The organism is Reyranella sp. (assembly GCF_004296935.1).
Taxonomy (GTDB): domain Bacteria; phylum Pseudomonadota; class Alphaproteobacteria; order Reyranellales; family Reyranellaceae; genus Reyranella.
On sequence record NZ_SCVH01000101.1, the window covers coordinates 1 to 55,618 of the forward strand.

General features: G+C 66.9%; 58 protein-coding genes and 1 tRNA gene (1 of these 59 cut by a window edge). 39 read left to right on the forward strand and 20 right to left on the reverse strand.

From position 1 onward, the window contains the following. Positions 1-102: 102 nt before the first annotated feature. Positions 103-1,917, reverse strand: coding sequence for a cation:proton antiporter (locus tag EPO55_RS14045; RefSeq protein WP_296337519.1), 1,815 nt, complete (start codon positions 1,915-1,917; stop codon positions 103-105). 75 nt (positions 1,918-1,992) lie between these two features. On the opposite strand from EPO55_RS14045, the gene denD reads away from it, so the two are divergent. After that, on the forward strand, positions 1,993-2,994 hold the full coding sequence (gene denD, locus EPO55_RS14050; RefSeq protein ID WP_296337520.1) for a D-erythronate dehydrogenase: 1,002 nt from the start codon (positions 1,993-1,995) through the stop codon (positions 2,992-2,994). A 2-nt stretch (positions 2,995-2,996) separates the two neighbouring features. On the opposite strand, the gene EPO55_RS14055 is transcribed toward denD, so the two are convergent. Next, entirely contained in the window at positions 2,997-3,806 is an 810-nt protein-coding gene (locus EPO55_RS14055) for a class I SAM-dependent methyltransferase (protein ID WP_296337522.1), read from the reverse strand. 106 nt (positions 3,807-3,912) lie between these two features. Between EPO55_RS14055 and EPO55_RS14060 the strand changes: the two genes are divergently transcribed. Beyond that, entirely contained in the window at positions 3,913-5,259 is a 1,347-nt protein-coding gene (locus EPO55_RS14060; RefSeq protein ID WP_296337523.1) for a hypothetical protein, read from the forward strand. Between the two features lie 2 nt (positions 5,260-5,261). Continuing rightward, the gene (locus EPO55_RS14065) at positions 5,262-6,623 is read left to right on the forward strand and encodes a hypothetical protein (RefSeq protein WP_296337524.1); all 1,362 of its coding nucleotides are present in this window, start codon (positions 5,262-5,264) and stop codon (positions 6,621-6,623) included. 301 nt (positions 6,624-6,924) lie between these two features. On the opposite strand, the gene EPO55_RS14070 is transcribed toward EPO55_RS14065, so the two are convergent. Continuing rightward, positions 6,925-8,475, reverse strand: a complete 1,551-nt coding sequence (locus tag EPO55_RS14070) for a carboxyl transferase domain-containing protein (RefSeq protein WP_296337525.1) — start codon at positions 8,473-8,475, stop codon at positions 6,925-6,927. Positions 8,476-8,586: 111 nt separating this feature from the next. On the opposite strand from EPO55_RS14070, the gene EPO55_RS14075 reads away from it, so the two are divergent. Then, positions 8,587-8,997 carry a DoxX family protein gene (locus EPO55_RS14075; RefSeq protein ID WP_296337526.1) on the forward strand — a complete coding sequence of 137 codons (411 nt, stop codon included), beginning with the start codon at positions 8,587-8,589 and terminating at the stop codon, positions 8,995-8,997. Here EPO55_RS14075 and EPO55_RS14080 read toward each other — a convergent pair. Together EPO55_RS14080 and pxpB are read right to left on the reverse strand one after the other, a co-directional pair. Continuing rightward, positions 8,994-10,052, reverse strand: coding sequence for a biotin-dependent carboxyltransferase family protein (locus EPO55_RS14080; protein WP_296337528.1), 1,059 nt, complete (start codon positions 10,050-10,052; stop codon positions 8,994-8,996). The two genes, EPO55_RS14075 and EPO55_RS14080, sit on opposite strands and share 4 nt — an antisense overlap. A gap of 154 nt (positions 10,053-10,206) precedes the next feature. Next, positions 10,207-10,941: a 5-oxoprolinase subunit PxpB gene (gene pxpB / locus EPO55_RS14085; protein ID WP_296337529.1), complete on the reverse strand. Its 735-nt coding sequence runs from the start codon at positions 10,939-10,941 to the stop codon at positions 10,207-10,209. A 38-nt stretch (positions 10,942-10,979) separates the two neighbouring features. Between pxpB and EPO55_RS14090 the strand changes: the two genes are divergently transcribed. From EPO55_RS14090 to EPO55_RS14150, 13 genes are all read left to right on the forward strand, one after another. Then, positions 10,980-11,774: a 5-oxoprolinase subunit PxpA gene (locus EPO55_RS14090; protein ID WP_296337531.1), complete on the forward strand. Its 795-nt coding sequence runs from the start codon at positions 10,980-10,982 to the stop codon at positions 11,772-11,774. Positions 11,775-11,901: 127 nt separating this feature from the next. Then, a complete protein-coding gene (locus tag EPO55_RS14095) occupies positions 11,902-12,387 on the forward strand; it encodes a heme-binding protein (protein ID WP_296337532.1) in 486 nt (161 codons plus the stop codon). Positions 12,388-12,494: 107 nt separating this feature from the next. Continuing rightward, positions 12,495-14,804, forward strand: a complete 2,310-nt coding sequence (locus EPO55_RS14100) for a xanthine dehydrogenase family protein molybdopterin-binding subunit (RefSeq protein WP_296337533.1) — start codon at positions 12,495-12,497, stop codon at positions 14,802-14,804. Between the two features lie 10 nt (positions 14,805-14,814). Continuing rightward, on the forward strand, positions 14,815-16,056 hold the full coding sequence (locus tag EPO55_RS14105; protein ID WP_296337534.1) for a hypothetical protein: 1,242 nt from the start codon (positions 14,815-14,817) through the stop codon (positions 16,054-16,056). Positions 16,057-16,200: 144 nt separating this feature from the next. Beyond that, complete coding sequence (fdnG, locus tag EPO55_RS14110; RefSeq protein WP_296337537.1) at positions 16,201-19,290, forward strand: formate dehydrogenase-N subunit alpha; 3,090 nt, start codon at positions 16,201-16,203, stop codon at positions 19,288-19,290. Between the two features lie 14 nt (positions 19,291-19,304). Then, positions 19,305-20,207, forward strand: a complete 903-nt coding sequence (gene fdxH / locus EPO55_RS14115) for a formate dehydrogenase subunit beta (RefSeq protein ID WP_296337539.1) — start codon at positions 19,305-19,307, stop codon at positions 20,205-20,207. After that, positions 20,204-20,833 (forward strand): formate dehydrogenase subunit gamma, encoded by a 630-nt coding sequence (locus EPO55_RS14120; protein WP_296337541.1) that lies wholly within the window; start codon positions 20,204-20,206, stop codon positions 20,831-20,833. Before fdxH ends, EPO55_RS14120 begins: the two co-directional genes overlap by 4 nt. Further along, positions 20,803-21,774, forward strand: a complete 972-nt coding sequence (fdhE, locus tag EPO55_RS14125; RefSeq protein WP_296337543.1) for a formate dehydrogenase accessory protein FdhE — start codon at positions 20,803-20,805, stop codon at positions 21,772-21,774. Before EPO55_RS14120 ends, fdhE begins: the two co-directional genes overlap by 31 nt. Positions 21,775-22,064: 290 nt before the next feature. After that, positions 22,065-22,196, forward strand: coding sequence for a hypothetical protein (locus tag EPO55_RS14130; RefSeq protein ID WP_296337545.1), 132 nt, complete (start codon positions 22,065-22,067; stop codon positions 22,194-22,196). A gap of 121 nt (positions 22,197-22,317) precedes the next feature. Then, positions 22,318-23,706 (forward strand): L-seryl-tRNA(Sec) selenium transferase, encoded by a 1,389-nt coding sequence (gene selA / locus EPO55_RS14135; RefSeq protein WP_296337547.1) that lies wholly within the window; start codon positions 22,318-22,320, stop codon positions 23,704-23,706. After that, positions 23,690-24,463: a tetratricopeptide repeat protein gene (locus tag EPO55_RS14140; RefSeq protein WP_296337549.1), complete on the forward strand. Its 774-nt coding sequence runs from the start codon at positions 23,690-23,692 to the stop codon at positions 24,461-24,463. Before selA ends, EPO55_RS14140 begins: the two co-directional genes overlap by 17 nt. 166 nt (positions 24,464-24,629) lie before the next feature. Continuing rightward, entirely contained in the window at positions 24,630-26,528 is a 1,899-nt protein-coding gene (selB, locus tag EPO55_RS14145; RefSeq protein WP_296337551.1) for a selenocysteine-specific translation elongation factor, read from the forward strand. A 53-nt stretch (positions 26,529-26,581) separates the two neighbouring features. Continuing rightward, positions 26,582-26,677 (forward strand) — tRNA-Sec (locus tag EPO55_RS14150). A gap of 160 nt (positions 26,678-26,837) precedes the next feature. Here EPO55_RS14150 and EPO55_RS14155 read toward each other — a convergent pair. Then, positions 26,838-27,260 (reverse strand): hypothetical protein, encoded by a 423-nt coding sequence (locus tag EPO55_RS14155; RefSeq protein WP_296337552.1) that lies wholly within the window; start codon positions 27,258-27,260, stop codon positions 26,838-26,840. On the opposite strand from EPO55_RS14155, the gene EPO55_RS14160 reads away from it, so the two are divergent. The 13 genes from EPO55_RS14160 (at position 27,244) to mobB (ending at position 37,916) form a co-directional block, all read left to right on the forward strand. Beyond that, positions 27,244-27,489 carry a hypothetical protein gene (locus tag EPO55_RS14160; protein WP_296337554.1) on the forward strand — a complete coding sequence of 82 codons (246 nt, stop codon included), beginning with the start codon at positions 27,244-27,246 and terminating at the stop codon, positions 27,487-27,489. The two genes, EPO55_RS14155 and EPO55_RS14160, sit on opposite strands and share 17 nt — an antisense overlap. A gap of 17 nt (positions 27,490-27,506) precedes the next feature. Further along, positions 27,507-27,926, forward strand: coding sequence for a hypothetical protein (locus tag EPO55_RS14165; protein WP_296337555.1), 420 nt, complete (start codon positions 27,507-27,509; stop codon positions 27,924-27,926). 302 nt (positions 27,927-28,228) lie between these two features. Further along, the gene (locus tag EPO55_RS14170) at positions 28,229-29,368 is read left to right on the forward strand and encodes an ABC transporter substrate-binding protein (RefSeq protein WP_296337557.1); all 1,140 of its coding nucleotides are present in this window, start codon (positions 28,229-28,231) and stop codon (positions 29,366-29,368) included. A gap of 64 nt (positions 29,369-29,432) precedes the next feature. Then, positions 29,433-31,241 carry an adenylate/guanylate cyclase domain-containing protein gene (locus tag EPO55_RS14175; RefSeq protein ID WP_296337558.1) on the forward strand — a complete coding sequence of 603 codons (1,809 nt, stop codon included), beginning with the start codon at positions 29,433-29,435 and terminating at the stop codon, positions 31,239-31,241. A gap of 291 nt (positions 31,242-31,532) precedes the next feature. Further along, positions 31,533-32,531, forward strand: coding sequence for an ABC transporter substrate-binding protein (locus EPO55_RS14180; RefSeq protein WP_296337560.1), 999 nt, complete (start codon positions 31,533-31,535; stop codon positions 32,529-32,531). Further along, on the forward strand, positions 32,528-33,523 hold the full coding sequence (locus EPO55_RS14185; protein ID WP_296337561.1) for an ABC transporter substrate-binding protein: 996 nt from the start codon (positions 32,528-32,530) through the stop codon (positions 33,521-33,523). Before EPO55_RS14180 ends, EPO55_RS14185 begins: the two co-directional genes overlap by 4 nt. Further along, positions 33,520-34,485 (forward strand): ABC transporter substrate-binding protein, encoded by a 966-nt coding sequence (locus EPO55_RS14190; protein WP_296337562.1) that lies wholly within the window; start codon positions 33,520-33,522, stop codon positions 34,483-34,485. The genes EPO55_RS14185 and EPO55_RS14190 overlap by 4 nt, the downstream gene beginning before the upstream one ends. A 149-nt stretch (positions 34,486-34,634) precedes the next feature. Then, positions 34,635-35,000 carry a hypothetical protein gene (locus EPO55_RS14195; protein ID WP_296337563.1) on the forward strand — a complete coding sequence of 122 codons (366 nt, stop codon included), beginning with the start codon at positions 34,635-34,637 and terminating at the stop codon, positions 34,998-35,000. Positions 35,001-35,167: 167 nt separating this feature from the next. Beyond that, positions 35,168-35,653, forward strand: a complete 486-nt coding sequence (locus tag EPO55_RS14200; RefSeq protein WP_296337564.1) for a DUF992 domain-containing protein — start codon at positions 35,168-35,170, stop codon at positions 35,651-35,653. A gap of 66 nt (positions 35,654-35,719) precedes the next feature. Continuing rightward, a complete protein-coding gene (locus tag EPO55_RS14205) occupies positions 35,720-36,229 on the forward strand; it encodes a hypothetical protein (RefSeq protein WP_296337565.1) in 510 nt (169 codons plus the stop codon). A 7-nt stretch (positions 36,230-36,236) separates the two neighbouring features. Beyond that, complete coding sequence (locus EPO55_RS14210) at positions 36,237-36,608, forward strand: hypothetical protein (RefSeq protein WP_296337566.1); 372 nt, start codon at positions 36,237-36,239, stop codon at positions 36,606-36,608. After that, positions 36,605-37,420: a formate dehydrogenase accessory sulfurtransferase FdhD gene (fdhD, locus tag EPO55_RS14215; RefSeq protein WP_296337567.1), complete on the forward strand. Its 816-nt coding sequence runs from the start codon at positions 36,605-36,607 to the stop codon at positions 37,418-37,420. Before EPO55_RS14210 ends, fdhD begins: the two co-directional genes overlap by 4 nt. A gap of 10 nt (positions 37,421-37,430) precedes the next feature. After that, positions 37,431-37,916 (forward strand): molybdopterin-guanine dinucleotide biosynthesis protein B, encoded by a 486-nt coding sequence (gene mobB, locus EPO55_RS14220; protein ID WP_296337568.1) that lies wholly within the window; start codon positions 37,431-37,433, stop codon positions 37,914-37,916. A gap of 10 nt (positions 37,917-37,926) precedes the next feature. Here the strand turns inward: mobB and EPO55_RS14225 are convergent, their stop codons facing one another. The 5 genes from EPO55_RS14225 to EPO55_RS14245 all read right to left on the reverse strand — a co-directional run bounded on the left by EPO55_RS14225 (position 37,927) and on the right by EPO55_RS14245 (position 42,867). Then, entirely contained in the window at positions 37,927-38,922 is a 996-nt protein-coding gene (locus tag EPO55_RS14225) for a glycosyltransferase family 2 protein (protein WP_296337570.1), read from the reverse strand. 2 nt (positions 38,923-38,924) lie between these two features. Further along, complete coding sequence (locus tag EPO55_RS14230) at positions 38,925-40,667, reverse strand: IlvD/Edd family dehydratase (protein ID WP_296337571.1); 1,743 nt, start codon at positions 40,665-40,667, stop codon at positions 38,925-38,927. Between the two features lie 36 nt (positions 40,668-40,703). Next, entirely contained in the window at positions 40,704-41,825 is a 1,122-nt protein-coding gene (locus tag EPO55_RS14235; protein WP_296337572.1) for an FAD-dependent oxidoreductase, read from the reverse strand. 20 nt (positions 41,826-41,845) lie between these two features. Continuing rightward, positions 41,846-42,136 (reverse strand): hypothetical protein, encoded by a 291-nt coding sequence (locus EPO55_RS14240; RefSeq protein ID WP_296337574.1) that lies wholly within the window; start codon positions 42,134-42,136, stop codon positions 41,846-41,848. Between the two features lie 65 nt (positions 42,137-42,201). Continuing rightward, a complete protein-coding gene (locus EPO55_RS14245) occupies positions 42,202-42,867 on the reverse strand; it encodes a S24 family peptidase (RefSeq protein ID WP_296337576.1) in 666 nt (221 codons plus the stop codon). A gap of 99 nt (positions 42,868-42,966) precedes the next feature. On the opposite strand from EPO55_RS14245, the gene EPO55_RS14250 reads away from it, so the two are divergent. Genes EPO55_RS14250 through EPO55_RS14260 form a run of 3 tightly spaced genes read left to right on the forward strand, consistent with a single transcriptional unit; the run spans position 42,967 to position 44,340 of the window. Continuing rightward, positions 42,967-43,233 (forward strand): hypothetical protein, encoded by a 267-nt coding sequence (locus EPO55_RS14250; protein ID WP_296337577.1) that lies wholly within the window; start codon positions 42,967-42,969, stop codon positions 43,231-43,233. Beyond that, positions 43,223-43,690 carry a DUF6362 family protein gene (locus EPO55_RS14255; RefSeq protein WP_296337578.1) on the forward strand — a complete coding sequence of 156 codons (468 nt, stop codon included), beginning with the start codon at positions 43,223-43,225 and terminating at the stop codon, positions 43,688-43,690. The genes EPO55_RS14250 and EPO55_RS14255 overlap by 11 nt, the downstream gene beginning before the upstream one ends. Positions 43,691-43,749: 59 nt before the next feature. After that, positions 43,750-44,340 (forward strand): cysteine hydrolase family protein, encoded by a 591-nt coding sequence (locus tag EPO55_RS14260; RefSeq protein ID WP_296337579.1) that lies wholly within the window; start codon positions 43,750-43,752, stop codon positions 44,338-44,340. Between the two features lie 33 nt (positions 44,341-44,373). Here the strand turns inward: EPO55_RS14260 and EPO55_RS14265 are convergent, their stop codons facing one another. From EPO55_RS14265 to EPO55_RS14280, 4 genes are all read right to left on the reverse strand, one after another. Continuing rightward, entirely contained in the window at positions 44,374-44,544 is a 171-nt protein-coding gene (locus EPO55_RS14265; protein WP_296337580.1) for a hypothetical protein, read from the reverse strand. Next, positions 44,544-44,732: a Flp family type IVb pilin gene (locus EPO55_RS14270; protein ID WP_296337581.1), complete on the reverse strand. Its 189-nt coding sequence runs from the start codon at positions 44,730-44,732 to the stop codon at positions 44,544-44,546. Before EPO55_RS14270 ends, EPO55_RS14265 begins: the two co-directional genes overlap by 1 nt. A gap of 216 nt (positions 44,733-44,948) precedes the next feature. Beyond that, positions 44,949-45,113, reverse strand: coding sequence for a Flp family type IVb pilin (locus EPO55_RS14275; protein WP_296337582.1), 165 nt, complete (start codon positions 45,111-45,113; stop codon positions 44,949-44,951). 102 nt (positions 45,114-45,215) lie between these two features. Beyond that, the gene (locus EPO55_RS14280) at positions 45,216-45,380 is read right to left on the reverse strand and encodes a Flp family type IVb pilin (RefSeq protein ID WP_296337583.1); all 165 of its coding nucleotides are present in this window, start codon (positions 45,378-45,380) and stop codon (positions 45,216-45,218) included. Positions 45,381-45,675: 295 nt separating this feature from the next. Here EPO55_RS14280 and EPO55_RS14285 point away from each other — a divergent pair, with 295 nt between their 5' ends. Beyond that, the gene (locus EPO55_RS14285; RefSeq protein WP_296337584.1) at positions 45,676-46,482 is read left to right on the forward strand and encodes a universal stress protein; all 807 of its coding nucleotides are present in this window, start codon (positions 45,676-45,678) and stop codon (positions 46,480-46,482) included. Positions 46,483-46,568: 86 nt separating this feature from the next. Then, a complete protein-coding gene (locus EPO55_RS14290) occupies positions 46,569-48,089 on the forward strand; it encodes a hypothetical protein (RefSeq protein WP_296337585.1) in 1,521 nt (506 codons plus the stop codon). Between the two features lie 20 nt (positions 48,090-48,109). Here the strand turns inward: EPO55_RS14290 and EPO55_RS14295 are convergent, their stop codons facing one another. Further along, on the reverse strand, positions 48,110-49,339 hold the full coding sequence (locus EPO55_RS14295; protein ID WP_296337586.1) for an META domain-containing protein: 1,230 nt from the start codon (positions 49,337-49,339) through the stop codon (positions 48,110-48,112). Further along, positions 49,336-50,379: an AI-2E family transporter gene (locus tag EPO55_RS14300; protein WP_296337588.1), complete on the reverse strand. Its 1,044-nt coding sequence runs from the start codon at positions 50,377-50,379 to the stop codon at positions 49,336-49,338. The genes EPO55_RS14295 and EPO55_RS14300 overlap by 4 nt, the downstream gene beginning before the upstream one ends. A gap of 89 nt (positions 50,380-50,468) precedes the next feature. Here EPO55_RS14300 and EPO55_RS14305 point away from each other — a divergent pair, with 89 nt between their 5' ends. Continuing rightward, a complete protein-coding gene (locus EPO55_RS14305; protein WP_296337590.1) occupies positions 50,469-50,849 on the forward strand; it encodes a DUF805 domain-containing protein in 381 nt (126 codons plus the stop codon). Here the strand turns inward: EPO55_RS14305 and EPO55_RS14310 are convergent. From EPO55_RS14310 to EPO55_RS14320, 3 genes are all read right to left on the reverse strand, one after another. Next, positions 50,842-51,126, reverse strand: coding sequence for a hypothetical protein (locus tag EPO55_RS14310; RefSeq protein ID WP_296337592.1), 285 nt, complete (start codon positions 51,124-51,126; stop codon positions 50,842-50,844). The two genes, EPO55_RS14305 and EPO55_RS14310, sit on opposite strands and share 8 nt — an antisense overlap. Positions 51,127-51,280: 154 nt before the next feature. Then, complete coding sequence (locus tag EPO55_RS14315; RefSeq protein WP_296337593.1) at positions 51,281-51,775, reverse strand: hypothetical protein; 495 nt, start codon at positions 51,773-51,775, stop codon at positions 51,281-51,283. A gap of 363 nt (positions 51,776-52,138) precedes the next feature. Beyond that, positions 52,139-52,639, reverse strand: coding sequence for a hypothetical protein (locus EPO55_RS14320; RefSeq protein ID WP_296337594.1), 501 nt, complete (start codon positions 52,637-52,639; stop codon positions 52,139-52,141). 116 nt (positions 52,640-52,755) lie between these two features. Between EPO55_RS14320 and EPO55_RS14325 the strand changes: the two genes are divergently transcribed. The 3 genes in view from EPO55_RS14325 to EPO55_RS14335 are tightly spaced (at most 19 nt apart) and all read left to right on the forward strand, a layout consistent with a single transcriptional unit that may run on beyond the window. Further along, positions 52,756-54,225, forward strand: a complete 1,470-nt coding sequence (locus EPO55_RS14325; protein ID WP_296337595.1) for a terminase — start codon at positions 52,756-52,758, stop codon at positions 54,223-54,225. Positions 54,226-54,244: 19 nt separating this feature from the next. Continuing rightward, positions 54,245-54,490, forward strand: coding sequence for a hypothetical protein (locus tag EPO55_RS14330; protein WP_296337596.1), 246 nt, complete (start codon positions 54,245-54,247; stop codon positions 54,488-54,490). 14 nt (positions 54,491-54,504) lie between these two features. Further along, positions 54,505-55,618, forward strand: the 5' portion of a protein-coding gene (locus EPO55_RS14335; RefSeq protein ID WP_296337597.1) for a portal protein. The gene runs 548 nt beyond the window's last position; 1,114 of the gene's 1,662 nt are visible here — the first part of the coding sequence; the start codon lies at positions 54,505-54,507; its stop codon lies off the right edge, out of view.

Consider the following 55,618-nt stretch of genomic DNA (forward strand, 5'->3'; position numbering starts at 1 on the left):
CCAGGCTCGCCACGTCCTCGGCGGCGGCGCCGGTCAGGCGCAACAGGTTCCAGCTGATGACCTTCACGCACGCCTCATGACTTGAGCCTCATGACCTGGGCCTCATGACCGGGGTTTGCGATCGCGCTGCGCCGTCTGGCGGGCCTGGCGGATCTGCTCGGTCAGCAGACTCGCGGTTCCGGCGGCAGCCTGCAATTCGCGACGCACGGTCTCGCGGCGTTCGTGGATCGAGGCAATCACCAGCCCCATCGGCACGCCAAGACCAACCAGCGCCGATTCGGCCAGTTGCAGACTCGCCTCGATGGTTTCCGGCACCGTATCGGTGACGTCGAGCGTGTAGAGGTGGCGGGCATGCTGGGCATCATGGGCGCGCGCCACGATCATCACGTCCGGCCGGCGCGCGCGCACCGCCCGCACGACATCGTCAACGACGGCAGTGTCGATGGTGACGATGACGCCCGCCGCCTCGTCGATGCCGCAGCGCTGGAGGTAGATCGGGTTGCTGGCATCGCCGTAGTAGATCGGCCGGCCGAGGTTGCGCCAGCGCTCGACGAGGGCCACGTCCTTGTCGGTGGCGAGATAGGCGATCTCGTGCTTGTCGAGCAGGTCGCAGACCAGCTGGCCGACGCGGCCGTGGCCGACGACGATGACACGCTTGGTATGGTCGTCCGGCGGCAGCAGGGTCGAGGAAGGTCGCGACGGTGCTTCCGCGTCGAGGCGTTTGTGGATGTGCCGGGCGGCCAGGGCAATGAACGGCAGCGTGCCCATGGTCAGCGAAACCACCGCGAGCACGCCGGCCGCGACGCCACTGTCGATCAACCTGAACTGGGTGGCGAGGCCGATGCCGATGAAGGCGAACTCGCCGCCCGGCGCCAACAGCAGGCTGGTCTCCATGCTGGTCGACCACGGTATGCCGAACAGCCGGCAGAGCGGAGCGAGCAATATCGTCTTGGCCACCATCATGGCAAGGAAACCGCCGGCAACCAGAAGCGGTTCCCGCCAGATGAATCCGAGGTCGATGTGCATGCCGACGGAGAAGAAGAAGACTCCCAGCAGGAGACCACGGAAGGGATCGATCATCGCCTCGACGGCGCGCCGGTACTCGGTCTCGGCGAGGAGCAGGCCGGCTATGAAGGCACCCAGCGCCATCGAGAGGCCGGCAACGGAGGCGATCACGCCCGAGCCGACGGCGATCAGCAAGGTGGCCGCCATGAAGAATTCCGGGTTGTCCGTTCCCGCTGCCAGCCGGAACAGCGGCTTCAACACGACTCGGCCGACGACGGCGATCACGCCGACGGCGACAACCGCCTCGACCAGGGCGATCACCACGCCCTGCACGACGGAACCCTCGCTGTTGCCGCCCAATGCGCTGATCAGGAACAGCAGCGGCACGACGGCAAGATCCTGGGCGAGCAGGATGGCGAAGCTGGTACGGCCAGTGGTCGACATCATGCGGCGCTGGCCACTCAGCAGCTCCATCACGATGGCCGTCGACGACAGGGCCAGGCAGGCGCCGATGATCAGGGCCGCGGCCGGCGGCTGGCCCAGCCACAGGGCGCCGAGGCTGATGGCGATTGCCGTAAGCGAGACCTGAAGACCACCCAGTCCGAACACCAGCCGACGCATGGTGATCAGGCGGCGCATCGACAGTTCCATGCCGATGAAGAACAGCAGAAAGACGATTCCGAGGTCGGCGATGAAGGCGATCTGCTTTTCGCCGGTGACGGTCAGCCAGTCGATGGCGCGGGAATAGTCGGCGAGCTGGCCGAGCCCATAGGGGCCGAGCAGCGCCCCGACGACGAGGAAGCCCAGAATCGGGCTGATCTTCAGGCGATGCACGACCGGCGCCACGACGGCCGCCGTTCCCAGGATGATCAGCGCATCCTTGAAGACGAAGATTTCCGCAGATCCTGCCATTGGCTCAAACATAGACTGCGCACGGCGATCTGTGCACACTTTCGTCGGCAATAAGGAAATCGGGATGGAGACGACATGAAGGTGGTCATCACCGGCGGCGCCGGCTTTCTCGGCAAGAAGCTGGCGCGGCGTATCCTGCAGCAGGGCGCGATCGCGGGACCGACCGGCGCGCCGGAGCGCGTGGGCGAACTGCTGCTGTTCGATGTCGCCAAGGCGACCGGGCCGGGGCTCGATGACCCCAGGGTCAAGGCGCTGGCCGGCGACATCGCCAACTTCGCGACGGTGCAGTCGATCGTGCAGGGCGCGGCCACGGTGTTCCATTTCGCCGCCGTCGTGAGCGCGGGCGCCGAGGCCGATTTCGACCTCGGCTACCGGGTCAACCTCGACGGTACGCGCAACGTGCTGGAAGCCTGCCGGGCGCTCGGGACCAACCCGAGGGTCGTCTTCACCAGTTCGCTGGCCGCCTTCGGTGGCGACCTGCCGCCGGCCGTGACCGACGATACGCCGCTCACGCCGCAGACTTCCTATGGCGCGCAAAAGTCAATCGGCGAATTCCTGGTCCGAGACTACACCCGCAAGGGATTCCTGCGCGGTACTGCGGTGAGGCTGCCGACGATCTGCGTCCGCACCGGCCTGCCCAACAAGGCGGCGTCGACTTGGGCCAGTTCCGTCCTGCGCGAGCCGCTCACCGGCGTCGACGTCGTCTGTCCGGTTACACCCGAGACCATCATGGTCGTGCTCAGCCCGCGCAAGACGGTCGATGCCTTCATGCGCCTGCACGATCTGCCGCCGGATGCCTTCGGGCCGGGCCGCACGCTGCTGTTGAACGGCATCAATGTGACGGCCAGGGAGCTGGAAGCAGCCGTGGCGCGCCACGCCGGCAACCGCAAAGTCGGCAAGGTGGTCTGGCAGCACGATCCCGCCATTCAGAAGATCTGTAACGGCTGGCCTCAGGGCATCGATTCGAAGCGTTCCCGCGCGCTCGGGTTCGAGACCGACAAGGACCTCGACGAGGTCGTGCGTCACTTCATCGCCGACGATCTCGACGAGCAGATGAAGATCGCCAAGCCCGCCTGACTCTAGCCTCGTCGCAGCATGCGCCAGCCGTTCTGCAGGTGCCGCCAGGGCCCCCAGACGTGGCGGGTGCGCATCATGTGCCAGCGCTGCGGCTCGTTGTCCGGGCCGGCGACAGGTCCGGCGTCTTCGACGTAGTCGGTGATGCCCACCGCGTCGGTGTCCCAGGGGCCCGTGGTCTTGAAGATCGTCGTCTTGGCCCCGTAGGTGCCGAGCGCCCGCGACATGCCCGAGGCCATGAAATCCATGTAACGCGGCAGGCTTTCGGGGCGGCAAAGATAGCCCTTGTTGAAGCCGACGGCGAGCAGCCGGAAATGGAAAGGGTTCTTTTCGAGGTAGCGGATCACCTCGGTCGTGTTGGCGGGATAGCGCGGCGAGAAGAAATCGTCGATCACCACGATGCCTTCGGTATTGACGATCCGGTTGGCGAACTCGAGCTCGCGGTAGACCGCAGTGCCGGTGTGCTCGCCGTCGATATGAAACCAGCGCACCGTCTGGTGCATCGCCTGGGGGTCGAGTTTGGCCGCCAGATCGGCGGACGGACCGGACAGGGGCACGATGTTGGCCGGCTCGACGCCGACCGACCGGATAGCGCGATGCACCGCCGGTTCGTCCAATCGGAGATCGCACAGATAGAGTTTTTCACCGCCCTTGCGATAGGCCGCCAGTACCGAGGCCGATCGGCCACGCCATACGCCGATTTCGAACAGGTCCCCGGTCACGCCGGACTGCTGGTCGAGCAGGGCACGCCAGACGCAGTAGGACTGGAACATGAACCAGCCTGGAATTGCGTCGATTTTCTCCCAACTGAGCATCGTCTATCCTCGCTTGCGGGGCCTTGCTAACAGCGCCCCTTCGAGGCCGCAAGCCGCGAGCGCTTGCTTCCGCCCCAACGGTCAGGTAGAGCCCGCTCGCTTGCGTATGCCAACAATAATCGCCTACCGCATCACAATCGGTCTGCTTTGGGGGCTGGCACTCTGGCATAGCTGGGAGAGCCGGGGCCTGTTTGTCGACGGCTCGGCGTTCCTCGTCCAGATCGCCCGCCGCGAGTGGTTTTTCGACTTCTACGCGCCGCGCCTGTACGCGATGGTCATCGGCCAGATTCCGGTCATGACGGCGTTGTTCCTGGGCGTTACCGACTTGCATCTGATGGCGCGCCTGCTGTCGTTCGGGCTGTTCGCCGTACCGACCGCCCTCTACCACCTTGCCCTGATGCGCGCGAAGGACGACGCGGTTCTGCTGGCCGCCGTGGTGGCGGCGGTCGCCGTGGTCTTCATGACGACCTCGTTCTTCATCGTCGGCGAGTACAACACCGCCTATGCGCTCGTCGTGCTGGCGGCGGTCCGGCTGGCGACGGCCGAGCGGCTCACCGTCTTCGACGGCCTGGTGCTGGCGGCGCTCGCCTTCCTCGCCATGCGGACCTACGAAGTGATGATCTATCTCGGCCCGCTGCTGGCGGCGATGATCTTCTGGGCGCTTCGCCGGGCACCGTCACGGCCGGTCTTCGCCACCGCGCTTCATGTCGCGGCCGCGGGCATGTTTCTCGCCGGCATGGTCGTGGCCACCGGTTCCATTCTCAAGCCCCACTCCGAGGAGCACCTCAGCGATACGGTCGCGACCGCCACCAACTTCTGGCAGAACATGCAATTCGACATGGTGCTTGCAGCGGCGCTCGTGGTCGTGGGGTGGGCACTGCTCAATCCGCGCTCCCTGATGGGGACGAGGCCATATTGGTGGGCGGCCTCGTTCCTCGTCATCCTCGCCCTGTCGCCGCTGCTCGCGGCCAGCGACACGCTCGTGCGGCCGCTGGCCAAGTCGCAGTACGTCGCGCGGACGGCGGCGGGATTGGTCATCGCCGCGATCGTCATCTTCATCTGGATCTACCGTTCCAAGGTCGGCAACAAACTGCCGGCGCTCGTCATCCTGCGCGCGCCCGACGCGGCACGGCGCTTTGTCGCTTTTGCGTTTCTGATGCTGTTGGCCGGCCTGCCCTCCGACATCTACCTGACCAGAACCTGGATCTCGTACCTCGAGGCCGTGCGGACTGTCGTCCGGTCGCAAAGCGGGGTGATCGCCTTCGAGAGCACGTCGCTGGCAAGAAATCCGCACCTGCATCTGATCGAAGCCTGGATCCTGCCAAGCCAGAGCCTGGTGCTGCGCGCCAAGCGCGGTGACGGGATCATCGCGCCGCCCAAGGATTTCGACTCCTGGCAGCCGTTTCCGCCGGCCCAGCCCTACGATCTCGGCCCCTTCATGTGGCGCGACTAGGCATGCGCAAGGTCCCGCATTTCGCAGCCTATCGAGGCGTCATTGTGCTGCTGTGGGCGCTGGTCATCTACAACGCCGTCGAATGCCGCGGACTCTTCTGGGACGGATCGTCCTTCCTGGTAAACCTGCTCGACCGCGAACGATTTCATGATTTCTATGCCGCCCGCGCCCATGTCGATTGGCTGACCCAGGCGCCCATGCTGCTGCTGGCGGACGCCGGTATGCGCGATACCAGGCTGCTGGCAATGGCCTACTCGGCCACGCTGTTCGCCGTACCGGCTGCTCTCTATCATTTTGCGCTGGCGCGCGTGAGGCACCATCCGCCGCTGCTTGCCGCCGTCGTCGCCATCGTCGCCGCAGTCTATCTGCCGACTTCGTTCTTCATCGTCGGCGAATACAACGCGACCTTCGCGGCCGTGACGGCAGCCATGGCGGTGACGTTGACGACGGGTGGCAGGAGCGTGCGCGATGCGGCGATCCTGTGCGTGCTCGGGGCGCTTTGCCTTCGCTCCTACGAGGCCATGGTCTATTTCGGGCCGCTGCTCGCGGCGGCGATTGTCTGGGAATCGCGCCGCGCCGCCAGCCCTGACTTCGGCATTCGCGTCCTCTATGCGCTCGCAGCGCTCGCCTTCATCGGCGCTGCGGTGGTTTCGGCCGTGACGATCGTCGACTATTGGGACCATCCGCACTTTCTCAAGGTGCGGTCGACCAGCGTCGACTTCTGGCAGAACATGCAGTTCGCCATTCCCCTGGCCGGCTGCGTGATCTGTGGCGCGGCCGGCCTGCGGCGGCCATCCTGGCTGCAGGGCAGGGGACCGCTCATCGTTCTGGGCGTCGTTGCCGCCCTTCTTGCCCTGTCGCCCTGGTGGCGGGTCGTACACCCGCCCTCGATCCTCTATCCGCCCTCCCACTACGTGGCGCGCCAGGCGGCCGGGATTCTGCTTGCCGTGCTCCTGGGGGGTATGTGGCTGCTCGCCGACCGGCGACGCGATCCACCCGCCGTGGTCGCTATCTTGCGGGAGACAGCGGTCTCCCGGCGGCTGCTCACCCTGGTCACGGCACTGACTTTTGCCGCGGCGGTTCCCGACATCGCGCTGACGCGGCTGTGGGCGGGCTATCTCGACAGCGTCCGCGGCCTGGTCGACGAACGCTCCGGCATCATCCGCGCCGAGACGCTGCCGCTGCATGACTGGCCGAACAAGTTGTTTTTCCAGGACTGGTCGTTTCCGGCGCTGAGCGCGATCGTCAGCCGAACGCCCGGCAAGGCCTATGTCGTTTCCGACCAGGATTATCTCAGCAACCCGCCGTTCGAGCCGGAATGCGGCCTGCTGCCCCGGCTGAGCGGCTACGGCTGGCGGCGCTAAGGCTGGCGAATGGACCATTTCGTGGCACACCTCGTTGTGCCACGCGGTGTCCCGCTGCCTGTGCCACGAAGCCGGCTCAAGCCCTTGATCCGGCTGGCCGATCGCCCCCTGACGAACTGTGCCAGCCATGCCCGCCCGCAGCCGGGATGGGCGTGCCGCTGCCGTCTCCCGGAAGCAGCCCGGCGTGGACCACGAAAAACGCCCGGAGCGAGGGATCGCCCGGGCGTTGCCAGCAGTGCCTTCACAAAGGCGTCCACTGTATTGGAAATTTAGCACAAAACCTGCTGAACTTGCAAATCAACTACGGCCGCATCCACGGGCTGCTGCGCCCCGAGCCGCGGATGGGTGCGGCCAGTTCGACGAACTCGCACAGGATCTTGCGGGTGTCGCGCGGGTCGATGATCTCCTCGATCCAGAAGGTCTCGGCACTGCGGAATGGCGATCGCAGCTTGTTCAGCCGCTCTTCGATCTCGGCCATCTTGGCCTTCGGATCCGGAGCGGCGGCGATGTCGGCGCGATAGGCGGCCTCGATGCCGCCTTCCAGCGGCAGCGACCCCCAGCGGCCGGACGGCCAGGCATAGCGCCAGTTGACCCTGGAACCGTTCTGGTGCGCGGCGCCGGCAACACCGAAGGCATTGCGGATGATGAAGGTGCACCACGGCACCGTCGTCTGGAACATCGCCGACATGGCGCGCACGCCCTGGCGGATGACGCCGCTCTTCTCGGCCTCGAGCCCGATCAGGAAGCCGGGGCAGTCGCAGAAGTAGACCACCGGCATGTGGAAGGTCTCGGCCATGTCGAGGAAGCGTGTCACCTTCTGGCAGGCGTCGGCCGTCCAGCCGCCGCCATAGAACATCGGATCGCTCGCCATCACGGCGACCGGCCAGCCGTCGACCCGGGCAAAGCCGGTGACGACCGATCGGCCGTAGAGCCTGCCCATCTCGAAGAAGCTGCCCTGGTCGACCACCTTCTCGACGATCGGGCGGATGCGATAGACCTTGCGGATGTCGCGCGGGATGACGTCGAACAGAGATTCTTCGCGCCGCGCCGGATCGTCGGTCACGGGGCCGCGCGGCGGCGCGTCGTGGACCGACGAGGGCAGGTAGGAGAGGAACCGGCGCGTGACGGCAAAGGCCTCTTCCTCGCTGTCGACTGCCTCGTCGATGGCGCCGGCGCGAAGCTGGATTTCCCAGCCGCCCAGTTCCTGCTTGTCGTACTGCTTGGGGCTCAGCCGATTCACCACCGGCGGGCCGGCGACGAACATCGCCGAGATTTCCTTCACCATTACCGAGTAGTGCGTCGCGGCCAGCCGCGCGGCGCCCAACCCGGCGACCGAGCCGAGGCCGAGGCCCACCGTCGGCACGGCGCCCATGTTCTGCACCACCCATTCCCAGCCGCTGACGCCCGGGACATTGGCGCGGCCGGTGGTCTCGATGGTCTTGACCGAGCCGCCGCCGCCCGATCCCTCGATCATGCGGATCACCGGTACGCGGTACTGGTTGGCGTAGCGTTCGATGAAGTTGGACTTCTCCTTGATCGTGGCGTCGGCCGAGCCGCCGCGGACGGTGAAGTCGTCGCCGGTGACGGCGACCGGCCGGCCGTCGATCTTGCCGCGGCCCATCACGGCGTTGGCCGGCATCAGATCGACCAGGTCGTTGCGGCCGTCGTATTCCGCCTTGCCGGCGATGCTGCCGAGTTCGCGGAAGGAGTCCTTGTCGAGCAGCCGGTCGATGCGCTCACGGACGGTCAGCCGGCCGCCGTCGTGCTGGCGCTTGACCTTGTCGGCGCCGCCCATGCGCTTCGTCATTTCCTGACGGCGGCGCAGCTCGTCCATTTCCGGTTGCCAACTCATCGCCTGTTTCCCCGGTCCGGTTGTTTCAATCGTCTCAAAGCGGTCAAGTCTCGTACCAACGCCGGGCTTGAGCGGCTACACTGAAAGCATCCGAGCCGTGGAGATGGGCCGATGGACGAAACGGGCAACAGCAGCGTGCTGCTGGTGGCGCGGTGCCTGCTGGCCGGCCTGTTCCTGTGGTCGGGGATCGGCAAGATCGCGGGCTACGACGAGGCCGGGCAGTTCATGGTGCAGCACGGCACGATCGGGCTGCTGCTGCCCGTGGCCATCGTGGTCGAGATCGGCGCCGCCTTTCTCCTGATCGTCGGCTGGAAGGTGAGGTTTGCCGCGGTGGCGCTCGCCGGCTTCTGCATTGTGACGGCCCTGCTGTTCCACGCCAACTTCACCGACCGCGCCCAGATGGTCCACTTCCTCAAGAACGTCGCCCTGGCAGGTGGCCTGCTCGCCCTCTACGTCTCGGGCCCCGGCCGCATGTCGTTCGACGGCGCGGACGAGAGCGGCGACCAGGTAGACGGGCGCTAGCCTGGCGACCGCTCGTAGACGACGCCGTCGATCAGATTTTCCTCGTAGAGCCGCGCGAGGTCGATGCCGCCGGGCGGGCGGGCGACCTTGAAGTCGGCGATGGCCCGCGCGATCCGCGACTCCTGATCGCGGCGGAGTTTCTCCGCCTCTTCCACGGTAACGGGCTGGAACCGCACCGTCTGGCCCGGCAGCAGGCGGCCGAGGCGCGGCAGGTCGACCGAGGCCACGGTGGCGATCTTGGGATAGCCGCCGACGGTCTGGCGGTCGGCCAGCAGCACGATCGGCAGGCCGGCGCCCGGCACCTGGATCGCGCCAGGGCCGATGCCGTCGGAGATGATGTCGGCGCCGCCCTTTTCGACGCTTGTGGCATGGGCGATCGTCGGTCCCTCGAAGCGGATGCCCATGCGATCCGCCTCCCTGGAGACGCGATAGTCGGACCCGACGAAGATGTTGCGGCCGGCCGCGGTGAAATATTCCTCCTGCGGTCCCCAGACGATGCGGACCGGGCCACTGCCATAGTCGAACGGCGCCCCGAGCTTGCGGTCGTCGCCCGGTGGCGCCTGTTCGAGCGACAGCGGCAGTGCATCGCCCGCGGCAAGCTTGCGGCCCTCGAAGCCGCCGACACCGGCCCGCGCATAGGTCGAGAGACTGCCCATGAAGGAGGGCAGGGCAAAGCCGCCCGCGACGGCGAGGTAGGCCGTGCTCGAGCCCTCGACCATGCCGACGCGCAGCACCTGCCCGCGCTTCAGGAGATGCGTGCGGTCCGTTTCCAGCGCCTTGGGCGGCGTGTCGGGGCCTTCGATGAGCGCGGGTGATATCGGGCCGACCAGGGCGACGCGCACGCTGTCGGCCTCGACCAGCAGGTCAGGTCCCATGACGCCGATCTCGAGCCCCGCGGTGCCGGCGGGATTGCCCAGGAGCGCGTTGGCAAGGCGGAGCGCCACCCTGTCCATCGCCCCCGCGGTCGGCATGCCGAGCGCCATGAAGCCCACGCGGCCGAGATCCTGCAGCGTGTCGAACAGGCCGGCGCGAACGACTTTCAGCGCGGCGGTCATTTCTCTTCCTCCTCCCCATTCAGATGGGGAGGTGGCCGCGAAGCGGACGGAGGGGTCATGGGTGACGACAGCGGTGCTGGAGCTTTCGACCCCTCCGTCGGCATAAGATGCCGACACCTCCCCATATGAATGGGGAGGAGAAGAAGACTGGCACTCATGCCTTCACCAGGGTCGACCAGTCGAACGTGCCGGCGTCGACCTCGCGGGCGATGCGGTCGAAGGTCTTGCGGTCGATGCGCTGGAAGGAAAGGGAGTCGCCCGGCGCCAGGAACACCGGCTGCTCGCGACGCTTGTCGAACATCCAGAGCGGCGTGCGGCCGATCAGATGCCAGCCGCCCGGACTCTCGAAGGGATAGATCGTGGTCATGTCCATGGCGATGGCGACGGACGAACGCGGCACCCGCACGCGGGGCTGAGAGCGCCGCGGCAGATACAGCGTCTGGTCGAGCCCGGCGATGTAGGCGAGGCCCGGCATGAAACCCAGCACATAGACCTTGAACGGCGAGGCGAGATGGGCGGCGATCACCTGCTCCACGGTCTTCTTCGTGCGCTTGGCGACTTCGGCCAGGTCGGATGCGAATTCGGGATCGTCGTAGCAGCAGGGCAGCGTAACGCGACGGCTCGCCAGGCCGGTCGGCAGGCCGCGCGCGATCAGCGCGTCGATCCGGGGCTGCAGCTCGGCGCGGGACGCGGCAAGCGGGTCGTAGGCCACCATCAGCGAGCGCATGGTGGGCACGGTCTCGACGACACCCGGGAGCTCGCCCACCGCCTTGGCGCGGTCGATGGCGACGTGAAGCGCCATCACCCGAGCGTTGATCTCGGGCGAGATTTCGTTGCCGAACTCGACAGTAAAGGCGGTATCGCCGCAGGATAGGTACCGAACGCTCACATCTGCTAGGATAGCGTCTTCGATTCAGGGAGTCTCCCATGGCCGCCACCAACGCCGGATTCGTCAACATCAACTCCGACCTCGGCGAGAGCTTCGGGCCGTGGGTGATGGGCAACGACAGCGAAGTGCTGAAGATTGTGACCTCGGCCAACGTGGCCTGCGGCTTCCACGCCAGCGACCCCGTGGTCATGGTCGACACGGTCAAGCTCTGCCAGCAGAACGGCGTCAGCATCGGCGCCCATCCCGGCTTCGCCGACCTGCAGGGCTTCGGCCGCCGGGTGATCAACCTCTCGGTCAAGGAACTGGAAGCCAACATCGCCTACCAGCTCGGGGCCCTGCAGGCGATCGCGGCGCTGCACGGCGGCAAGGTCACCCACCTCAAGGTGCATGGCATGATGGGCAACATGTCGGCCGAGAGTGCGGAGATGTCCGAAGCGATCTGCCGCGCCACCAAGGCGGTCGATCGCGACCTCATCATCCTCGCCCAGGCCAACACCGAGCAGGGCAAGGCGGCACGCAAGCTCGGGTTGCGGGCGGCGGAGGAGGTCTTCGCCGACCGCACCTACACCGACGCCGGCTTCCTGACGCCGCGCAAGGAAGCCAATTCGATGATCAAGGATGCCGCCCAGGCGGTGGCCCATGTCCGGCGCATGGTCGACGAGCAGGCGATCTATTCGACTTCGGGCAAGCGCATTCCCTGCCAGGTCGATTCGATCTGCGTCCATGGCGACGGCCCGACCGCGGTGACGGTGTCCACGGCGGTACGTAAAGGCTTGGAGGCCGCCGGCATCCGCGTCGTGCCGCTGCCAGAGATGCCCAGCCTGCGGCACTGATCCTTTCATCAGCCGTTTCACTGGACCTTTCACCGGATTGTGACTGCCGGCGGGCCTGTCCGGCCGGCGCGCGTTGGGCATAGTCCCGGGACCACCCGTAGAGGTGGCACAACCGGGAGTTAATGCCATGAACAGACTGATCGTCGCGGCGGCCGCCGCAGCCCTACTCGTGTCACCGCTCGCCGCCAGTGCCCAAGCGCCGCCGCCCGCCTACGGCATGGGTATTTCGATGGAGGCCGCCAAGAAGGCGATGGCCGCCGCCGAGGCCGAAGCCAAGAAGAACAACTGGCCGGTGGCCATCGCCATCGTCGACAGTTCGAGCAAGCTTGCCGCGTTCTCCAAGATGGACAACACCCAGCACGGCAGCATCGAAATCGCCATCGGCAAGGCGACGACGGCCAACAATCTCAGGCGGCCGACCAAGGCCTTGCAGGACGGTATCGCCCAGGGTGGCGCCGGTCTCCGCCTGCTGGCGGTGCCAGGTCTGATGCCGCTGGAGGGCGGCGTGCCGATCGTCGTCGACGGCAAGATCGTCGGCGCCATCGGCGTCTCGGGCGTGACATCCGAACAGGATGCCCAGGTCGCCATGGCGGGGGCCGCGGCGGCGAAATAGCTGCCCCGGACCACGTTAGGACCATCCGTCGCGCTGTCTTGTCGGACGCCGCTTCGCCGCTATAGTCCGCCCCTTCCAAGAGTAGATTATAGTGGCGGGAGTGGCGTATGGCGGTGTTCGGTAAAGCCCAGTATATCAAGCGTGTAGAGGACGATCGGCTGCTCACGGGCAGTGGTGGCTTTACCGACAATCTCACCCGTCCCAACCAGGCGCACGTCGTGCTGGTGCGCTCGCCGCACGCCCATGCCCGGATCGTCAAGATCGACACGGCTGCAGCCAAGAACGCACCGGGCGTGGTCGCGGTCTTCACCTGGGAGGACATGGCCAAGGAAGGCTGCGGCGATTTCTCCTTTCCCGCGATGTTCCCCAATGCCGACGGCAGCAAGGCCGAGATGACGCCGCGCCGGTCGCTGGCCCACGAAGCTGTGCGCTACGTCGGCGAGGCGGTGGTGGCGGTCGTGGCCGACACGCGCGAGCAGGCCCAGGATGCCGCCGAACTGATCGAGGTCGAGTACGACCAGCTGCCGTCCGTGACCGAGATCGAGGATGCGCTGAAGCCCGGCGCGCCGCAGGTCTGGAAGGGTGCGCCCGGCAACGTCGTGGGCTTCAACCGTTTCGGCGACGCCGCCAAGTCGGATGCCGCCTTCCGGCAGGCCGCTCATATCGTGTCGCTCGACATCATGCATCAGCGGCTGATCGTGAACGCCATGGAGCCGCGCGCGGTGATGGCCGAATGGGACGGTGACCGGCTCGTCGTCCATATCGGCAGCCAGAACCCCTCGGTCACGCGCGATACGCTGGCCGATGTCATTCTCAAGATGCCCAAGGAAAAGATCCGCGTCCTGGTGCGCGACATCGGCGGCGGCTTCGGCATGAAGGTCGGCATCCAGCCCGACGAGTCGGTGGCGGTGTGGGCGGCCAAAGTGTTGAAGCGCCCCGTGAAGTGGCGTGCCGAACGCGGCGAGGAGTTCGCCGCCACGACCGCCGGCCGCGACCAGTTCCACAAGGCGTCGCTTGCGCTCGACAAGGACGGAAAGATCCTGGCGCTGCGGATGGAGGCGTTTGCCAACATCGGCGCCTACCCGGCGCGGGCCGGCGTGGTCATCCCGCTGTTCGTCGGGCCCAAGGTGACGACCGGCACCTACGACATCCCTGTCGTCGACCTCAAGATCACCTGCGTGATCACCAACACCGCCACCATCGGCGCCTATCGCGGCGCTGGCCGGCCGGAATGCCTGCTCAACCTCGAGCGCCTGATGGATACCGCGTCGCGCCAGACCGGCATCGACCCGGCCGAACTGCGCCGGCGCAACTTCGTGCAGCCCTCGCAGATGCCGTACACCACGGCGATGGGCGAGAAGTACGATTCGGGCGACTTCAACCTGTTCCTCACCCGGACGCTCGAGGCCGCCGATTGGAACGGCTTCGACGCGCGCAAGGCGGAGGCCGAGAAGCGCGGCAAGCTCTACGGTCGTGGTCTGGCCTCCTACGTCGAATGGACCAGCGCCAACGTCATGAACGAGATGGCGCACTATGAGGTGAAGGCCGACGGCAAGGTCACGATCTGGATGGGCACGCAGGGCATGGGGCAGGGGCTGCAGACCAGCTTCACCCAGCTCGCCTCGGAGCTGCTCGGCATCGACGCCTCCCGGATCGAGATCGCCATGGGCGATTCGGACCGGGTGGGCGGTGTCGGCTCGATGGGGTCGCGCTCCGCCTATATCGGCGGCTCGGCGGTGCTGTCGGGCAGCGAGAAGCTGGTGGCCAAGGGCCGCGACCTGGCTGCCGACGCGCTCGAGGCCAGTGCGGCGGATATCGTCTATGCCGCGGGAAAGTTCACCATCGCCGGCACGGATCGCGGCATCGGCCTCGGCGAACTCGCCGCCAAGCAGCCCGACAAGCGCATCTATATCGAGAACGTGAATACCGTGGACGGCATCGCCTGGCCCAACGGCGCCCATGTCGGCGAGGTCGAGATCGATCCCGACACCGGCCGGGTCGAGCTCAAGCGCTACACGACGGTCGACGACGTCGGCAAACCGTTGCACCGTCCGATCGTATTCGGACAGATCCACGGCGGCTGTGCCCAGGGTATCGGCCAGGCGCTGCTCGAGGAGAACGTCTACGACCGCGACTCGGGCCAGCTCCTCACCGGGTCGTTCATGGACTACGCCATGCCGCGGGCCGACACCTTCCCCAACTTCAACAACACGCTCGACGACAGCGTGCCGGCCAAGACCAACCCGATCGGCGCCAAGGGCGTGGGCGAATCGGGCACAGTCGGCTCGACGCCCACCGTGATGAATGCGATCATGGATGCCCTGTGGCCGCTCGGCGTGCGCAACATCCAGATGCCGGCGACGCCGCATCGTGTCTGGCAGGCGATCCGCAGCGCCAAGGGCGACGCCAAGGAGTGACGGGTAGGCGATGAAGCAGCGCATCTTCGGCTGGGTGTCGGCCGCGATCGGCATAGTTCTCGCCCTCGCCGTGGTCGAGGTGACGGCGATCGCCTGGCTATACATCGAGGATGGCCGCTACACCCCGGCAGCCGAGCTCTACGAGCGGACGCAGAACACCTACGTGCGCGATTCCACCAAGGGATCGTCGTGTCGCTACGTCGATACGCTCTTTCCGCATCCCTACGTTGCCTTCGTCCATCATGCCAATCCGCCCTGTGGCATGCCGTGGGTCAACAATATCGGGCTGTTCGGCGACGATTTCACCGTCGTGAAGCGGACCGACCGCTACGTCGTCCTGCTGACCGGCGGGTCGGTCGCCTCGCAGCTCGGCCAGAATGCAAAGCCGCCGGCACCGCGCTATTTCGAGGAGGAGCTGAACAACAAGTACGTCAGCCCCAACGGCAAGCCGTTCCTGGTGCTGAACGGCGGCGATGGCGCGTGGAAGCAGCCGCAGTCCTTCATCCTGTTCACCCTCTATGCGACGTCGGTCGATGCCGTGGTCACGCTCGACGGGTTCAACGAGCATTATTTCTTCTGGCCGGGCGCGCAGGAGCGTCTCGAGCGGCCGCTCAGCAACTTCATCGACGTCAATCCATTCGTCGCCGACGAGAATTTCGGCGACGCCGCGATCGGCTGGGTGATGGGCCGGCTCGCCGGCACGCTCGCGCTCAATCCCATCCTCGGGCGGTCGCATGCGGCCTACATGGTGATCCGCGGCATCGAGGCCGCCGCCAAGGGCAAGGACAGCTTCAAGTCCAACAAGAAGACGACGCTCAACGGCATGTTCGCCATGCCCGAGGACATCCGGCGCGACCATGAACGCGCCTTCGCCGTCCAGCTCGGCCTCTACCAGAAGTATGTTCGCGGCATCGAGGCCGTGGCGCGCGACAATGGCGTGAAGACCGGCTATTTCCTGCAGCCGTCGCCGGCCTGGGGCAAGGTGCTCACCGAGGAAGAGAAACGCGTCGTCGGCGATCTGTCCTACCGCGACCTCTACCGCAAGATCGTGACCGGGATGATGACCCTGCGGGCGAGCAACCTGCCGATTTTCGACCTGGGCGACGTGTTCGAAGGCGAAAAGGGCGTGATCTACGCCGACCACATCCACTTCGACCGGGACGCGGCCAACGAGAGCCGCGGCAACCGGCTGATTGCCGCCCGCATGGGTCAATTGCTGGCGGAAACCTGGGGCCTGCAGCGCAAGCCCTAGGGTTGTTCACAAGTCGGGGATTTCCCCCGATTGTGACGGTTTCCTGTTGATTCAGCTCCGCTGCCGAGTTTCACTGGCCGAGACGCACATCAAACAAGTCGGCGCTCGAGCGCCTCATAAGCGTCGCTAGGGATGGAGCTGCTCATGGCCGTGTCACGTCGGCAATTCATGAAGGTGAGCGCCGCTGGCCTCGCCGCCTCTTCCGTCGGCGCCTTGGGATTCACGGGGGCAGGCGATGCGCTTGCCGCCGGCGTCCGGCCCTTCAAGCTCGAACGGGCGACCGAGACCCGCAACACCTGTCCCTATTGTTCGGTGAGCTGCGGCGTCATCGTCTACTCGCTGGGCGACAAGTCCAAGAACGCCAAGGCCTCGGTCATCCATATCGAGGGCGATCCCGACCACCCGGTCAATCGCGGCACGCTCTGTCCGCGCGGCGCGGCCTCGCTCGACTACGTCCATAGCCCGCTTCGCCTCAAGTACCCGATGCACCGCAAGGCCGGGTCGGACAAGTTCGAGCGCGTCACCTGGGATTTCGCGCTCGACCGCATCGCCACCCTGATGAAGGAAGATCGCGACAAGAACTTCATCGCCAAGAACCGCGACGGGGTCACGGTCAACCGCTGGCTGACGACCGGCTTCTTCGCCACGTCGGCGCAGACCAACGAGGCGGGCTACCTGACCTACAAGCTGATGCGCGGGCTCGGCATGCTCGCCATAGAGACTCAAGCACGAATATGACACGGACCGACGGTGGCCAGTCTTGGCCCCACATTCGGACGTGGCGCGATGACGAACAGCTGGAATGACATCAAGAACGCCGATGTCATCCTGGTCATGGGCGGCAATGCCGCCGAAGCCCATCCCTGCGGCTTCAAATGGGTCACCGAAGCGAAGTCGAACAACGGCGCCAAGCTGGTCGTGGTCGATCCGCGCTTCACGCGGTCCGCTGCAGTTGCCGATCTCTACGCGCCGCTGCGCCCGGGCACCGACATCGCCTTCCTGATGGGCGTCATCAACTACCTGCTGAAGAACGACAAGATCCACCGCGACTACGTGAAGGCCTTCACCAACGCCAGCTACCTGGTCAAGGAAGGCTACAAGTTCGAGGACGGCCTGTTCACGGGCTACGATGCCTCGAAACGCGACTACACGAACAAGTCGGACTGGGAGTACCAGTTCGACGAGCAGGGCATGGCCAAGGTCGACGACAGCATGTCGAGCCCGAACTCGGTGATGAGCCTGCTGAAGGCCCATGCCGGGCGCTACACGCCCGAGATGGTCGAACGCATCTGCGGCACGCCCAAGGACAAGTTCCTCAAGGTCTGCGAGCTGATCGCCTCGACCGCCACCGGCGAGCGCACAATGACGTCGCTCTATGCGCTGGGCTGGACCCAGCACACGACGGGCGCCCAGAACATCCGCTGCATGGCCATGATCCAGCTCCTGCTGGGCAACATGGGCATGCCGGGCGGCGGCGTGAACGCCTTGCGCGGCCACGCCAATGTCCAGGGCATCACCGACCTGGCCCTGCTCTCGACCTCGACGCCGGGCTACATGGTCCTGCCGTCGGAGAGGGAGACCACCTTCGCCGACTACATGAAGTCGCGCGCCTTCAAGCCGATCCGGCCCGGCCAGACCAGCTTCTGGCAGAACTACCAGAAGTTCTTCGTCAGCCAGCAGAAGGCCTTCTTCGGCGCCGCCGCGACGGCCGAGAACGATTGGGCCTACGACTACCTGCCCAAGTTCGACACCGGCTACGACACGCTGAAGATGGTCGACATGATGGCGGCGGGCCAGATGAACGGCCTGTTCTGCCAGGGCCTGAACATCATGATGGCCGCTCCGCAGAAGGACAAGACGCGGGCCGGCCTCGGCAAGCTCAAGTGGCTGGTGGTCGTCGATCCGATCGAAACCGAGACGGCGCGCTTCTGGGAAAATCACGGCGAGTTCAACAACGTCGATCCCAAGTCGGTCCAGACCGAGGTCTTCCAGCTTCCGACGTCGGTCTATGTCGAAGAGGAAGGCAGCTTCACGAATTCCAGCCGTGTCATCCAGTGGCACTGGAAGGCAGCTGAAGGCCCCGGCGAATCGCGCAGCGATATCGACATCGTCGCCGGCTTGTACGGCCGCCTGAAGGCGAAGTACGCCAAGGATGGCGGCGCCTTCCCGGATCCCCTGCTGAAGCTCACCTGGTCGTACACCAATTCGGCCAGCCCGGCGCCGGCCGAGGTTCTGAAGGAGATCAACGGCTACGTCGTGCAGGACGTGACCGATCCCGCCGACCCGACCAAGGTGCTGCTGCGGGCCGGCCAGCAGTTGCCGTCGTTTGCCGTGATGACGGCCGACGGCAAGACTGCCGCCGGCTGCTGGATCTACACCGGCGTCTATACGGACGCCGGCAACATGTCGATGCGCCGCGACGCCAGCGATCCCACCGGCAAGGGCGTGCACCCCAACTGGGGCTTCGCCTGGCCGGCCAACCGGCGCGTGCTCTACAACCGCGCCTCGTCCGATCCGAACGGCAAGCCGTGGAGCGAGCGCAAGAAGTACGTCTTCTGGAACGGCGCGCGCTGGACCGGTGCCGACGTGCCGGACTACGGGCCGTTGGTCGCCCCCGACAAGTCGGTCGGGCCGTTCATCATGAATCCGGAAGGTGTTGGCCGGCTCTACGTGCGCGGCGTGATGCGCGAGGGACCATTCCCCGAGCATTACGAACCGATGGACGCCTTCCTCGAGAACCCGCTGCACCCCAAGGTCAGCGTCAGCCCGGTGGCCCGGATTTTTGCCGCCGATGCCAAGTCGTTCGGCACGCCGGACAAGTTCCCGATCGTGGCGACGACCTACCGGCTCACCGAGCACTTCCACTACTGGACGAAGGCCGTGCACGGCAACGCGGTCCTGCAGCCCGAGCTGTTCGTCGAGATCGGCGAGCGACTGGCCAAGGCCAAGGGGATCAAGGACGGGGAGTGGGTCGAGATCTCGAGCCAGCGTGGCGCGATCAAGGCCAAGGCCTGCGTCACCAAACGCATCCGGCCCATCCTGGTGAACGGCAAGCCATGCGACGTGATCGGCCTGCCGATCCACTATGGCTTCATCGGCCTCGCCCGGAAGGGCTACGCGACCAACACCATCACCCCGTCGGTGGGTGATGCCAGCGTCAACACGCCCGAATACAAGGCGTTCCTGGTCGATGTGAAGAAGACGTCGGCACCCGCCGCGTCGGCGATGGCATAGGGGAGGAGGCGAACATGGCTACGCTGCAATCCCTCGACATCCGCCGCCGCTCGGCCTCCACCGAGGCCCCGCCGCAGGTCCGCCAGGGCAGCCTGGAGGTCGCCAAGCTGATCGATGTCAGCAAATGCATCGGCTGCAAGGCCTGCCAGTCCGCCTGCCTTTCCTGGAACGACCTGGTCGAGCCGGTCGGTTTCTTCGAGGGCAGCTACAACAACCCGCCCGATCTGACGCCGACTTCGTGGACGGTGATGAAGTTCACCGAGTACGAGAAGGGCGACGATCTCGAATGGTTGATCCGCAAGGACGGCTGCATGCATTGCGACGATCCGGGCTGCCTGAAGGCCTGCCCGGCGCCGGGTGCCATCGTTCAGTATGCCAATGGCATCGTCGACTTCGTCTCGGAGAACTGCATCGGCTGCGGCTACTGCGTGAAGGGCTGCCCGTTCAACGTGCCGCGCATCTCCAAGACCGATCGCAAGGCCTACAAGTGCACGCTCTGCGTGGACCGGGTCGCGGTCGGCCAGGCGCCGGCCTGCGCCAAGGCCTGCCCGACCCAGGCGATCTACTTCGGCTCCAAGGAAGACATGCTCGACCATGCCGACAAGCGGATCATCGACCTGAAGTCGCGCGGCTACGAGAAGGCCGGTCTCTACGACCCGCCCGGTGTCGGCGGCACGCACGTGATGTACGTGCTGCATCACGCCGACAAGCCGTCGCTCTACGCCGGGCTGCCGGACGATCCCAGGATCAGTCCGCTGGTCGGTCTCTGGAAGGGCGTCCTGAAGCCCCTTTCCCTGGCCGCCATCGCTTTCGCTGGCGTGTTCGGGTTCCTGCACTACGTCACCAAGGGGCCAAACGAGGTCTCCGAGAGCGACGAGCGCAAGGGCGATGATCTGGCCGGAGGAAAAGGCGCATGAGCGCGGACAAGAAAGTCGTCGCCCGCTACACGACCGCGGCCCGCATCAACCACTGGATCACCGCCGCGTCGTTGATCCTGTTGGCCTTGAGCGGGATGGCGTTGTTCCACCCGTCGCTGTTCTTCCTGACCCACCTGTTCGGCGGCGGCCAGGCCACGCGTGCGATCCATCCGTGGATCGGCGTCGTGCTGGCCATCAGCTTCCTCGGCCTGTTCTTCCGTTTCTTCACACTCAATTTCTGGAATCGCGATGACACGATCTGGATGAAGAATCTCGGCAAGGTGATCAACGACAACGAAGAGGGCATGCCCGAGCTCGGCAAGTACAACGCCGGCCAGAAGCTCGTCTTCTGGGGCCAGTCCATCCTCATCCTGCTGCTGTTCTGCAGCGGCATCGTCCTGTGGGATGTCTATTTCGAGGACTACACCACGATCGACCAGAAGCGGCTCTCAGCGGTCGTTCATGCGCTGTGTGCGATCGGCGCCATCCTGATCTGGATTGTCCATGTCTATGCCGCGATCTGGGTGAAGGGTACCTTGCGCGCCATGACCCGCGGCTCCGTGACCCGTGGCTGGAGCTGGAAGCACCATCGCAAGTGGTTCCGCCAGGAAGTCGGGAAGCCCTGAGCAGCGGCCCGAACAATCCACCGCCGGGATTTGCCGAGAACACGCTCGGCGATATCGCCCAGAGCGATCCCGTCCGCCTGCCCGATCTCGCGACGGTCTTTTCAGCCCGAGCCGAGCGGCTTCGCACACTGGCTGCGGGTCACGAACTGGAAGATTTCCTGCGGATGGTTACGGCCCTGGTGGCGGCCCAGCACCAGGCGCTGGCGGACCTGCCGCCGGGCTCCTTGCCGGGGCCGGCCGAGGTCGCCAAGGCAAGGCTCGTTCAACGCGCGCCGCTCGACCCCGTGACCTGGCCGCGCGACGAGAGCTGGCGCGTGGCGCTGCAGCGCCTGCTCGAAAGGATCGACGACAGCGTCCTGCCGGACGCCGCGCGCCGGGCACGGACGGCGCTCGCCGCGGCGGACCCGGCCGATCTCGAGGCCTTGGCCGACCGCTTTCTCGACGGCAAGGTGGCGGCTGGCGAAGCTGCCCAGGCGGTGTTCGTGGCGGCCGCGCTGCAGGTTGCCTGGACGCGCATGGCGGCACTCCTCGACGCGGCTGCTCTCGGAGGTGGCGAGGCCGACAGCGGCCAGTGCCCGGCCTGCGGCTCGCCGCCCGTCTCGGGATTGATCTCTCCCGGCGGCACCAAGTTCGGCCATCGGCACCTGCATTGCTCGCTCTGCGCCACAGCCTGGCGTTACGCGCGCGTGCGCTGCGTCCACTGCGGCAGCACCGACAAGATATCCTTCCGACAGCTCGCCGGTACGACCTATCTGCGCGCGGAATGCTGCGAGCAGTGCCAAGGCTACTCGAAGCTCTTCTATCTGGAGGGCGCCCGCGCGATCGAGCCGTTCGCCGACGACCTCGCCTCTCTCGGGCTCGACGTCCTGGTGGGCGAGGAGGGTTTTTCCCGCATTCCCAACCCGTTCGTGCTCGGCGTCATGGATCCGTCCGGCGGCTAGGAAGCTGGCGGCCCAGCGGAAACATTTGATACCAAACGGCCGGCGCTGAGACACCAACGTTACGAGCGCGCGGCGTATATGTTCACCCGTGGCGCACGGGAGGGGTCCCGGTCGCCGCGGCAAGTTGGGGTTTGGTTCAAGTCTCGGTTTTGCAATTCGCCCTGATGCAGATGCATCCGGGCGCGTGTGGGATGATGCTCCGCCGTGCGCGGTGGGGCGAGGGTGCTGGCCAAAGAGAGCGAAGGGGTTCGCTCTCGGCCGGCGGGGTTCGAAAACTTGGGGATGTCACCATGAAGTTCATCAATTCGCTGCTCGCGAACGATCTCGGCTCATCGTCGACGAAGCTCGCCATCATGATCGGCCTGTCGTCCTCGATGGTGCTTGTCCTGGCCCGCCTCGGCGTGGCGGTGGCCGGCCAGTAGGGGCCGGCCGGCAAAAGCCGACCTGCGGGCCTGCCTTTCGTTTGATCGGCGGCGCGGGCTGGGCCATCCTGCGGCCTTGCCCGGTGTCTCGTCCGGCACTGGCGTTCTGGGGAACATATCCGTGTCGCGTGCCGACCGCGCCCAAGGCGCTCCCGCTTTCCGACCGCCGTCCGTCGACCGCATGGCCAGCTGGCCTGCGCTGGCACCCCTGATTGGCCGGGCCGGCCGTCCGCTCGTCGTCGAGGCGCTGCGGGCCTGGGCCGACGCCCGGCGCGGCACCCCCGACGTGGCCGACGAGGTCGCCTGCGCGCGCTGGTGCGAGGCGCGATTGGTTGCCCTGGTGCAACCTTCGCAGCGCCGCGTCTTCAACCTTACCGGCACAGTCCTGCATACCAACCTCGGCCGCGCCGTGCTGGCGGAGGAGGCGATCCAAGCCGCGGTCGAAGCCATGCGTTCGCCCACCACCCTGGAATACGACCTGGGCGGCGGGGCGCGCGGCGAGCGCGACGACCATATCGCGCCGTGGCTGTGCCGCCTCACCGGGGCGGAGGCCGCGACCGCCGTCAACAACAACGCCGCCGCCGTGCTGCTGGTGCTCAATGCCTTGGCGGACGGCCGCGAGGTCATCGTCTCGCGCGGCGAGCTGATCGAAATCGGCGGCGCCTTCCGCATTCCCGACATCATGGCGCGCGCCGGTTGCCGCCTCGTCGAGGTCGGCACCACCAACCGCACGCACCTCAAGGACTACGCCGCCGCCATCGGACCCGACACCGCCGCGATCATGAAGGTCCATCCGTCGAACTACGCAATCCAGGGCTTCACCAAGTCGGTGCCGGCGGCCGAGCTGGTGTCGCTGGCGCGCGAAAAGGGCCTGGCCCTCATAGAAGATCTCGGCAGCGGCACGCTGGCCGACCTGGAAACCTGGGGCCTGCCGCACGAGCCCACGGCGCGCGAGGCGGTCGAGGTCGGCATCGATGTCGTGACCTTCTCCGGCGACAAGCTGCTGGGCGGCCCGCAAGCCGGCCTCGTCGTCGGCCGCAAGCACCTGATCGAGCGCATCGCGCGCAATCCGATGAAGCGGGCGCTGCGCCTCGACAAGGTGCGGCTGGCCGCCCTCGAGGCGACGCTCCGGCTCTATGCCGATCCCGGGCGGCTGGCCGAGCGGCTGCCTACCATTCGCGCGCTGGCGCGGCCGGCGGCCGACATCCGGGCCCAGGCCGAGCGCCTGCTGCCGGGCCTGCGCAAGGCCCTGGGCAGCGCCGCCGAGGCCGGTGTCGAACCGGTGCGCGGCCAGATCGGCTCGGGCGCGCTGCCGGTCGATCTGCTGGAGTCGTTCGCGCTGGCGGTCCGGGGCAGGGGACTGGATCACCTCGCCGATGCCTTTCGCCGCCTGCCGATTCCCGTCATCGGTCGCATCGCCGACGACACGCTGTTCTTCGATCTGCGCACCCTCGATGACGAGGCGGCCTTCGCTGCCCAATTGGACAAACTCGATGTCATGGGTCGCTAGGCTCTTCGAGAAGGCTCCGTCGACGGAGGAATGTCTTTCCAAAGCGCTCGTCGCCTGGAACGCGGCGGAATACGGCGTGGCTCTCGATCTCTGGGCGCCGCTCGCGCAGGCCGGCGTGGCGCGGGCGCAGAGCAACATGGGGGCAGCCTTCCTCGAGGGCCGCGGCGTCGCGCGTGACCTGGAGAAGGCCACCGCCTGGCTGCGCCGGGCGGCCGATCAGGGCGATGCCGGCGGCCAGCGTAACCTGGCGCTTTGCTACTACGAAGGCTGGGGCGTGCCGCAGGATCAGGTCGAGGCGGCGCACTGGTACGAGAGGGCCGCCGAACAGGACGATCCCGACGCCCAGGACATGCTGTCGTGGATGAAGCTGATCGGTGGCGGCTGTCCGCAGGACTACCTTGGCGCCCGGATGTGGGCCGAGAAGGCGGCAGCGCACGGCCGCGTCGGCGCCATGGCGCGGCTGGGCGACATCCACCACAACGCGCTCGGGGTCGAACGCGATCCGGCGTTGGCCGCCGAGTGGTGGGGCCGTGCTGCGCGCCTGGGCCAGGCCGAAGCGCAGGCGATGCTGGGGGCCGCCTATCTCGCCGGCAAGGGCGTGGCGCGCGATCCGGTCGAGGCGCTGCACTGGCTGTTGCGAGCCGAGGCGGGCGGCGTCGGCGAACTTGCCGTCGGTTTCCTGCACGAGGCGCAGGCCCACACCAAACCTTCCCAGCGCGCCGAAGCCGCGCGGCGGGCAGCGGAGCCCCTTTCATGAGCAGGGTAGGGTTATCGCATCTGGTCTTTCGCTGCCCCCGCGAAGCGGGGGAAGTGCCCCCGAAGGGGGCGAAGGGGGTCAGAAGCATCAATGAATTTCTTCTCCGTGGCTGCCCCCCTCCGGCCTTCGGCCACCTCCCCCGCAAGCGGGGGAGGAGAAGCTCGCAATGATCGTCGGCACCGCGGGCCATATCGATCACGGCAAGACCGCGCTCGTGAAGGCATTGACCGGCGTCGATGCCGATCGCCTCAAGGAGGAGAAGGCGCGCGGCATCACCATCGACCTGGGCTACGCCTACAGCGACCTCGGCGACGGCCGGCAGCTCGGCTTCGTCGACGTGCCGGGCCACGAGCGCTTCGTGCACAACATGCTGGCGGGTGCGACCGGGATCGACGCGGCCCTGCTGGTCGTCTCGGCGTCCGAGGGCATCAAGCCCCAGACCGTCGAGCACCTGCAGATCGTCGATCTGCTCGGTCTCGATCGCGGCATCGTTGCCCTCACCAAGTCCGACCTCGCCGACGACGACCAGATCCTGGATCGCATGGCGGAGATCGAGACCCTGCTCGCCTCGACGTCGCTGAAGGGCGTGGAGATCGTGCCGGTGTCGGCGCTGACGGGGCAGGGGGTCGACGAGCTGAAGGCCAAGCTGCTGGCGCTGGGCGAGAGCGGCAAGGGCACGACCGGCTTCGCGAGACTGGCGGTCGACCGCTGCTTCGTGCTGCCGGGCGCGGGTGTCGTGGTGACGGGAACGATCCATGCCGGCGAAATCAAGGTCGACGACCGGCTGGTGCTCACGCCTTCGGGGTTGGAGGCGCGCGTGCGTTCGCTGCACGCCCAGAACCGGCCGGCCGAGGTCGGTCGTGCCGGCGAACGCTGTGCGCTCAACCTCTCAGGGCCGCGCCTTTCCAGGGAGGCGATCCGGCGCGGCGACTGGGTCGTGAGTCCGGAGCTGCACGTGCCGGCCGACCGGGTCGACGTGCGCCTGAAGCTGCTCGCCTCGGAGGGCCAGCCGCTGAAGCACTGGTCGCCGGTCCATATCCACCTCGGCTCGGCCCATGTCATGGGACGGGTGGCGCTGCTCGAGGACGACAGGCTGGCGCCTGGCGCGTCGGGACTGGCGCAGCTGGTGCTCGAGGAGAAGGTGGGAGCATTGGCGGGCGACAGGATCATCCTGCGCGATCCCTCGGCCACGCGCACCCTTGCGGGCGCCACGGTGATCGATCCCTTCGGCCCGCCGCGCAACCGTCGGTCCGAACGCCGCCGCGCCGAGCTCGCGGCGCTGGACAATGCCGACGCGGAAGTGCTGCCGAAGCTCCTGCGACTGGAGTCGGGCTTCGTCGAGATGGCTCGCTTCGGGCAGTCGCGCAATCTGCGGCCGGCCGAGGTCGAGGGTCTGCTGCGCGCGGCCGGCGGCGAGAGCCTGGAGGGCTTCGGCTTTCTGGCCGAAACGCTCGCCGCTGCCCGACTGGATATCGTCGATACGCTAAAAGCCTTCCATGAGGCCAAGCCCGATGCACCGGGCCTGCAGCCGGAGCGGCTGCGCGTGACATTGAAGAAGCGCTGGCCGATCCCGGTCTTCCGCATCCTGCTCGACAGGGAAGTGCGCGCCAAGAAAGTGACGGTGGATGGGCCGTTCCTGCGGATACCCGGACATTCGCTCACGCTCGGCCCGAAGGACGAGGCGCTGTGGAACAAGCTCGCCGCGGAGCTCCGGCGCGAGCGCTTCAAGCCGCCGCGCGTGCGCGACTTCGCCCAGGCCTACAGCGTGCCGGAGCCGGACATGCGCAGGCTCCTGCAGCGGATGGCGCGGATCGGCCGGGTCGTCGAGGTGGCGCCGGATCAGTACTTCCTGCGGCCGGTGGTGGCCGAAATGATCGGCATCGCCCACGCCTTCGGCCGCGACTTCACCGCCGCGGAGTTCCGCGACAAGCTCGACAACGGCCGCAAGGTCGCGATCCTGATCCTGGAGTTCTTCGACCGCCATGGCGTCACGGTGCGTCGCGGCGACCTGCGCCGTGTGGTGCCGCAGAAGCTCGAACAGTACGGCGCGCCGTCCGCCGCTTGAGGGCCCGCGCGCCCCAGGTGACAGCGCACCGGTTCTGGGGAATGATCGGAAGTGGAGGGGAAGCGCTCCCGGTGGGGCGGCTGGCCTTCAAAGCCAGAGAGGGCCGCCAGACGGTTCTTAGTGGGTTCGACTCCCACTCTCTTCCGCCAATCTCCCATCCGAAGTGGCCCGGGGAAGCCCAAGAAAGACCGATCTATCGGTCTTTTTCCCTCGCACTTGGTCTGGCACTGGCCTGGATAAGCTATTGCCGGAGACAGCTTCAGCCAATGGCACGCCTGTCCCCACTTCCTCTCTCGCCGATCTGACCGCTCACGGACAGAGCGGGCGGCCGTCGGGGAGGGTCGCGCGATCGAACGATCGGGACATGCGCGCGACGACGGCATCGTAGATGCCGCGCTCGGCGGGGACGTAGACCAGCACGAAGGAGGCGAAGTTGGCGCCGCCGCAGGTCGCGCGTGCCTTGTAGTAGACGATCGAGTCGCCGGAGATGCCGCTGACCACGGCGCTATTGCGCGAGATGCGCCGGTAGGTTTCCCGGTCGAGGTCCGGCAAGCCCGCCGTGCCCTGTCGCATCGCGCTCTCGAGGCTCTGCTGCAGCGCGTTCACTCCCGCCATGACCGTCAGGGTCGCCCCCCTTTCCGATTCGTAGGCGCGCCCGAAGCGGTCGCCGCGGACGATGCGGAACAGGCGCCTCGGCACGTCGAGGCTGTAGCCGTTGGCGAGGCTGCTCACCGTCCCCCAGCCCAGGGGATCGGCAGCGGGTTCCGCCGCCGGCGGACAGGCGACCACGAAGTCGGTGAGAGCGGAAGCGCGCTTCCTTGCCGTCGTCGCCGCCGCGCGCCGGAATTTCCTGGTCGTCGAGCAGCGCAACGCCGCCATTCGCGACTACGTCGCCGTCTACCAGTTCGATCGTGCCGCAGCGGAGGCCATCCTGGCCTGCCGCCAGCGTCACGGGGCCTGATTGAGGAGGAGACATCAATGCCAAACCCGATCGACAAAGTTCGTCTGCTTGCCAGTCTTGCCACCGAAGCCATGGGCCAGGGCATAAGCGTGCACCGGGAAGGCGACAGCGTGCTGCGCGGAGAGAAGGAAGCGATCAAGGCCAAGTGGTTCCTGGGTGGCAAGAAATCTGTCTACAGCTTCTCCTGCCGCCTCGACGAAGCGCAGCACACCGCGACCTTCCGCGAGATGATCGTGGACCGATCGTGGGGTATTGCGCCCCCCAGCTTCAAGGTCGAATCCTACTCCCAGAGCGGCACCACGGTGACGTCCAAGACCGTGGAGAAGGCCGTCGGCGGAGGCGGTACGCAGGAACTCGGCCGCTGGCGCGACGCCTGCTCGACCACGGTTGGCGCCGCCGGGTGGATATTCAAGCACGAGCCGACGGCGATCCCCTGACGGAGGGCGGATAGTCGGTTTTCGCTCCGGGTGGAACTTGCCACTCTCTTCCACCAATTCTAATCCGAAGCGCTCCAACGACACCCAAGAAAGACCGATTGGGCAATTTCCCGTGCTCATTGTCCCGGACTGTGCCGCACGGCGGCCTTAAGCATCGGCTTGTAGGTAAGGAAGAACTTCTTTTCTCTTGGTTCGGATCCAGACGCGTCGCTGATGAAGGCGCGGGACGCGAGCGGCGCGGCGCGTTAGGATGTAGACGAGCCGATCTGCCAGGTTTGGGGGCAGGCCGGCCTTGGGGATTGATGTTGATCAGCGAGCGCGTCGTACGGGACTGGTGGCAATTCTGGCATCGGAGGTCGCCGGATGCTCGCGTTTCCAATCGCAATGGACGTTTCGAGCGCGCTCTGGCGCGGCGCCATCAACGCGAGGACTGGCGCCAAGGCAATCGCGTGGGACGATTTTCTCCGTTTGCTGCGCTCAGCCTTCTCATTCTGATGGTGGGCGCGACCGCCGTTCTGGCGCAGCCGGCCAGTCAGGTTCGGCATGTGGGATTTTTCTGGATTGGCACGCCGGACGGCGCCCCTTCGCCCAGCCTGGCACCCTTTCTCGAGGGTATGCGCGAGCGCGGGTATGTGGAGGGCAGGAACCTCGTCATCGACGCCCGTGACGGTCGCGGGGATGCGGCGCGGCTGGGTGCCGAGGCTGCCGCACTTGTCGCTTCGGGTGTCGAGGTCATCGTAACCCAGGGCAGCGGACCGACGGCGGTTGCCAAGCAGGCGTCGAGCCGTGTTCCGATCGTCTTCGGCGCCGCCGGCGATCCGGTTGGGCGCGGGCTGGTCGCGAGCCTTGCGCGGCCGGGCGGCAACGTGACGGGGCGCGCCATCGATCTGGGGTGGAGCAAGGCCTACGAGATTTTGCGGGAAGCCGCGCCGGCCTTGCGCCGCGTCGGCCTTCTCTATCATGTGCAGAGCTTTCCGCCGGGCTATCTTCCGATCTTCCTGGCCGAGCGCCAGGCGGCGGCAGCGGCGCTCGGCTTCGAATTGGCGCTCTTGCCTGTCAGCTCCGTCGACGACGTCGAACCGGCGCTGGCAGGATTCGCGAGGGACGGTGGACAAGCGCTGATCGTCAACGGCGACCCAGTCCTGATGACGGGGCGAGGGGTCGTTCTCCCACTGGCGCTCCGGTACCGGCTGGCTTCCGTGTGCACCGATCTCCGTTTCGCCCGGGCAGGATGCCTGCTTACCTACGGCGACGACGTGAGCGACAGCTTTCGGCAAGCCGCGGGGACGGTCGATAGAATTCTGAAGGGCGCCAAGCCCGCCGATCTGCCGATCGAGCAGCCGACGCAGTTCACGCTCATCGTCAACACAAAGACCGCGAGCGCGCTGAGCCTCACGATCCCGCCGCCGATCCTCGCCCGCGCCGACGAGGTGATCGAGTGAGGCGTCGGCACCTGCTGGTCTCGGCCGCTGTCCTGCCTTTTCCGGCGCGGGCCCGGGGGGCTTTTTGACCGGCGACCGGGTGGTGAGGCGACTGGCAGCGATCCTTGCGGCGGATGTCGCGGGCTACTCGCGCCTCATGGGGCGCGACGAGAACGGCACGCTCTCTCGTCTGAGAGCTCACCGCACCGAACGTCTGGAGCCGACGCTTGCCCGGCACGGTGGCCGCCTGGTCAAGCTGACGGGCGATGGTGCCCTGATAGAGTTTCCCAGCGCCGTCGATGCCCTGGGCGCGGCCATCGAGTTCCAGCAAGCCATGGCCGAGGTCAACAGGGACCAGCCCGAGGAAACGGCCATCGTCTTCCGGATCGGACTGCACCTTGGCGATCTCATCGTCGAAGGTGACGACCTGTATGGCGATGGCGTGAACGTGGCGGCGCGGCTGGAAGCGGAAGCGCCGCCCGGTGGCATTGTGATTTCGTACAGCGTGCGGGACGCCGTTGCGGGCAGGTTGAAGGCCACGTTCGACGATCTTGGCAGCCTTGCGCTCAAGAACATCGACCGACCCGTTCAGGGGTTTGGGGTGAAGTGGGAAGCGGCGGATTGGAACGTCAAGGCTCCATCAGCCATTGCGCCGCCGGTAGCACCACCACCGGCCACCGAAGTGCCACTTGCACTACCCGACAAGCCATCCATTGCCGTGCTGCCGTTCCAGAACATGTCGGGCGATCCCGACCAGGAATACTTCGCCGACGGTCTGGTCGAAGACATCATCGCGGCGCTATCGAGCTTCAAGTCGTTGTTCGTGATCGCGCGCAATTCGTCGTTCACCTACAAGGGCAAGACGGTCGACATAAAGCAGGTCGGGCGCGAGCTGGGGGTGCGCTACGTGCTCGAAGGCAGCGTGCGCAAGGCCGGCGGCAAGGTCCGGATCACAGGGCAGCTGATCGACAGCGAAACGGGCGCTCACCTTTGGGCCGACCGGTTCGATGGTCCGCTCGACGATGTATTCGAGCTTCAGGATCAAGTCACGGCCAGCGTCGTCGGGGCCATCGCCCCCAAACTCGATCAGGCGGAAAACGAGCGCGCCAAACGAAAGCCGGTTGAGAACCTCGACGCTTATGACTTTTACCTCAGGGGCCGCGCCAAGGCGCAGGAAGACAGCCGGGAGGCTCTCGAAGAAGCGCTCCGACTGTTCTACCGGGCCATCGAACTCGATCCAGGCTTCGCTGCGCCCTACGCCGGGGCCGGATTTTGCTACGTGACCCGCAGCGTCCAGGGTTGGGTACGAGACAGGGAGTGGGAGGTGGCCGAGACAAGACGGCTGGCCTTGCGCGCCTCTGCCCTCGGCGGAGACGACGCTTGGGCGCTTGTCTTTGCCGGCCACGCCCTGGTCGTGGTCTGCCGTGAGTACGACACGGGCGCGGCCCTGATCGACAAGGCGCTGGCGATCAACCCAAATCTAGCCGCCGGCTGGCAAAGACGAGGGCTGGTAAGCCTGTGGCTGGGACAGCACGAGGCGGCGCTTGAGCAGCTCGCACGCGCCTTGCGGCTGAGCCCGCTCGATCCCGGGCTTTTCCTGTCCGAGGTCTATATCGGGATGGTTCACGTGTTCCGCGGCCGCTACGTCGAGGCCGTGAGCTGGATAGCCCGGGCACTCGCGCAGCGGCCGAATTTCGTGGTCGTCCTGCGCGCCGCGGCCGTGGCCAACGCCTTCGCCGGAAACATCGACGAAGCGCGGAAAATCGTGGCGAGAATTATCCAGATCAGTCCGACGGCGAGCATCTCTCATTACATGAGCATCAATATCTATCAGCGACTGGAGGACATCGAGCGAATGGTCGGTGGCCTGCGCCTCGCCGGGCTGCCCGAATGATCGCCTTCCGGCTCGCCGCTATCGTCTCGTGTCAATAACGGACATTCAACGTGATGGAAGACGCGATGAAGCGCACTGTTTTTGAGTTCACCAGCTGGCGTGATAGCGTTTCGACGATGTCCACCAAATCGAAAGTCTCAGACGGGTTCCTGCCTGCGCAACTACGCGCCTGCCAGGTGACCAAGTGAGGCGACGGGGCCTCCTGGGCACCGCTATGGCAATTGGGCCTGCCGCCGCCCAGGGGATCACCTTTCCGCAGTCGATCCTAGGCCGCGCCGACGAGGTGATAGAATGAGACGTCGTGATGTCCTCGCTGCTGCGATGTCGATCGCAGGTGCATCAGAGGGACTGGCACAGCCTGGCCAGAAGCTTCCGCGCCTGGCGATCGTCAGTCCGTCAGCGCCGATCGCTCTCATGGTCGAGGACAGCAGCAGCCCCTACTACCGCGTGCTCTTCGAGACACTTCGCCGTCGGGGTTGGATCGAAGGAAAAACCTTCGCCGTGGACCGCTATGGACGAGAACACGTGGGGGGAAGCCAGCCGGCCCTGATCGAGACAGTGCTGCGCGGCAAACCCGACGTCATTTACTCAATTGGCGGCGCGGCGACGTTTCTCAAGGCAGCAGCCACGGCGGCCGCGGTCGTTACCCTGTCGAGTGATCCGATCGCGATGGGGCTCATCCAGAACCTGGCAAGGCCTGGGGGCAACATCACCGGCATGAGTGTCGAAGTGGGTCCGTTGCTGCATGGCAAGCGCATTGAGCTGTTGCGCGAAGCGTTTCCCGCCCTGTCGGAGCTGATCTACGTCAACCTGCGGACCGCCTGGGACGCGTTCGTCGGGGCCGCCATGCGCGCCGCCGCCGAAAAGGCCGGCGTCCACCTGTTGCCGAAGCTGATCGATGCACCTGCAGGCGAAGAGGAATACCGCCGTGCAATCGCGGAGAGTCCGCGCGCCGAGGGCAACGCCATCATGATCGGCGACAGTCCCATGGCCTTCCGATATGGCGCCGCCATCGTGGCGGCGGTGACGGAAGCGAAGCTGCCCGCGATGTACGCCTTTCTGGAGTCGGTCGAAGCGGGGGGCTTGATGGCCTATTCGTTCGACCTGAAGGAACTCAACCGGCGTGCGGCCGAAAACATCGATGCCATCCTGCGCGGCGCCTCCCCGGGGGACATTCCCTACTTTCAGGCCACAACGTTTAACCTGTCGATCAACCTGGGCACCGCAAAGGCTCAGGGCATCACCTTTCCGCCATCGATCCTCGCCCGCGCCGACGAGGTGATCGAATGAGGCGGCGAACGGTTATCGCCCTGCTCGGCGGCGCTTCCACGACTCTCGCGCGCGCAGTTGGCGCTCAGGCGCCTGAAGGTCCGCGCAGGCTTGGCATTGTGCTTCCTTACGGCGAAAGCGACACGAAATCGCAGGAACATCTCGCACTATTGAGGGACGAACTCGCCAAACTGGGCTGGCGCGATGGCCGCAATCTCAGGATCGAGGTTCGTTGGACCGGCGGCGACGCGAACAGGACAATGACGTTTGCGCGGGAAGTCGTTGCGTCACGGCCAGATGTTATTCTGGCGCGCTCGACCTTCGTAACGGCGGCGGTCCTGCGAGAGACACGCGCGATACCCATCGTCTTTGTTGTCGTTTCCGATCCGGTCGGCGATGGCTTTGTCTCCAGCATGGCGAGGCCTGGCGGCAATGTGACGGGCTTCACCAATGTCGAAGCTTCCCTGTGCGGCAAGTGGGTTCAACTTCTCAGGGAAGTTGATCCACGCGCAACGCGTATCGCTGTTTTGTATGGGCCCAAGACCTCTGCAGGCGGCGGCTCCTACTATCTGAACCTGGCCAAAGAGGCCGTGGCGTCAACCGACGTCAAGATCGTCGCACTGCCGGTTCAGGAAGCCGGCGATGCCGACCACGGCATCGATACATTCGCCAAGGAAGCGGGCGGTGCGCTGCTGGTAACGCCGGATGCCACCACCACGCGTCTCCGTTCCACGATTGTCTCGGCGGCCACGCGCACAACGCTTCCTGCGATCTATCCGTTCCGCGATTTTGCCACTAGTGGCGGTTTGATTTCATATGGAACCGAGGTAGCCGATCAGTTCCGCAAAGCCGCTGTCTATGTGGACCGAATTCTTCGAGGCGCGAAACCTGCCGATCTTCCGGTCATGCAGCCGACCAAGTTCGAGTTGGTGATCAACCTCAGGACGGCAAAAGCGCTGGGCCTCACGATCCCGCCGTCGATTCTGGCCAGCGCCGACGAGGTGATCGAGTGAGGCGGCGGCATCTGTTGGCCTCGGTTGCGGTCCTGCCTTTTCCGGCGCGGGCCCAGCAGACCAGACGCGTCGCGGTCCTGACCGGACTTGCCGAGACCGATCCGGCTACCAAGGCCAGGCTGGCCGGCTTTCGCGAAAGGATGGTGGCGCTCGGCTGGCGTGAAGGACAGAATCTCGCCATCGACGTGCGCTATGAGCCGAGCAGCGCTGAGCGGGCGCGCCGGCTGGCCGCGGAGCTCATGGCTCTCAAGCCCGACATCTTTTTGGCCCAGGGCCTGCCTTCCGTTGTTGCCATACGCGAGGCGAGCGCCGGCTTTCCGATCGTCTTCCTTGGCGTGCCGGATCCGGTGAGCACCCGGCTGGTCGAGAGCCTCGTGCGGCCCGGCGGCCAGACGACCGGCTTCACGTCGACCGAGCCCGCCTTCGGCGCCAAATGGATCGAACTCCTGAAGGAGATTTCGCCCGCCACGCAGCGCCTGCTGGTCCTCACGCAGCAGAGCGCGGGCTTCTACCGGCCGAGCATCGAACAGGCAGTGAAGCAATTCGGTGTCGAGGTCTCCTTCGCCCAGGTCAACAGCGCGGCCGAGATGGAGACCGTCCTCGACGGCTTCGCCGCCACGGCAGCCGGCGCGGGGGGCCTCATCCTGCCGACCGATATCTTCACCGCCAGCCATCGCCGGCAGATCATCGCGCTCGCCGCACGCCATCGCCTGCCGCTGATCACCGGCAACCCGCCTTTCCCGCCCGATGGCGGCCTGATGTATTACGGCGCCGATTTCGTCGACCTCTATGTCCGCGCCGCAGGCTACGTCGACCGTATCCTGCGCGGTGCCCGGCCGGCCGACCTGCCGGTCCAGCAGCCCGCCACCTTCCAGATGTCGATCAATCTCAGGACGGCCGCCGCCCTCGGACTTGTCGTGCCACCGACTTTACGTGCCCGCGCCGACGAGGTGATTGAATGAAGGACTGCCCAGACGAAGTTGCAAGTTCAGCAGGATTATGTTAGGAAATAGACTATCTTGGCGGGAGTGCGCTTCCGCCGTCCATGAGCCACCTGCGAGCCTTTCCGGCCCGCCCGAGCCTCGCTCCAGGCGCCTCGGCGGGCCTTTTCATGTCCGGGGAGTTGCAGTTGTCATCGTCCGTTCGCCGCCAGACGAATTGTTGGACAGGTCCGACGATCGGGCCTGCGTTGAAAAGAATCTCCTGGTTCAAGCCGGCCGGTGCTTTGCGAATTTCCGGACAGACAGATTCCGGACAACTCGTGTCTGAAAAATCGGCCGCCGATGGTCCACGCCGGGCGAGCAAGACGAACAAGCCCGGACAACGTCGAACGGTTGCTGTCCTTTCTGGCGTGCCTGAAAGGCAGGGTTTACCGGCCTTTCTTCAGGGTCCGTTCGCGAAAAACGCGATCAGGCGCGATTCGGTGTTCGAAAAACTGATCGCGCCGGGCTTCCTGCCACAATCTCGTTCCGGTTGACCTGTATCAACGCCGCGGCCGGCCGGGCGGTCATGTTGATCGACAATCGCGGATATCCCGGCGGAACAGGCGAGCCGCTTAGCCGTTTCAATCACTTCGGCGGAAACCGTGGGCTTCCACAGCCGCCAAATCCCCGGCCAAGCCGGGCACAACCGAGAGGAATGACAATGTTGCGATCAGTTCTGGCGACGGCAGGTGCCGCACTCGTTCTCGTGGCCGCCGCCGGCGGTGCCCAGGCCCAGACTCCCAGCAAGTCCGGCGCCAATGTCGGCTCGCTCACCTGCACCGTCGCGGGCGGCATGGGCTTCGTCTTCGGCTCGTCCAAGGATCTGAGCTGCCTGTTCACCCGCACCGACGGCGTCGCCGAGCGGTATACCGGCACCGTCAAGAAGTTCGGAGTCGATCTCGGCTTCACCAAGGAAGCGCAGATGGTCTGGCTGGTGTTCGCGCCCGGCAACATGGCGCCCGGCGCGCTCACCGGCGGCTATGTCGGCGGCACCGCGTCGGCCACGGTCGGCGTCGGCGTCGGCGCCAACGTCCTGATTGGCGGTGGCAGCGGGCAGGTCACCCTGCAGCCGGTCAGCGTCGAGGGCAGCAAGGGCCTGAACGTTGCCGCCGGCCTGGCCGAGGTCGCCCTTACCTACGTCAAATAGCGCTCACCGGCAGGCGCCTCGACTGAGGCGCTTGCCGGCAGCCCGCCTGTCGGGTCAACTCGGCCCATGCCGAGCGCCGCCGAGACCCTGATTGCCCGACTGCAGGCCGACTGCACCGCCGCCGAGGCGGCTGAGCGCTCGGTGCGCGCCACCGTCGAAGCCCAGATCCAGGCGGCCGAACGCGCCCGTGCCTTTGCCTGGCGACGGCTGAGCGCGCTCTCCGACATGGCGCGCGTTGCAGCCCTCGAACCCGATCGCGAGATCGCCGTCGAACGCCAGCTCGAGGCGCTGTTTCGCGAGATCGGCTGGATCGAAGGCGGCCTCGCCGAATTGGCCGAGAGCGCCCGCCCGCTGCTCGATTGGCTGCGGCCGATCGCCGAAGCCTTGCATGCCGAGGCCCATCCTGTGCCGGCGGACTCCGGCGACGCGAACCCGCCGCGGGTCGAGGATCCACCTCTCGCCGATCCGATCGCCGCCTTCCGAGCCTTCGAAGCCTGGTACGAGGCCGAGCGCGGAGAGGCGTTCCTGCAGGTCTACGAGCGTTACATGCCGGCCACGCCGGTCGTCGAGTTCTAGGGCCGTCATGAAGGCCGACTTCGAGCAGTGGCTGGCCGCCCAGTTCGCCGACACCGGGGCGTTCACGGCCTTCATCGTGCTGGTGCGTATCGGCGACGGCGAGGTCGTTCCGGTGAAATCGAGCTACGCCCACCTGATCGGCGATGACATGCCGTGGCCCGGGATGCGGGCCCTGCTCGACGGTGCCCGAACGCCCTGGGACGGTGCCGCGTTCTTCGTCGGCCTGGGCCATGACGGAGGACCGCTGCCCGATGTCGTGGCGGCACGCCGGCTGAAGGATGTCGAGGCCGACGTGAAGGCCGATCCGCTCGCCTTCAACCGCGGCATGTTTTTTGACCGCGAGGGCCGCCACCTGCGGATCGACGAGGCGGCGCGATGACCGAGCAGGGCTCCGTTCATCGGCCGGCGCAGCGGCTGACCGCTCGCGGCGGCGAGAGTCTCGATGAGATCGTCGCCGAGGAGCGGGCTGTGGCACTGGTCTACAACGGCATCAGCCATGCGGTGATGATGGCGACCCCCTGCGATCTCGAGGATTTCGCCCGCGGATTTTCGCTCACCGAGCGTATCGTCGAGAAGGCATCGGAGATCTACGACATCGAGGTCGAGGACGTCCAAGTCGGTTCGGGCGGTCGCGGCATAGAGGTCCGGCTCCGGATCGCGGCCCAGCGGATGGCTGGGCTGCAGGAGCGGCGGCGCAGTCTTGCCGGTCGTACCGGCTGCGGCCTGTGCGGCGTCGACAGTCTCGACGCGGCGCTGCGGCCCGTGCCGGCCGCACAGGCCATGGGCACGGTCTCGCGCTCGGCGATCGAGCGCGCCATGGCCGCGCTGCCGGGCCTGCAGCGTATCAACAAGATGAACGGCGCCACCCATGCGGCCGGGTGGGCGCTGGCGGATGGCACGCTGGTCCTCGTGCGTGAAGACGTCGGCCGGCACAATGCGCTCGACAAGCTGGGCGGCGCGCTCGCGGTGTCGGGGGCAGCCGGCGCCGGCGGCTTCGTGGTGGTGACCAGCCGCTGCTCCTACGAAATGGTGCAAAAGGCCGCGGCGCTGGGCGCGGTGGCGATCGCGGCGGTCTCGGCGCCGACGTCGCTTGCCATCGAGACCGCCGAGCAGGCCGGCATCGCCCTCGTCGCCTTCGTGCGCGAAGGCCGGCTTACGGTCTATGCCAACGCCGGACGGATCTCTTCGTGAGCCGAGGCGCATGAGCGGACAGCGCGTGTTCGGCGTCACCGGCTGGAAGAACGCCGGCAAGACCACGCTGGTCGAGCGGCTGGTGGCGGAGTTCGTCCGGCGCGGCTGGCGCGTGTCGACCGTCAAGCACGCCCACCATGACGTCGACATCGACCAGCCAGGCCGCGATTCCTTCCGCCATCGGTTGGCCGGGGCCACCGAAGTGGCGGTGGTCGGTGGCCGACGTTACGCGATCATGCGGGAAGAGGCCGATCCCGCGCTCGCCGACGTGCTGGCCCGCCTCGCGCCGGCCGATCTGGTCCTGATCGAAGGCTATAAGCGCGAGTCCCATCCCAAGATCGAAGTACGCGCGGCGGGGGCGCCGTCTCTCGCAGCCGAAGATTCCAGTATCGTCGCCATCGCCGCCGACGCCCGGCCGGCCGAGTCGCATCTGCCCTGGTTCAAGCGCGACGATATCGCGGCCATGGCCGATTTTATCGCCAGTCGCCAGTCCTGAGGCCCCGGGGTCAGACCAGCCAGCTCCGGACGACCAGGATCCATCCCGTCAGAGGCCCCATGCGTGCGGCGCGCATGCGCAGCACCATGCGGCGATACTGCCGATCACCCAGGGCAAGGACGAACCGCTCGCGGTCGCGGACCATCGCCGACAGCATGCGATCGAGCATGCGGCCATGGGTATCGCCCCAGTTGCGACTGGAGAGGTGCAGGCGACCGCCCAGCACGGGGTTGTCGGCGGCGCCGTTACGGCCGTGCAGCCGATACGAGTAGAGCGCCTCGTCGATCAGCAGCGAGCCCGCCACCATCTGGGCCATGACGACGATGTAGAAATCCATGTGCAGCCGGAAGGCCTCGTCGTCGTCGGGGAAGACGAGGTCGATCAGCGACCGGCGGAACATCATCGACGAGGTGCTGACCCAGACCCAGTGGACGACGCGCTTGGTGTAGAGGCGATAGGGCGTCTGGGTCTCCCAGCGCGCCGTGCCGTTGGTGGCATCGAGCTTGGGCACGCGGGCCGGGTCGACCGGGGCGAAGGCCTGGTCGCGATCGACGCGGGCGCGATCCTTGCCGAACCAGTAGACACAGCCGGCGATCAACGCGCCCTGGCCATCGATCAGCCGGGCGTTGCAGGCGGTGAAGCCGACCGCATAGGTCTCGTTGAGATGGGCGGCGAGATGGCGTTCCAGGAAATCGTCATTCCACAGATCGTCGGAATCGAGGAAGCAGACGAACGTCGCCTGGGTGGCCGCGAGGCCGCGGCGCGTGGCCCCGGTCTGCCCGACGTTCTTGTCCAGCCGGATCAGTGAAAAGCGCGGATCGGCGAGTTCGTCGAGCAGCTGGTGGACGACCGCGGCGGAATCGTCGGTCGAGGCATCGTCGACGACCACGCACTCGAAGTCGCGCAGGGTCTGGCGCGCCACCGAGCGGATCGCATCGCCGATGTAGTCACGGCAATTGTAGCACGTGACGACGACGGATATTTTCGGGAGCTTGGTGTCGGCCATCGCTAGCGCTTCGCGCCCGCCGATCCCAGGAAATCGAAATCCACGCCTTCGTCGGCCTCGAGGACCGTGTCGAAATAGAGACTGGCATAGCCGCGATGGCTGCCGGCCGGCGGCGTCGGCGCCTTCCAGGCCTTGCGCCGTTTGGTGAGCTCGGCGGCCGACACGAGCAGTTCGAGCTTGCGCTTGGGCACATCGAGCGTAATGCGGTCGCCGTTCTTCACCAGCGCGAGCGGCCCGCCGTTCGCAGCCTCGGGCGAGACGTGCAGCACGATGGTGCCGAAGGCCGTGCCGCTCATGCGGGCGTCGGAGATGCGGATCATGTCCTTCACGCCAGCCCGCGCGAGCTTCATCGGGATCGGGAAGGAGCCCGCCTCCGGCATGCCGGGCGCACCCTTCGCGCCGGCGTTGCGCAGCACGAGGATATCGTCGGCCTTCACATCGAGCTTGGGATCGTCGCCGCGTAATGCCAGGTCCTCGAGCGAATCGAACACAACGGCGCGACCGCTGTGCGTCAGCAGTGCCGGCGAGGCCGCCGAGTGCTTGATGACCGCACCGCGCGGCGCGAGGTTGCCGCGCAGCACGGCCATGCCGCCGGTCGGCTTGATCGGGTTCTTGGGCGTCCGGATGACGGTCTGGTTGGGCACCATCTCGGCCTTGTCGATCACCTGCTTCAGCGTGCGGCCGCTCACGGTCATTGCCGTCTCGTCGAGCGAGCCCCGGATCTCCTTCATCAGGCGCGAGTTGCCGCCGGCCCAGTGGAAATGCTCCATGTAGTGGTCGCCCGACGGTTTTAGGTCGACCAGCACCGGCACGTTCCGGCCGATCGTGTCGAACTCCTCCAGGTCGATCCGGATGCCGAGACGTCGCGCGACGGCGGTGAGATGGACCAGCGCATTGGTCGAGCCGCCGATCGCCTGCATGACGGTAAGCGCATTGCGGAAGGCAGCCTTGGTCATGATCTCGCTGGGCTTCGGCCCGCCGGTCCTGGCCATCTCGGCCGCGCGCTTGCCGGTGGCTTCGGCGATGCGGAGGCGGTCGGAGTGCGTGGCCGGGATCGAACCGCTGCTGGGCAGGCCCATGCCCAGCGTCTCGACCATGCAGCCCATGGTGCTGGCCGTGCCCATCACCATGCAGGTGCCCTTGGTTGGCGCCAGCCGCTCGCTCACCTGCTGGATGTCCTGCTCGGAGAAGGTGCCGGCGCGATACTGGCCCCACAGGCGACGGCAGTCGGTGCAGGCGCCCAGGACCTCGCCCTTGTAGTGGCCAACGAGCATGGGGCCGACGGGCAACACGATGGTGGGGCGGTCGGCGCTGGCGGCGGCCATGAGCTGGGCCGGTAGCGTCTTGTCGCAGCCGCCGATCATGACGACGGAATCCATCGGCTGCGCGCGCACCATCTCCTCGGTGTCCATCGCCATCAGGTTGCGCAGGTACATGCTGGTCGGGTGCGAGAAGCTCTCGTGGATCGAGATGGTGGGAAACACCATCGGCAGCGCGCCCTGCAGAAGGATGCCGCGCTTCACCGACTCGATCAGGTCGGGGACGTTGCCGTGGCAGGGGTTGAAGTCGCTGAAGGTGTTGGTGATGCCCACGATGGGCCGGTCGAGCGCGTCGTCGGTGTAGCCGGCCGCCTTGATGAAGGCCTTGCGCAGGAACAGCGAGAAACCGGCATCGCCATAGGTGGCGAGGCCCTGGCGCAGTCCGGTCGCTTTCGGCGCGCCTGATGTGCGCTTGCGGGAAGCCATGTTGCTCTCTCTCTTTTCTGAGTTCAGCGCATTTTGTCAGGTCGCTGCCGTCGCTTCCAGACCGGCCGCCCATCTTGCATGGGCCCCGGCATCGCGGCCCGTGGCGAGCGTGCGAGCGAGTTCGAGTCCCATCAGGGCCCCGAACTTGAAGCCGTGGCCGGAGCAGGGGGACATTACCCAGCCGTGCGCGGCTTGTTTTTCGACGACGAAACGCTCGTCCGCCGTGACGGTGTAGAAGCAGGCTTTCAGCCGGTCGGTGCGCCAGCGCTCGAAGCCGCGCAACAGGCTGCGGCAGCGTTCCAGCAGGGGGCGGATGTCGTCCTCGCTCGCGGCGCGTTCGGCCGTCGGATCGCCGGCCCGGCTGAATTCATGGTCGCCGACCTTGAGGCCGCGTCCTTCCATTGGGGGCACCAGGTAGAGCCCGACGTCGCCGGTCTTTTCGATGATCATGGGTCCGTTGGCCCAGGCGGCGCGAGCCGCGGCCGGCAGGTCGAAGTAGATGACGACCTGGCGCGACGGGACCAGGCGCCGTCCGAGATCGGGCAGCAGGTGGCCGACCCAGGCGCCGGCTGCGACCACGACGACGTCGGCGGCATGCGTGGCGCCGGCCCCGGTGACGATGCGACCCTGCTCGAGGTCGGCCGACCGGATCGGCGTGTGCGGATGGAGCCGAACGCGTGGCTGGCGCGCCAGATGTTGGGCAAGTGCGGTGACGATATCCTGGGCGAACAACACGCCACCCGAGTCCATCCAGAAGGCGCGCTCGACGCCCTTGGCTTCGATTTGCGGAAAACGAGTCGGCAGGTCGGCAACGCGGAGTTCGATCATGGGTCTGCCGATCGTCGCCAGCGCTCTGGCGGAACGCTCGGCCCAATCGGCGCCGTTGCCGGTGAGCGCCAGCGTGCCAGTGGCGGCGTAGAAGCGCTGGCCGAGATCGCCCCACAGAAGATCCCAGGCCGCATAGGCATCGTCGATCAGGCGGGCGTAGCCCATCTGGTCGCCATAGGGATGACGGATGAGACGATGCTCGTCCATCGACGAGGCGAGCGGGTTGGGCAGTGGGCCCTGCTCGAACAGCTCGACCTCGTGGCCGTCACGCGCCAGCCCCCATGCCGTGCTGAGGCCCATGATGCCGCCGCCGACGATGATCGCCTTCATGACTGCATCCTCATGGATGGCTAGCGTGCTGGCCAGCGTTCGAGGGCGGCCTGGCGCCGGCGCCATTCCGAGCGCGACGCCAGTTCGGCATGCACGCCGGCGGCAACGTCGGCCAAGGGGAGAGCGGCAATCAAGCGGCCCGACGTGTCGAACGACAGCTTCAGGGCGCCAACCCAGCGTCCGGGAAATTCCCCGGACTCGTAGTCGGCGGCATCGGCGACCAGGCGGTCGGCCGAGGCATATTCGTCGATGGTTCTGAGGCACTGGCCGCCGGCCTGCTGTTCGACGATGAGATAATAGGTGTTTTCCATCTCCCCTCCGTTCGAGGACGATAGGGGTAGATAGGATAAACTCCTATGGAGCGTCAAGCGATAGGCTAGCGGGAATACTTGCCGACGATCAGCTGGACCTTCTGCCACTGGCTGCGGTCGAGGTCGAAATCCTTCGCCGGATTGAACTGGCGGACCCGCCATTTCTCCGGCGTGGTCCGCAGCAGGCGCTTGACCAGAGCCTGCTGGGTGCCGTCGCCCTGGTCGCGGACGAAGACACAGTCGTCGCCGGGCCGTACCGGCCGGCCGGGGTGGACCAGCAGCAGGTCGCCCTGCTCGTAGGCCGGGCTCATGCTGTCGCCGATGACGTAGCAGCCGTAACCGTCGCGCACCGACAGGAGCGGCTCGGGCCGGCGCACATAGTCTATCGGCTCGCTGGTGATGATAATGGCGCCATTGCCGCCTTCAGCCGAGGCGTAGACCGGAAGATCGGCGCGATCGGCTGCCCGGAGCGGGCCGGCCATACGGAGGTCGCCCTCGAGCCGGCCACCGGCGCCGGGAGGGGCTGCGGTCGAGCGCAGGTCGTCCGGCGAAACCCCGAGCAGGGGCGCCAGACCGTGCCGCGCTACCTCAGGCAGTTCGCGCGGCGAGCCACGCATCAGGTACTGCTGGAGGTAGGCGTGATTGCGGCCAATGGCCAGGGACAGGTTCTTGAGATCGAGGTCCGGCCGACGCGCCAGAGTATCGACCAATACTTTGCGGGGTGCGTCCATGATGCTGGCATTTTGCCAGCGGGGGACGATTTCGTCTACTAGGAATTGTACGATTGACAGGGATAAATAATCCTATACTCCTGCCGACAGGAGGTACGGATGTCCTATCCCAGACTTTACGATCAACTGCCCAGCCGGCGCTTCGCCACCGCCTTCGGCGGTCGCGCCGCCGCCGCCAACTACCATGGTGCCCGGATCGCCCGGCTCCTTGCGGTCAAGATGGGGCTGCGCCCGGTCGACGTTTTGCCATTCATGGCGCGGCCGCTGGCTCGCGAAGCCGCCCGCGAACTCGGCCTGTCGGTCGATCGCGTGCTCGCCGATCTCGCCGCCGAGACCGTAGAGAACGGAGGCGGTCATGGCCGCTGAACTCACCTTCGCCGAGGTCCGACGGGTGGTGATCACCGCCCTGGAACGGGCAGCCGATACCCTGAAGCGCCTGCCGATGCCGCGGAACGGCATGCCGGGGCGGGAACATTCGTCGTGGCCGATGATGCCGGGCGATCCGGGCGACATCTGCGGCCCTGCTGCGTCACACCCCTCGAGGACTCCGCCCGGGGCGCGGGCGATTTCCGAACTCGACCGTGTGCTGCCGTGGCTGGCGGCGCTCGACAATACAGACCGCCGGCTCGTCTGGGCGCGCGCGGTCGGGCTGTCGTGGTCGCGCCTCGCGCGTGAATTCGGCATGAACGTCGGACAACTGCGCTACCGCTGGAATGGTGCGATCGATCGCGTCGTCGCGGCTGCGGCGCATGACACGACCGTGATTGGCCCCGGCGCGGCATTGCGTCGTAGGTCTTGCCAAACGGATCGCATTGCGCGTTGATGTGCCCAGAGCTTACACAACCGTAGCGTAGGCACCTCTAGTGTAGTTGGGAGAAGACCATGGCAATGACCATGCTGCAGATGGCGGGCGCTGCGCCCACGCCGGCGACAACGGCGGATGGCGTCCTGCTGATCATCGACGCACAGCGCGAATATACTGACGGCCTGCTGCCGCTGCCCGGTGTCGCCGCGGCGGTGGAGGCGCTTGCCGTGCTGCTCGAGAAGGCCCGAAAGGCCGGCGCGCCCGTCGTGCATGTGCGCCACCAATCCAAGGGCAAGGCGTTCAACCCGTCGTCGACGGGCTACGAGATCGTGGCCCCGCTCACGCCGCGCACCGGCGAGACGATCGTCGACAAGGCCTTGCCCAACGCCTTCGCGGGCACCGATCTCGCCAAGCATCTTGCGGCGAGCGGCCGCAAGAACCTGATCGTCGGTGGTTTCATGACCCACATGTGCGTCTCGGCGACGGTGCGGGCGGCCACCGACCAAGGCTTCATGAGCACGATCGCCGCCGACACGGTGGCCACGCGGGATCTGCCGGATGCCACCGGAGGGCCCACGATCGACGCGGCGGCCATCAACCGCATCACGCTCGCGGCGCTGTCCGACCGGTTCGCCTGGGTCGTCGGCAAGGTGGTCCAGATTACCTGAGGCATCGATCCGGCTCGCCGGTGCGGACGCCGATCAACCCGATAGGTCGGCAGCGGCATGGGGCGGAGTGGCCGCACCGCCTCGAACCTGTGTCAGCAGCGCAATCGCGGCGATGGCGACCAGCAGCATGAACGAGCTGTAGCCGACGAACACCGTGCCGCGTCGAGCGGTGAACAATCGGCGGCGAGGGGCAATGTGCTGCATCAGGTCATCGCATTGCCGGCGGTGCCGAGCACGTTTCGGATATTGAGCCCCGTCATGTCGAGGGCTGCGATGACGGCCACGGCGATCAAGGCGACGAGCGTGGTGTATTCGACAGCCGTTGCACCGTGGGCGCTGCTGACAAGGCGGCGAGCGAAACCCAGCAAGGTGGATGGCAGGGGCGATGGCATGAGCCAGTTTCCTCGGGGGCCGGTTTCCTCGGGGGCGAGTGTGCTCGGACGCTGCAGACGACGCGTTACCTGGAGCCTATCGGCCGGCGCGTCGTTCTCAATCCCCGAGGTGTAACATTGGTAGGCGGCGCGGGTCGGTGGCCAAAGAAAATGGGCGGCCCGTTACCGGACCGCCCATCTCTTGATCGAAGAAAGCGTCAATCGAGCGAGGATCGATCAGTTGAGATTGTTGCTGACGGCGGTCAGCGTGTTCGTGATCTTGCCGCCGACGGTGCTCATCGCGGTGATGGCGGCGACGGCGATCAGCGAGGCGATCAGCGTGTACTCGATCGCGGTGGCGCCGTTTTCGTTCTTCATGAGGCGACGGAAAATGGACAGCATCCCAAGCTCCAAGTGAAAAGAATTTCGTCAGTGTCCTGCAAGGAAATATGGGCGGACCGTTGCCGGACCGCCCATGCTTCGACCGAACCGGGGTTGACCAGGCTAGGTGAGATTGTTGCTGACGGCGGTCAGCGTGTTCGTGATCTTGCCACCGACGGTCTTCATGGCGGTGATGGCGGCAACGGCGATCAGCGAGGCGATCAACGTGTATTCGATCGCGGTGGCGCCGTTTTCGTTCTTCATGAGGCGACGGAAAATGGACAGCATTTATATCTCCAAAAAAAGACGTCTTTTGATCGGCTTTTGCGTCCACCGCCCCGTCGATGTTCTGGGGACTGCCGGGGTGATCGACACAATCGCTGGGGCCGATATGCGCCCCTACCTCAATGAATAGTTGAGGTATTGATATTAACTTATTGATTTGAATAATGTATTCAACGAATGAATTGTATCAACTTGTTCACGTCGTGCTTCCGCCGGCCATTCTTCGGCCGGCGAACGAAGTTGAGGGTCGGGCGGCGGCAATCCCCGTGTTATCGTTCGGCAGCAGGGAGCGCATGTCATGAAATCAATTCTGACAATGGCCTGGACGGCAGAAGATCCGTCCGCGTTCGATTTGGCGGCGAAGATGGCGCGGAAGTTCGACGCCCGGTTGGTCGGGCTCGAGCCGCCGTCCTATGGCGTCATGAGCATGGCCTGGGCCGATGCCGGCATGGGGGCGCCGATAGGTGGCGGCCTGGCCGAGGACGCCGAGGAACGGCAGCGCGTCGCCGCGGTGAAACAGGCGTTCGACCAACGGGCGGTGGGCCTCAGGTCCGAATGGCGTTCGGCTGACGACAGCGGCCCGACAGCGATCGGCACGATCGGGCGCGCCTACGACCTGATCGTCCTGCCCCAGCCGGGGGCGCTGCCGAAAATGCCGGAAAGCGTCTTCGAAACGGCGCTGTTCGATTCGGGCCGTCCGGTTCTGGTCGTGCCGACGGGTGCTGACGGCTTGGTGGGCAAGCGGATCCTGTTCGCCTGGAACGGCTCCACCGAGAGCGCGCGCGCCATTTCGCTGGCAATGCCGGTGCTGGCCGGCGCCGAGGCGATCGTGGTGCTGAGCGTCGATGGCGCGATGGTGCCGGGACCGACCTCGGCTGAGATCGCGGAATCCCTGAAGAGCCACGGACTGAACGTCACCAGCCAGCACGAGAAGCCGGGCTCGCGCTCGGCAGGCCAGACGATCGTCGACACGGCGATCGCCGTCGGCGCCGACTTGATCGTGAAAGGTGCCTACACGCAGAGCCGTTTGCGCCAGATGATCTTCGGCGGCATGACCCGCCACCTCATCCTCAGTTCGCCGCTGCCCGTGCTCTTCTCATATTGACCGGCTCTTTTCGTACTGACGGGTCTTTCTCGTCCTGACAATCCGCCGCCAGTACCTCCACCGACGGCCGTGCTAGAACCCGCCGCATGACGGCTGCCCGAGAACCGACCGGGAATGGCAAGCGCCTGCGCACCATCGGTGTCGTGGCGATCGGCATGTTGTGCGTTGCCGCCGCGCTCTTCCTGTTGTTCGGCCGCACCACGCCGCCCGGAACTGAGGCCACGATCGGCGAGAAGCTCGCGGCGCTTCGGGCCGAGCGGGCAAGCCTTCAGGCGCGCGCCGATGGCGAAGCAAGGATCGGCCTGCTTCAGGCGTTTCGGGTCGCCGGCCTGCTGACCGACACCCTCGCGGCGCGCTATGAATCCGACGCGGAGCGTGCCTTCGATCGGTTGCCGCCCGCCCGTCTCCAGGCCTTTGCGGAGGTCGACCGGCTGAATGCAGCCATCAAGGACGCCCTCGATCGGCCCGGGGAAGGCGCGCGGCGCGCCGCCCGCAAGGCGGCCGAGCAGGCGACCACTCAACTGGAAAGAATCGCAGGCCTGGACGACGCGCCGCTGGTGCTTGCCTACACGCCGCGCTTCGTGCCGCCGCGCCGTGCCACGGGCGAGCTCACCCTGACGCCGGGTGCTTCCGGCTCGGTGCCGCCGGAAGGCGCGCTTCGGCTCGACATGCCGCCAGCGGCAGGTGGGCTGGCGGCGCCCTCCGTGGTGCCGCCCACTGGAATGCCCACCGTGCCGCGCTATGCGCCGGACTTCGCGACATCGGGTGACGACGATCCGGCGGTCCAGATCGAAGTGGCTGGAGTCTTTCTTAACTCGAGTGGCGGACCGCCGCCGGTTCTGGCGGTCGGAACCTGGCGCGGCGACGCCACGCTTGCGCCGGAGCGGCTGCGGTTCTCGGTGCCGCGCAGCGCTTTCGCCAACGAAGCGGCCCGCACGACCTTCGCGTCGGGATCGTTGATCGTCCGCCGTGGCTCCCGCTCGGCAACGTTCCAGCTCCTGTTCACGGTGCTGCCCGATCGCCCCGGATCGTTTGCTCTCGACCAGCGGGTACGTACAACGGAACTCGAATCGAATACGCTGGTGTCACCGGAGATTCTGTCGCGGGCGCCGCCCGGAGAGACGCGCACCGTGCGCCGCTGCTTCGATCCGCCCGCCGGCTGGCGCTTCGACAAGGAGCGCCGGCGCGTCGTCATCGTCGAGCGATTGGGTTGGCTCGACGACATTGCCGATTCGACGATGAACGCCGGCTCGGTCGAGTTCGTGCCCGAGGAGGATCCCAACCAGATCTGCATCGCCGTGCTCGCGCGGCCGGCCACGAAGGCGGCGCGGACCGCCACCATCGGCCGCTTCGAGGCGACCCTGGTCCGTGACCGTCCGGTCGACAATGTCCTGAAGAGCGGCGTCCGGGCCCTCGACTGGCGCGAGCCCGCGCGCATGCCGATCGAGTCGGGCATGGTCGAGTGGAAGCTCTATGTCCGGCTGTTCGACGAAATCGTCCGTGAATTCGATCAGGCGACTCCGTCCGGCCTGCCTTTCTTGCGGGTCGACCTCGATCCTGGCGGCAGGATTCTCGTGCTCCAGGCCGATCCGACCGCGGAGCCCTAGCGGCTACCCACCAGCGCGCCTTAGCGACCTCTGGCCTCGAGGCGCAGGCGGAGCTTGCCACTGGCGTCCTTGAGATCGAGCGTGATCGCGGCGAGCTGGGCGCTCTTGACCGCGGCCAGGGCGTCGATGAAACGCCGCTCGACGGCATCGGATGGCGGCGGGCAGGCCGCCAGGGTCATGGGGCCGGCGACGAAGCGCAGGCCGTTGGGATCGAGCGCGTAGTCGCCGCCGACGCTGTTGCAGCCGGTCGATGCGGAAAATTTTCCATCGTCGTTGAGGGTCAGCGTCGGCCGGCGCAGCCCGTCGCCGAACGCCAGCCGCTCGCCGTCGATCTCGATGGCACGCCACTCGGTGCCGCGTAGCGCCGCGCTTCTGGGCGCCGGCGGCGGGCAAGTCGCGTTGGCTTTCAGATTGAGGACGCGGTCGACCTCGATCTGGCCGTCGTCGCTGAAGCGGCCAAGGATCTGGAAGAAGAGCTGGGCGTCCCGCGATGGGGCCGCCTCCATCCAGGCGCGTTCGAGATCCGGTTCGGCCCCCCCGGGCGCCACGGGGAACGTGCGGCCGGTGAAGCATTCGGCGAACAGCCCGCCATCCTGGGCGTCGCGGTAGAGGCCCTCGAGGCGGAACCGCCCATCGATCTTGTCAGCGGTGGCCGTCTGCACCAGCTCGGTGCCGTTGTCGGCGACCAGGCGACCGCTGTCGGCCTGGCGGAAGACGCGCCTGGCGACGAGGCTGCCCCGCAGGACCAGCCGGACGCCGCCGTCCACTTCCTGCGTCCACTGGCCGAGGTCGAACTGCGGCTCACCGGTGCCGTCACGGCGCTCGCGCAAGCGAAACGTCCCGTCAGGGAGCAGCGTGAGGGTGAGGCCGGCGCCCGTGAAAGTGCGCGGCGGATCGCCGGGTCGGCCGGCGGCATGGCAGCGCATCGACCGGCCGGCGGCCGTCAGCGTCGCTTCGCGACCGCGGCCGCGCAGTTCGTAGTAGGAGTCGCCGTAGGCGAAGCCCGAGCCTGAGCGTTGGCGCGGCAACTCGATCTCGGGATGGCCGGCGACCATCAGCGTGGCGAGGTCGCCATCCTTGGAGAAGTGGGCACCGAAATCGGTGCCGCCGGGGCAGACATATCTGACCTCGGGTCCCGGCGGCTGGCCTTCCTCGCGCGACGCGGCCGATGGGGGCGCCGAGGGGGTCTGGGCCATCGCCAGGCCGGCGACCGCGGACAAGAGCGTGAGCGTCAGGACTCCGACTTTCATGGCGCTTGCTCCGGAATTTCGCCGTCGGCCGACAACAGCACGGCGACGGGACGGGTTGTCTCGAACTGCGCCAGCACGATCAGCGCCACCACCATGATCGGCACGCAGAGGAACATGCCGACCACTCCCCAGATCGTGCCCCAAACGATCAGCGAGACGATCACGACCAGCGGCGAGAGATTGAGCGAGCGGCCGAGCAGGGCAGGCTCGAGCACGTTCGCCGTCACGATCTGGACGGTGCCGATCACCAGCAGCACGATCAGGAACGGCGTCAGGTGGTCGAACTGCACCAGGGTTAGGATCGCCGGCGCCGCGATGGCCAGGATCGAGCCCACCGTCGGGATGTAGTAGAGGAAGAAGAGCATCACCGCCCAGAAGCCGGCGAAGTCGACGCCGACCCAGGCCATCACGACATAGCCCAGGACCGACGTCGCGGTGGCAAGCGTGGTCTTGATGCGGATGTAGCTGCGGATCTCGCGGTCGATCCGCTCCAGCACCGCCCGCACCCGCGCCTGGTGGGCGTCGTGCCCGAAGACGATCGCGAGCTTGCGGCCGAAATGCGCCTGCTCGACGAACAGGAAGCCGGCATAGATCAGTACGATGCCGGTGATGCTGACGACCGAGGCTGCCGCGCCGGCGACGCTGCCCAGCGTGTCGGCGAGGCTGATGCGGTCGAACAGTTCGCCCAGCGTCGGCGCCTGCTCGACGCCGATCATCTTGGCCCCTGCCGTGACCAGGCCCTGCAGGCGCTTTTCATAGTTGGGCGAGGCGGCGATGACGGCCGTCACGTTGCTGCCGATGGTGCGGCCCAGCACCCAGAACAGGCCGCCGATGACGAGGACGGCGGCGAGCAGCGCGATCGGACGCGGCAGGTGGACACGCGCCAGCCGCGGCTGCTCGAAGGCGTCGGCCAGGGCGTCGACCATGTACCAGAGCACCAGCCCCAGCACGATCGGCATCAGGAGGCCGCGGCCGGCGACCAGCAGGTAGATGGTGGCGGCGATCACGATCGCCCACAGGGCGGCGCGCTGGAGGGTCATGTGCACACTATAGAATGTACCGCCGGGGGTGGGGAGAGTAGCTTTGACGGGCCCGATCCGGGTCAATGTGCGCTTGTGGGGGGAATGCAATGCAGAGCCTTCTGTTCAGCTTCCAGGGGCGGATCAACCGTGCCAAGTTCTGGCTTGTTCACATCGCAATGTGGGTCGTCATGGCGGTCGTGTTCGGCGCCGTCGTTGGCGGTGCCGCCCTGTCGACCGATCCGGAGGCGGCCTTGAGATCGGTCGGCACGGTCCCCGGCCTGATCCTGGCGGTAGTCTATATCCTTATCGTCTGGGTCGGCCTTGCCGCCGGCGTGAAGCGCTGGCACGACCGCAACAAGTCGGGCTGGTGGATCCTGATCGCCCTGGTGCCGGTGATCGGCGGCCTCTGGTACCTGATCGAGTGCGGCTTCCTGCGCGGCACGGCGGGGTCCAACACCTACGGTCCGGACCCGCTCGCGCTTAGTTGACCCGAGCGTTGGCCCGCGGACTCATCCGCGGGCTGGCCTGAAGGCCGACTTCCAGGGCACGCGCCCGGGCCAGCGCCCGGCGGCCGTGCGCGGTCAGCTCCACGCGGTTCTCGCCGCCGCCCGTCTGGCGGACGAGGCCCTCGGCGCGCGCGTCCTCCCACACCGGGAAGCGCGGGCACGAGCTCTGCCAAGCATCCAGCACGTCGGCGCGGCGGCGCGGCCGGTCGGCCACCCACTGCAGGAACTGGATCATGATCAGGCTGGGCTCGGGTTCCATGGCCTGATTTTGCCTCCGGCGGCGCCGGCCGCGCAAGGTGTGGTCAAAAAAGTGAAAATAAGAGTTGCAAGTTCAGCAGGTTTATGGTAGAAATTTTGGCAGGATGCGGAACCCGCGTCCGGACGGCCTCGTCCTCACCGGCGCAGCCCCCTCTTCAGCGCAAATCGACATGCGGCGCGCCGAACAGGCGGTAGGCGAGTGCGAGCGCGCGGCCGGCCAGCAAGCCGGCGGCGAGTACCGCGGCCAGCGTCGCCACCAGCCGCCACGGGTCGCCCGGCGGGCCGGCCAGCGCGCCGCCGATCTCGAGCCCGACCGCGACCGGAATGATCAAACTCACCCACAGCAGGGCGCGCCGGCTGGTCGGTCGTACCAGCCGCCACGTATGGTCGACATCCAGCAGCATGGTGGCACCGCGCAGCGCGCCGACCACGAGGCCGAGTGCGAACAGGGCGCCGAACCACCACGCCGGCTGCCTTGCCGCGAGCTGGAACAGTATCAGGATCATCGCCACCGCCACCGCCACCAGCGGCGGCACGAACAGCTTCCAGCGCCGCATGGTGCGGCGGCGGATTTCCCGCAGCACCAGCTGCACCGACACCATGGCGCCGAGCACCAGCACGAGATGAAGGAGATTGAGATGGAGGATCACGAGGCAACTTTATAGCGAGGCGGATGACGGCGACATGACGCTTCCCGAGGGAAAGGCGCCCCGGGAAGGTGAATGGTGCGGCACGGCGGGTGATACCACACCTGCCTGTGGTCATCTTTCCCGTGATCGACGACGCAAGGAGTGTGCCGAAGGCCCGGATCGGTTGCGGCCCCGGGCGTCGGGCGCAACGAAGCCCGCCCAGCGAGATGGATTGCCGGACGGGCTTCGGACACGTCGAACGCTGGGGGGCTACTTCGACGCATGAGTAAGTGCGCCGGGCGGGCTTGCGTCCTTGTTGCGGTCCAAGGGTCAACGCGCCCGGCCGCGGTGGGTTCCCGCGGCATCGACGGTGGCAGCCGGACCCTACAACCGGACCAGGTCGCGGTGCGGCGAGTGCGCGGTGCGCACGAACAGCGCCAGCGCCCGGCCGGCGAGGTGGCCCGCCACCGCCGCCGCGCCGGCCGCGGCCAGCGCCTCGAAGGGTGCCGCTTCGGCGTCGGCGAGCGTGAGCGCCACGGTGAGGACCGCGAGCCCGCCCAGCGCCGCTGCCATCCACAGCCCGTCGCGGCCGCGCGGCAGGCGGATCAGCGTCCACGTGTGGTCGACCTGCAGCCGCATGGTGAAGCCGCGCACCGCACCCGCCAGCGCGCCCACCGCCAGGGCAGCGCCCCACAGCCGGGGCTCGCGCCACTCGGGCGAGACGACGGCCAGCGGGAACAGCGCCGCCACAGCGGCCAGCAGCGGCGCCGCGAACAGTCGCGAGGGATGCACAAGGCGGCCGCTTGCCTCGCGCAGCACGACACCGGCGCAGCCGGCGGCGCCGAGCGCGATCAGGAGATGGAGGATGTTGAGCTTGTAGACCATGACGCCGATTAGGCGCGCCGGCCCTGACGGCAGGCGGGCGCCGGTAAGGCATTTCCGGGGGCTTTTGGCCTGCCGGCTGCCGCAATTGCTGAATGATCGTTCATTGGAGAGATACCATGCGGCGAGACGCGAAGGTCGACGCTGCGCCCTTGCTCGAGGCGATGGCGCGCTGGGCGCGCGATCCCCTCGGCTTCGTGACGCAGACCCTCAAGGCCGTGCCTGACAACTGGCAGCGTGAGGTGCTGCAGGAGATCGGGGCGGGATTGGCCACGCCGGACGAGGCGGTACGGATTGCCGTCGCCTCGGGCCACGGCGTCGGCAAGTCGGCGCTGGTCGCCTGGATTCTGCTGTGGGCGATGGGCACGCACCAGGACACGCGCGGCGTCGTGACAGCGAACACCGAGACGCAGCTTCGCACCAAGACCTGGGCCGAGCTGGCAAAGTGGCTGCGCGGTTGGGAGTACCGCGAGTGGTTTGACTTCACGTCGATGGCACTGGCCTCCCGCGTCGTGGGCCACGGGCAGACCTGGCGGCTCGATCTCGTGCCGTGGTCGGAGACCAACGCCGAAGCCTTCGCTGGCCTGCATAATCAGGGCAAGCGCACCATCGTGGTGTTCGATGAGGCTTCGGCGATCCCCGACGTGATCTGGGACACCACCGAGGGTGCGCTCACCGACAAGGAGACCGAGCTTCTGTGGCTGGTGTTCGGCAATCCGACGCGCAACACCGGTCGCTTCCGCGAGTGCTTCGCCCGCTTCGCCCATCGATGGCGAGGCCGGCAGGTCGACTCGCGCACCGTCAGGATCACCAACAAGGCCCAGCTCCAGCGCTGGGCCGACGACTATGGGGAGGACAGCGATTTCGTCCGCGTGCGCGTGCGCGGCGTCTTCCCGCGCGCCGGCTCCATGCAGTTCATCGATTCCGAGAGCGTCTCGGAGGCGATGCGCCGCGAACCGACGGTCCAACCTGATGAACCGACGGTGATCGGTGTCGATGTCGCTCGCTTCGGCGACGACCGCTCAGTGATCTTCGCCCGCAAGGGCCTCGATGCCCGCAGCCGGCCGCCACTGGTGCTGCGCGGCGTCGATACGATGACGCTGTCGGGCCGGGTGGTCGAGGCGGCGGCCCAGCATCGCGCCGACGCGGTATTCGTCGACGAGGGCGGGGTGGGCGGCGGCGTTGTCGACCGGCTGCGCCAGCTCGGCGTGCCGCATGTGATCGGCGTCAACTTCGCCGGCAAGCCCGACCGCTGGACGGCGGAGGGCAGCGGCCCGCTGTTCGCCAACAAGCGCGCCGAGATCTGGGGACGGATGAAGGAATGGCTGAAGGCCGGCGCCGTCCCCGACGATACGGCGCTCGCCCAGGACCTCACCGGCGTCGAGTACGGCTACGACGCGCGCAACGCCATCCAGCTCGAGCGCAAGGACGACATGAAGAAACGCGGCCTCGCCTCGCCCGATCTCGGCGATGCGCTGGCGCTCACCTTCGCCCAGCCGGTCCATCCGGTCTGGCAACGGCGCGAGGCCGATCTCAAGCCGCGCATCCTCGACGAGGACCACGACTACGACATGTTCCACGACCTCTAGCTCACAGGAGATATCAATCATGTGCTTCTTTTCTGGTGCCGCCGCCCCCTCGATGCCGCCAATGCCCGCGATGCCGCCGGCGCCGCCACCGCCACCCGAACCGCCCCAGGCCGCCGATCCCGCGGTGAAGGCCGCGCGCGAGGACGCGCGCCGTCGGGCCGCGGGCCTGCAGGGTTACCGCAGCACCATCGCCACCTCAGGCCTCGGCCTCGCCGATGCGCCGGCGCCCAAGACCACCGGCTTCAAGACCCTGCTGGGTCAATGAGAGGAGTGAAGACCATGACCCTTTCTGACGGCGACCTGCGTCGCCACTGCGAGCGCCGGATGGGCGCGCTCGACCGCGAGCGCCAGAGCTGGTTCCAGCACTGGCGCGAGCTCAGCGACCATATCCTGCCGCGCCGCGGCCAGTTCCTGAGCTTCGCCGGCCAGGGCGACCGCGGCCGCAAGCTGAACGGCAAGATGCTCGACTCGACCGGCACCCTGGCCGCCCGCACCCTGGCCTCGGGTCTGATGTCGGGCGTCACTTCGCCTGCCAGACCGTGGTTCCGCCTGACCGTCGGCGATCCGGCACTAGCGCAGGCGCCAGGCGTGCGCGTCTGGCTCGATCGCGTGCAGGAGGCGATGCTGCGCGTCTTCGCGCGCTCCAACCTCTACAACGCGCTCGCCACGGTCTACGAGGAGCTGGGCGTGTTCGGCTCCGCCGCCCTGCTCATCCTGGAGGACGACGAGGAGATCGTTCGCGCCTGGCCGCTGACGGTGGGCGAATACTGGCTGGCCTCGTCGGACCGCCAGGTGGTGAACACGCTCTACCGCGAGTTCCCGCTTACCGTGTTCCAGCTCGTCGAGCGCTTCGGCCGCGACGCGGTCTCGCCGCTGGTGCGCGAGCAGTACGACGCCGGCACCTGGGATCGCGAGGTCATGGTCGTGCACGCCATCGAGCCCAACGAGGGTCGCGACCTCGAGCGCGCCGACAACCGCAACATGGCGTTTCGGTCCGTCTACTATGAGAAGACGGGTGCCGACGAGTGCCTGCTGGCGGTGTCGGGCTTCGAGTCCTTCCCGGCGATGTGCCCGCGCTGGCATCTGGTCGGCAACGACGTATGGGGCCGCTCGCCCGGCATGGACGCGCTGCCCGACGTGAAGGGCCTGCAGGTCCTGCAGAAGCGTTTCGGTCAGGCGCTGGAGAAGATGGTGAACCCGCCGATGGTGGCGCCGCCCAGTCTGCGCAACGACACAGCGTCGTCGCTGTCGGGGGCGGTGACCTACGTCGCCGACCCGACCGGCGTGGGTTTCCGTCCGGCCTACCAGATAAACCCGCCGCTCAATCACCTCGCCTCGGCGATCGCCGACCGGCAGCGCAGCATCCAGGCAGCCTTCTACGCCGACCTGTTCC

Bases quoted from the DNA above. Each gene is read 5' to 3' on its own strand.
- EPO55_RS14225 (WP_296337570.1), bottom strand. From the start codon at position 38,922: ATGGCCGACACCAAGCTCCCGAAAATATCCGTCGTCGTCACGTGCTAC.
- selB (WP_296337551.1), top strand. From the start codon at position 24,630: ATGATCGTCGGCACCGCGGGCCATATCGATCACGGCAAGACCGCGCTC.
- EPO55_RS14205 (WP_296337565.1), top strand. From the start codon at position 35,720: ATGCCGAGCGCCGCCGAGACCCTGATTGCCCGACTGCAGGCCGACTGC.
- EPO55_RS14230 (WP_296337571.1), bottom strand. From the start codon at position 40,667: ATGGCTTCCCGCAAGCGCACATCAGGCGCGCCGAAAGCGACCGGACTG.
- EPO55_RS14075 (WP_296337526.1), top strand. From the start codon at position 8,587: ATGGACGAAACGGGCAACAGCAGCGTGCTGCTGGTGGCGCGGTGCCTG.
- EPO55_RS14100 (WP_296337533.1), top strand. From the start codon at position 12,495: ATGGCGGTGTTCGGTAAAGCCCAGTATATCAAGCGTGTAGAGGACGAT.
- EPO55_RS14275 (WP_296337582.1), bottom strand. From the start codon at position 45,113: ATGCTGTCCATTTTCCGTCGCCTCATGAAGAACGAAAACGGCGCCACC.
- EPO55_RS14130 (WP_296337545.1), top strand. From the start codon at position 22,065: ATGAAGTTCATCAATTCGCTGCTCGCGAACGATCTCGGCTCATCGTCG.
- EPO55_RS14170 (WP_296337557.1), top strand. From the start codon at position 28,229: ATGTTGATCAGCGAGCGCGTCGTACGGGACTGGTGGCAATTCTGGCAT.
- fdhD (WP_296337567.1), top strand. From the start codon at position 36,605: ATGACCGAGCAGGGCTCCGTTCATCGGCCGGCGCAGCGGCTGACCGCT.
- EPO55_RS14080 (WP_296337528.1), bottom strand. From the start codon at position 10,052: ATGACCGCCGCGCTGAAAGTCGTTCGCGCCGGCCTGTTCGACACGCTG.
- EPO55_RS14095 (WP_296337532.1), top strand. From the start codon at position 11,902: ATGAACAGACTGATCGTCGCGGCGGCCGCCGCAGCCCTACTCGTGTCA.
- EPO55_RS14105 (WP_296337534.1), top strand. From the start codon at position 14,815: ATGAAGCAGCGCATCTTCGGCTGGGTGTCGGCCGCGATCGGCATAGTT.
- EPO55_RS14295 (WP_296337586.1), bottom strand. From the start codon at position 49,339: ATGAAAGTCGGAGTCCTGACGCTCACGCTCTTGTCCGCGGTCGCCGGC.
- EPO55_RS14055 (WP_296337522.1), bottom strand. From the start codon at position 3,806: ATGCTCAGTTGGGAGAAAATCGACGCAATTCCAGGCTGGTTCATGTTC.
- EPO55_RS14195 (WP_296337563.1), top strand. From the start codon at position 34,635: ATGTCCGGGGAGTTGCAGTTGTCATCGTCCGTTCGCCGCCAGACGAAT.
- EPO55_RS14185 (WP_296337561.1), top strand. From the start codon at position 32,528: ATGAGGCGGCGAACGGTTATCGCCCTGCTCGGCGGCGCTTCCACGACT.
- EPO55_RS14305 (WP_296337590.1), top strand. From the start codon at position 50,469: ATGCAGAGCCTTCTGTTCAGCTTCCAGGGGCGGATCAACCGTGCCAAG.
- denD (WP_296337520.1), top strand. From the start codon at position 1,993: ATGAAGGTGGTCATCACCGGCGGCGCCGGCTTTCTCGGCAAGAAGCTG.
- EPO55_RS14070 (WP_296337525.1), bottom strand. From the start codon at position 8,475: ATGAGTTGGCAACCGGAAATGGACGAGCTGCGCCGCCGTCAGGAAATG.
- EPO55_RS14180 (WP_296337560.1), top strand. From the start codon at position 31,533: ATGAGACGTCGTGATGTCCTCGCTGCTGCGATGTCGATCGCAGGTGCA.
- EPO55_RS14310 (WP_296337592.1), bottom strand. From the start codon at position 51,126: ATGGAACCCGAGCCCAGCCTGATCATGATCCAGTTCCTGCAGTGGGTG.
- EPO55_RS14240 (WP_296337574.1), bottom strand. From the start codon at position 42,136: ATGGAAAACACCTATTATCTCATCGTCGAACAGCAGGCCGGCGGCCAG.
- EPO55_RS14165 (WP_296337555.1), top strand. From the start codon at position 27,507: ATGCCAAACCCGATCGACAAAGTTCGTCTGCTTGCCAGTCTTGCCACC.
- EPO55_RS14290 (WP_296337585.1), top strand. From the start codon at position 46,569: ATGACGGCTGCCCGAGAACCGACCGGGAATGGCAAGCGCCTGCGCACC.
- EPO55_RS14060 (WP_296337523.1), top strand. From the start codon at position 3,913: ATGCCAACAATAATCGCCTACCGCATCACAATCGGTCTGCTTTGGGGG.
- EPO55_RS14250 (WP_296337577.1), top strand. From the start codon at position 42,967: ATGTCCTATCCCAGACTTTACGATCAACTGCCCAGCCGGCGCTTCGCC.
- EPO55_RS14200 (WP_296337564.1), top strand. From the start codon at position 35,168: ATGTTGCGATCAGTTCTGGCGACGGCAGGTGCCGCACTCGTTCTCGTG.
- EPO55_RS14320 (WP_296337594.1), bottom strand. From the start codon at position 52,639: ATGGTCTACAAGCTCAACATCCTCCATCTCCTGATCGCGCTCGGCGCC.
- EPO55_RS14255 (WP_296337578.1), top strand. From the start codon at position 43,223: ATGGCCGCTGAACTCACCTTCGCCGAGGTCCGACGGGTGGTGATCACC.
- EPO55_RS14140 (WP_296337549.1), top strand. From the start codon at position 23,690: ATGTCATGGGTCGCTAGGCTCTTCGAGAAGGCTCCGTCGACGGAGGAA.
- EPO55_RS14265 (WP_296337580.1), bottom strand. From the start codon at position 44,544: ATGCAGCACATTGCCCCTCGCCGCCGATTGTTCACCGCTCGACGCGGC.
- EPO55_RS14210 (WP_296337566.1), top strand. From the start codon at position 36,237: ATGAAGGCCGACTTCGAGCAGTGGCTGGCCGCCCAGTTCGCCGACACC.
- EPO55_RS14235 (WP_296337572.1), bottom strand. From the start codon at position 41,825: ATGAAGGCGATCATCGTCGGCGGCGGCATCATGGGCCTCAGCACGGCA.
- EPO55_RS14090 (WP_296337531.1), top strand. From the start codon at position 10,980: ATGGCCGCCACCAACGCCGGATTCGTCAACATCAACTCCGACCTCGGC.
- fdxH (WP_296337539.1), top strand. From the start codon at position 19,305: ATGGCTACGCTGCAATCCCTCGACATCCGCCGCCGCTCGGCCTCCACC.
- EPO55_RS14270 (WP_296337581.1), bottom strand. From the start codon at position 44,732: ATGCCATCGCCCCTGCCATCCACCTTGCTGGGTTTCGCTCGCCGCCTT.
- EPO55_RS14285 (WP_296337584.1), top strand. From the start codon at position 45,676: ATGAAATCAATTCTGACAATGGCCTGGACGGCAGAAGATCCGTCCGCG.
- EPO55_RS14120 (WP_296337541.1), top strand. From the start codon at position 20,204: ATGAGCGCGGACAAGAAAGTCGTCGCCCGCTACACGACCGCGGCCCGC.
- EPO55_RS14065 (WP_296337524.1), top strand. From the start codon at position 5,262: ATGCGCAAGGTCCCGCATTTCGCAGCCTATCGAGGCGTCATTGTGCTG.
- EPO55_RS14300 (WP_296337588.1), bottom strand. From the start codon at position 50,379: ATGACCCTCCAGCGCGCCGCCCTGTGGGCGATCGTGATCGCCGCCACC.
- EPO55_RS14280 (WP_296337583.1), bottom strand. From the start codon at position 45,380: ATGCTGTCCATTTTCCGTCGCCTCATGAAGAACGAAAACGGCGCCACC.
- EPO55_RS14245 (WP_296337576.1), bottom strand. From the start codon at position 42,867: ATGGACGCACCCCGCAAAGTATTGGTCGATACTCTGGCGCGTCGGCCG.
- EPO55_RS14260 (WP_296337579.1), top strand. From the start codon at position 43,750: ATGGCAATGACCATGCTGCAGATGGCGGGCGCTGCGCCCACGCCGGCG.
- mobB (WP_296337568.1), top strand. From the start codon at position 37,431: ATGAGCGGACAGCGCGTGTTCGGCGTCACCGGCTGGAAGAACGCCGGC.
- EPO55_RS14330 (WP_296337596.1), top strand. From the start codon at position 54,245: ATGTGCTTCTTTTCTGGTGCCGCCGCCCCCTCGATGCCGCCAATGCCC.
- EPO55_RS14045 (WP_296337519.1), bottom strand. From the start codon at position 1,917: ATGGCAGGATCTGCGGAAATCTTCGTCTTCAAGGATGCGCTGATCATC.
- EPO55_RS14325 (WP_296337595.1), top strand. From the start codon at position 52,756: ATGCGGCGAGACGCGAAGGTCGACGCTGCGCCCTTGCTCGAGGCGATG.